45 protein-coding genes, 1 tRNA gene and 3 pseudogenes (2 of these 49 cut by a window edge) are annotated in these 57671 nt (G+C 49.9%); 26 read left to right on the top strand and 23 right to left on the bottom strand.

The genetic code is table 11. The features are described from left to right. Positions 1-331, bottom strand: partial view of an iron-sulfur cluster carrier protein ApbC gene (gene apbC / locus JK198_RS05480; RefSeq protein WP_212707274.1) — the start only. 779 nt of this gene lie to the left of the window's left edge; only the first 331 of its 1110 coding nucleotides appear in the window; the start codon lies at positions 329-331; its stop codon lies off the left edge, out of view. Positions 332-520: 189 nt separating this feature from the next. On the opposite strand from apbC, the gene metG reads away from it, so the two are divergent. The 4 genes and pseudogenes from metG to sanA all read left to right on the top strand — a co-directional run. Beyond that, the gene (gene metG / locus JK198_RS05475; protein ID WP_212707165.1) at positions 521-2587 is read left to right on the top strand and encodes a methionine--tRNA ligase; all 2067 of its coding nucleotides are present in this window, start codon (positions 521-523) and stop codon (positions 2585-2587) included. Between the two features lie 210 nt (positions 2588-2797). Further along, positions 2798-3685, top strand: coding sequence for a cytidine deaminase (gene cdd / locus JK198_RS05470; protein WP_212709955.1), 888 nt, complete (start codon positions 2798-2800; stop codon positions 3683-3685). Between the two features lie 151 nt (positions 3686-3836). Beyond that, entirely contained in the window at positions 3837-5534 is a 1698-nt protein-coding gene (locus tag JK198_RS05465; protein WP_212707167.1) for an NAD-dependent malic enzyme, read from the top strand. Between the two features lie 121 nt (positions 5535-5655). After that, a pseudogene (gene sanA, locus JK198_RS05460) lies at positions 5656-6345 on the top strand (outer membrane permeability protein SanA); the annotation flags it as partial. Positions 6346-6474: 129 nt separating this feature from the next. Here the strand turns inward: sanA and yeiB are convergent. Together yeiB and folE are read right to left on the bottom strand one after the other, a co-directional pair. Beyond that, complete coding sequence (yeiB, locus tag JK198_RS05455; protein WP_212707168.1) at positions 6475-7605, bottom strand: DUF418 domain-containing protein YeiB; 1131 nt, start codon at positions 7603-7605, stop codon at positions 6475-6477. A gap of 64 nt (positions 7606-7669) precedes the next feature. Further along, entirely contained in the window at positions 7670-8335 is a 666-nt protein-coding gene (gene folE / locus JK198_RS05450; RefSeq protein ID WP_212707169.1) for a GTP cyclohydrolase I FolE, read from the bottom strand. A 240-nt stretch (positions 8336-8575) separates the two neighbouring features. Here folE and JK198_RS05445 point away from each other — a divergent pair, with 240 nt between their 5' ends. Next, complete coding sequence (locus JK198_RS05445) at positions 8576-9481, top strand: LysR family transcriptional regulator (RefSeq protein ID WP_212707170.1); 906 nt, start codon at positions 8576-8578, stop codon at positions 9479-9481. 67 nt (positions 9482-9548) lie between these two features. After that, positions 9549-10388: an S-formylglutathione hydrolase gene (gene fghA / locus JK198_RS05440; protein WP_212710016.1), complete on the top strand. Its 840-nt coding sequence runs from the start codon at positions 9549-9551 to the stop codon at positions 10386-10388. A gap of 103 nt (positions 10389-10491) precedes the next feature. Here the strand turns inward: fghA and JK198_RS05435 are convergent, their stop codons facing one another. Further along, positions 10492-11970 carry an amino acid permease gene (locus JK198_RS05435; RefSeq protein ID WP_212707171.1) on the bottom strand — a complete coding sequence of 493 codons (1479 nt, stop codon included), beginning with the start codon at positions 11968-11970 and terminating at the stop codon, positions 10492-10494. A 171-nt stretch (positions 11971-12141) separates the two neighbouring features. Further along, positions 12142-13008, bottom strand: a complete 867-nt coding sequence (yieE, locus tag JK198_RS05430) for a DNA-binding transcriptional regulator YeiE (RefSeq protein WP_212709956.1) — start codon at positions 13006-13008, stop codon at positions 12142-12144. Between the two features lie 143 nt (positions 13009-13151). On the opposite strand from yieE, the gene JK198_RS05425 reads away from it, so the two are divergent. Both JK198_RS05425 and nfo read left to right on the top strand, forming a co-directional pair. Then, entirely contained in the window at positions 13152-14210 is a 1059-nt protein-coding gene (locus JK198_RS05425) for a YeiH family protein (protein ID WP_212709957.1), read from the top strand. Between the two features lie 58 nt (positions 14211-14268). After that, on the top strand, positions 14269-15114 hold the full coding sequence (nfo, locus tag JK198_RS05420) for a deoxyribonuclease IV (protein ID WP_212707174.1): 846 nt from the start codon (positions 14269-14271) through the stop codon (positions 15112-15114). A gap of 55 nt (positions 15115-15169) precedes the next feature. On the opposite strand, the gene fruA is transcribed toward nfo, so the two are convergent. From fruA to JK198_RS05395, 5 genes are all read right to left on the bottom strand, one after another. After that, positions 15170-16882 carry a PTS fructose transporter subunit IIBC gene (fruA, locus tag JK198_RS05415; RefSeq protein WP_212710017.1) on the bottom strand — a complete coding sequence of 571 codons (1713 nt, stop codon included), beginning with the start codon at positions 16880-16882 and terminating at the stop codon, positions 15170-15172. Between the two features lie 20 nt (positions 16883-16902). Continuing rightward, the gene (gene fruK / locus JK198_RS05410; RefSeq protein ID WP_212707175.1) at positions 16903-17841 is read right to left on the bottom strand and encodes a 1-phosphofructokinase; all 939 of its coding nucleotides are present in this window, start codon (positions 17839-17841) and stop codon (positions 16903-16905) included. Beyond that, positions 17838-18971, bottom strand: coding sequence for a fused PTS fructose transporter subunit IIA/HPr protein (gene fruB, locus JK198_RS05405; protein ID WP_212709958.1), 1134 nt, complete (start codon positions 18969-18971; stop codon positions 17838-17840). The genes fruK and fruB overlap by 4 nt, the downstream gene beginning before the upstream one ends. Positions 18972-19365: 394 nt before the next feature. Continuing rightward, entirely contained in the window at positions 19366-20205 is an 840-nt protein-coding gene (locus JK198_RS05400) for an SDR family oxidoreductase (protein WP_212707177.1), read from the bottom strand. Next, on the bottom strand, positions 20202-21404 hold the full coding sequence (locus JK198_RS05395) for an MFS transporter (protein ID WP_212709959.1): 1203 nt from the start codon (positions 21402-21404) through the stop codon (positions 20202-20204). The genes JK198_RS05400 and JK198_RS05395 overlap by 4 nt, the downstream gene beginning before the upstream one ends. A gap of 442 nt (positions 21405-21846) precedes the next feature. Here JK198_RS05395 and JK198_RS05390 point away from each other — a divergent pair, with 442 nt between their 5' ends. Beyond that, positions 21847-22788 carry a LysR family transcriptional regulator gene (locus tag JK198_RS05390; protein ID WP_212707179.1) on the top strand — a complete coding sequence of 314 codons (942 nt, stop codon included), beginning with the start codon at positions 21847-21849 and terminating at the stop codon, positions 22786-22788. Between the two features lie 67 nt (positions 22789-22855). Here the strand turns inward: JK198_RS05390 and JK198_RS16780 are convergent. Further along, positions 22856-23109 (bottom strand): annotated as a pseudogene (locus JK198_RS16780) (YkgJ family cysteine cluster protein). A gap of 172 nt (positions 23110-23281) precedes the next feature. Here JK198_RS16780 and yeiP point away from each other — a divergent pair. After that, complete coding sequence (yeiP, locus tag JK198_RS05380) at positions 23282-23854, top strand: elongation factor P-like protein YeiP (RefSeq protein WP_212707181.1); 573 nt, start codon at positions 23282-23284, stop codon at positions 23852-23854. Positions 23855-24185: 331 nt separating this feature from the next. After that, positions 24186-24881: a phosphatase PAP2 family protein gene (locus JK198_RS05375; protein ID WP_212707182.1), complete on the top strand. Its 696-nt coding sequence runs from the start codon at positions 24186-24188 to the stop codon at positions 24879-24881. Between the two features lie 63 nt (positions 24882-24944). Here the strand turns inward: JK198_RS05375 and JK198_RS05370 are convergent, their stop codons facing one another. Further along, positions 24945-26507: an APC family permease gene (locus tag JK198_RS05370; RefSeq protein WP_212707183.1), complete on the bottom strand. Its 1563-nt coding sequence runs from the start codon at positions 26505-26507 to the stop codon at positions 24945-24947. A 656-nt stretch (positions 26508-27163) separates the two neighbouring features. Between JK198_RS05370 and mepS the strand changes: the two genes are divergently transcribed. After that, positions 27164-27739: a bifunctional murein DD-endopeptidase/murein LD-carboxypeptidase gene (mepS, locus tag JK198_RS05365; RefSeq protein WP_212707184.1), complete on the top strand. Its 576-nt coding sequence runs from the start codon at positions 27164-27166 to the stop codon at positions 27737-27739. Between the two features lie 82 nt (positions 27740-27821). Here the strand turns inward: mepS and JK198_RS05360 are convergent, their stop codons facing one another. The 3 genes and pseudogenes from JK198_RS05360 to rsuA form a co-directional block, all read right to left on the bottom strand. Beyond that, entirely contained in the window at positions 27822-28151 is a 330-nt protein-coding gene (locus JK198_RS05360) for a hypothetical protein (protein ID WP_212707185.1), read from the bottom strand. Positions 28152-28377: 226 nt separating this feature from the next. Further along, a pseudogene (locus tag JK198_RS05355) lies at positions 28378-29558 on the bottom strand (Bcr/CflA family multidrug efflux MFS transporter). An 18-nt stretch (positions 29559-29576) separates the two neighbouring features. Further along, positions 29577-30296, bottom strand: coding sequence for a 16S rRNA pseudouridine(516) synthase RsuA (gene rsuA, locus JK198_RS05350; RefSeq protein WP_212707187.1), 720 nt, complete (start codon positions 30294-30296; stop codon positions 29577-29579). 143 nt (positions 30297-30439) lie between these two features. Between rsuA and JK198_RS05345 the strand changes: the two genes are divergently transcribed. Together JK198_RS05345 and rplY are read left to right on the top strand one after the other, a co-directional pair. Beyond that, positions 30440-32194: a DEAD/DEAH box helicase family protein gene (locus JK198_RS05345; RefSeq protein ID WP_212707188.1), complete on the top strand. Its 1755-nt coding sequence runs from the start codon at positions 30440-30442 to the stop codon at positions 32192-32194. Positions 32195-32335: 141 nt separating this feature from the next. Then, positions 32336-32623 carry a 50S ribosomal protein L25 gene (gene rplY / locus JK198_RS05340; protein ID WP_212707189.1) on the top strand — a complete coding sequence of 96 codons (288 nt, stop codon included), beginning with the start codon at positions 32336-32338 and terminating at the stop codon, positions 32621-32623. Between the two features lie 389 nt (positions 32624-33012). On the opposite strand, the gene yejK is transcribed toward rplY, so the two are convergent. Beyond that, entirely contained in the window at positions 33013-34023 is a 1011-nt protein-coding gene (gene yejK / locus JK198_RS05335; RefSeq protein ID WP_212709960.1) for a nucleoid-associated protein YejK, read from the bottom strand. A gap of 254 nt (positions 34024-34277) precedes the next feature. Here yejK and JK198_RS05330 point away from each other — a divergent pair, with 254 nt between their 5' ends. From JK198_RS05330 to JK198_RS05310, 5 genes are all read left to right on the top strand, one after another. Then, positions 34278-34505 (top strand): YejL family protein, encoded by a 228-nt coding sequence (locus JK198_RS05330; RefSeq protein ID WP_212707191.1) that lies wholly within the window; start codon positions 34278-34280, stop codon positions 34503-34505. An 18-nt stretch (positions 34506-34523) separates the two neighbouring features. Then, complete coding sequence (yejM, locus tag JK198_RS05325; protein WP_212709961.1) at positions 34524-36278, top strand: LPS biosynthesis-modulating metalloenzyme YejM; 1755 nt, start codon at positions 34524-34526, stop codon at positions 36276-36278. Positions 36279-36353: 75 nt separating this feature from the next. Then, positions 36354-36430 (top strand) — tRNA-Pro (locus JK198_RS05320). A gap of 315 nt (positions 36431-36745) precedes the next feature. Next, entirely contained in the window at positions 36746-37651 is a 906-nt protein-coding gene (locus JK198_RS05315) for a GGDEF domain-containing protein (protein ID WP_212707193.1), read from the top strand. A 107-nt stretch (positions 37652-37758) separates the two neighbouring features. After that, entirely contained in the window at positions 37759-38001 is a 243-nt protein-coding gene (locus tag JK198_RS05310) for a DinI family protein (RefSeq protein ID WP_212707194.1), read from the top strand. Between the two features lie 125 nt (positions 38002-38126). Here JK198_RS05310 and JK198_RS05305 read toward each other — a convergent pair whose 3' ends face one another. Both JK198_RS05305 and JK198_RS05300 read right to left on the bottom strand, forming a co-directional pair. After that, a complete protein-coding gene (locus JK198_RS05305; RefSeq protein ID WP_212707195.1) occupies positions 38127-38540 on the bottom strand; it encodes a DoxX family protein in 414 nt (137 codons plus the stop codon). Between the two features lie 439 nt (positions 38541-38979). After that, positions 38980-39897 (bottom strand): LysR family transcriptional regulator, encoded by a 918-nt coding sequence (locus JK198_RS05300; RefSeq protein ID WP_212707196.1) that lies wholly within the window; start codon positions 39895-39897, stop codon positions 38980-38982. Between the two features lie 189 nt (positions 39898-40086). Between JK198_RS05300 and JK198_RS05295 the strand changes: the two genes are divergently transcribed. Both JK198_RS05295 and JK198_RS05290 read left to right on the top strand, forming a co-directional pair. Beyond that, a complete protein-coding gene (locus JK198_RS05295; RefSeq protein ID WP_212707197.1) occupies positions 40087-40806 on the top strand; it encodes a GNAT family protein in 720 nt (239 codons plus the stop codon). A gap of 63 nt (positions 40807-40869) precedes the next feature. After that, entirely contained in the window at positions 40870-41601 is a 732-nt protein-coding gene (locus tag JK198_RS05290; RefSeq protein ID WP_212707198.1) for a 4'-phosphopantetheinyl transferase superfamily protein, read from the top strand. A gap of 7 nt (positions 41602-41608) precedes the next feature. Here JK198_RS05290 and JK198_RS05285 read toward each other — a convergent pair whose 3' ends face one another. Both JK198_RS05285 and apbE read right to left on the bottom strand, forming a co-directional pair. Continuing rightward, positions 41609-42220: an alpha-ketoglutarate-dependent dioxygenase AlkB gene (locus JK198_RS05285; protein WP_212709962.1), complete on the bottom strand. Its 612-nt coding sequence runs from the start codon at positions 42218-42220 to the stop codon at positions 41609-41611. 23 nt (positions 42221-42243) lie between these two features. Further along, positions 42244-43287 carry an FAD:protein FMN transferase ApbE gene (gene apbE / locus JK198_RS05280; protein WP_212707277.1) on the bottom strand — a complete coding sequence of 348 codons (1044 nt, stop codon included), beginning with the start codon at positions 43285-43287 and terminating at the stop codon, positions 42244-42246. 194 nt (positions 43288-43481) lie between these two features. Here apbE and JK198_RS05275 point away from each other — a divergent pair, with 194 nt between their 5' ends. Further along, the gene (locus JK198_RS05275) at positions 43482-43640 is read left to right on the top strand and encodes a hypothetical protein (RefSeq protein WP_212707200.1); all 159 of its coding nucleotides are present in this window, start codon (positions 43482-43484) and stop codon (positions 43638-43640) included. Positions 43641-43699: 59 nt separating this feature from the next. Here JK198_RS05275 and ompC read toward each other — a convergent pair whose 3' ends face one another. Further along, positions 43700-44827, bottom strand: coding sequence for a porin OmpC (gene ompC / locus JK198_RS05270; RefSeq protein WP_212707201.1), 1128 nt, complete (start codon positions 44825-44827; stop codon positions 43700-43702). Between the two features lie 975 nt (positions 44828-45802). On the opposite strand from ompC, the gene rcsD reads away from it, so the two are divergent. Next, complete coding sequence (gene rcsD, locus JK198_RS05265) at positions 45803-48445, top strand: phosphotransferase RcsD (protein WP_212707202.1); 2643 nt, start codon at positions 45803-45805, stop codon at positions 48443-48445. 14 nt (positions 48446-48459) lie between these two features. Next, entirely contained in the window at positions 48460-49107 is a 648-nt protein-coding gene (gene rcsB / locus JK198_RS05260) for a response regulator transcription factor RcsB (RefSeq protein ID WP_212707203.1), read from the top strand. A 70-nt stretch (positions 49108-49177) separates the two neighbouring features. Here the strand turns inward: rcsB and rcsC are convergent, their stop codons facing one another. Together rcsC and gyrA are read right to left on the bottom strand one after the other, a co-directional pair. Continuing rightward, positions 49178-52018 (bottom strand): two-component system sensor histidine kinase RcsC, encoded by a 2841-nt coding sequence (rcsC, locus tag JK198_RS05255; RefSeq protein ID WP_212707204.1) that lies wholly within the window; start codon positions 52016-52018, stop codon positions 49178-49180. A gap of 210 nt (positions 52019-52228) precedes the next feature. Next, positions 52229-54862: a DNA topoisomerase (ATP-hydrolyzing) subunit A gene (gene gyrA, locus JK198_RS05250; protein ID WP_212707205.1), complete on the bottom strand. Its 2634-nt coding sequence runs from the start codon at positions 54860-54862 to the stop codon at positions 52229-52231. Between the two features lie 177 nt (positions 54863-55039). Here gyrA and ubiG point away from each other — a divergent pair, with 177 nt between their 5' ends. Then, complete coding sequence (gene ubiG / locus JK198_RS05245) at positions 55040-55771, top strand: bifunctional 2-polyprenyl-6-hydroxyphenol methylase/3-demethylubiquinol 3-O-methyltransferase UbiG (protein ID WP_212707278.1); 732 nt, start codon at positions 55040-55042, stop codon at positions 55769-55771. A gap of 426 nt (positions 55772-56197) precedes the next feature. Next, on the top strand, positions 56198-57671 hold the 5' portion of the coding sequence (nrdA, locus tag JK198_RS05240; protein WP_212707206.1) for a class 1a ribonucleoside-diphosphate reductase subunit alpha. Its footprint extends 806 nt past the window's final position; the window shows 1474 of its 2280 coding nt (coding positions 1-1474); its start codon is at positions 56198-56200; its stop codon lies off the right edge, out of view.

Here is a 57671-nt window from a genome sequence, read left to right as displayed (position 1 = left end):
CAATAATATTTTTTACCCCGTGGCTGGAGGGCTGATTTTTTACCCGTTTCAGGGTGGCAATATCACAACTCAGTCGCCATTCAATGCCCTGTGCACCGCTCAGCTGCAGTAATTGCTGCTGAGCGGTGCGTTGTAACGCCTCAAATGCTGACTGCCAGGCAAAGGGCATCACTATTTCTATATGCAGTATATTATCCAGCAAAGCCACATGGCGGACAGCTTTCAGCCGAATCAGATCCTGTTGCAGTGTCGGGTGTTCAAAGCGTTGTAATACGGCGCTGACCTGCTGGCGCAATATTTCCGGTGAGTGATGCTGACGGGCATCTGACATCATCCCTTCTCCTTGTAACGATGCATTGTTAAAACAACGTAAAAAAATCAATCAGTCTCTATCCTAGCAGAATGGCCGGCGTAACGGCGACACCGGATAAGCATTATCACCCGCCACTTGTTTACGTTAACGGTGCCTTCGGTTACCATTCTATGTTCTTTTCCAAACCAACAGAAAGCTACGCAAACTATGACTCAAGTCGCAAAAAAAATAATGGTAACGTGCGCTCTGCCGTACGCTAATGGATCTATCCATCTCGGGCATATGCTGGAACATATCCAGGCAGACATCTGGGTACGTTACCAGCGAATGCGTGGCAATACCGTGTGGTTTATCTGTGCTGATGATGCCCACGGTACTCCAATCATGCTCAAAGCGCAGCAACTGGGTGTTGCTCCGGAAAAAATGATTGATGATATGAGCCGGGAACATCAGACGGATTTCGCCGGGTTTAATATCAGCTATGACAACTACCACTCAACCCACAGCGAAGAAAACCGCGAGCTGTCTGAACAAATCTATGGCCGGCTGAAAGAGAACGGTTTTATTAAAAACCGTACCATCTCCCAGTTATATGACCCGGAAAAAGGCATGTTTTTACCGGATCGCTTCGTAAAAGGCAGCTGTCCTAAATGTAAAGCTGCCGATCAGTATGGCGATAACTGCGAAGTCTGCGGGGCAACCTACAGCCCGACCGAGCTTATTGAACCGAAATCGGTGATTTCCGGTGCAACACCTGTAATGCGTGACTCAGAGCATTTCTTCTTTGATCTGCCATCATTCTCTGCCATGTTGCAAACCTGGACCCGCTCCGGTGCGCTGCAGGAACAGGTCGCTAATAAGATGCAGGAGTGGTTCGATTCCGGTTTGCAACAGTGGGATATTTCCCGCGATGCGCCTTATTTCGGTTTCGAAATCCCCGGAGCCCCTGGTAAATATTTCTATGTCTGGCTGGATGCGCCTATCGGTTACATGGGGTCGTTTAAAAATCTGTGTGATAAACGCGGTGATCTGGATTTTGACGAATACTGGAAGAAAGATTCTTCTACCGAGCTGTACCATTTTATCGGTAAAGATATTGTTTATTTCCACAGCCTGTTCTGGCCGGCCATGCTGGAAGGCAGCCAGTACCGTAAACCGGATAACCTGTTTGTACACGGTTATGTGACGGTTAACGGCGCTAAAATGTCAAAATCGCGGGGGACTTTCATTAAAGCCAGTACCTGGCTGCAACACCTGGATGCCGACAGCCTGCGTTACTACTATGCGGCTAAACTCTCTTCACGCATTGACGATATTGACCTGAACCTGGAAGATTTTGTCCAGCGGGTAAATGCTGACATCGTGAATAAAGTGGTTAATCTGGCGTCACGCAATGCCGGGTTTATTACCAAACGTTTTAATGGTCAGCTGTCAGAGACTCTGGCAGACCCTGCCCTGTATCAGACCTTTGTCGATGCCAGCGAGAAAATTGGTGAAGCATGGGCAAGCCGTGAGTTCAGCCGTGCGATCCGTGAAATTATGTCACTGGCAGATATGGCAAACCGTTATGTCGATGAGCAGGCCCCGTGGGTTATTGCGAAGCAGGAAGGCCGTGATGCTGAACTGCAGTCTGTCTGCTCAATGGGTATCCATCTGTTCCGCGTGCTGATGACCTGGCTGAAGCCGGTACTGCCGGAGCTGGCTGAACGTTGTGAAAACTTCCTAAACAGTGAGCTGACATGGGACGGTGTGGCCCGGCCTCTGACTGGCCACACTGTGGCACCATTTAAAGCACTGTATCAGCGTATTGAAATGGCAAAAGTTAACGGACTGATCGAAGCCTCTAAACACGATGCTGGCCAGACCACAGCACCGGCTGCCGCCAAACCGAAGAAAACCGCTGTGGCCGAAAAGCCGGCTAAAAAAGCAGATGTACAGGCAGAAGGTATTATTAGTATCGATGATTTTGCCAAAGTAGATATGCGGGTAGCGCTGATTGAGCAGGCTGAACTGGTCGAAGGGTCTGATAAACTACTGCGCCTGGTACTGGATGTCGGCGGTGAAAAGCGTCAGATTTTTTCAGGTATCCGTGCGGCCTATCCGGATCCGTCGGTACTGACCGGCCGTCTGACCATTATTGTAGCAAACCTTGCACCGCGTAAGATGCGTTTTGGCGTATCGGAAGGCATGGTGTTATCTGCCGGCAGTGGCGGCAGCGATTTATTTATCCTGTCCGCCGACAGCGGCGCACAGCCGGGCATGCAGGTCGGTTAATTCTGCCAGCCATGCCCTCAGTCCATAAGCCGGTGTAAACCGGCTTTTTTTTCCGCGGAATTCATCCTTCCCTCTGAATCTTGATGTCTGTCAGAAAAACTTTGCGATGAATCGCGCAAAGTTGTAATGCAAACCGCCGTGTACATTGTGCATTTGATAGAGATCACATATAAAAATCAGATACCGCAGTTTCACTGAATGAGGCTTCGTATGCACCCACGTTACACCACCGCATTTGAAACACTGACTCCCCGCTTACAGGCCGCCCTGCGTCCTGTGCTGGAGGATCCGCAGTTTACAGCGATTCTGTCCGCGCAGACAGTGAGTCAGTTAACCGCAGACACAGGTCTGGACGAGAATGCCCTGGCTCTGGCCTTACTGCCACTGGCTGCCAGTTGTGCGGTGACACCATTATCCGCGTTTAATGTCGGCGCAATCGCCCGCGGCACCAGTGGCAACTGGTACTTCGGCGCCAATATGGAATTCCGCGGCGCCACCATGCAGCAAACAGTCCATGCCGAACAGAGCGCTATCACCCATGCCTGGCTGTCCGGTGAAAAGAAACTGGCGGCGGTGACCGTCAACTACACCCCCTGCGGCCATTGTCGTCAGTTTATGAATGAACTCAACAGTGGCGGAGAGCTGGTGTTGTGTCTGCCCGGTAAACCGCCACGAACTCTGGCCGACTATCTGCCTGATGCTTTTGGCCCTGCAGATTTGCAGATCAATGATCTGCTGATGGATGACCAGACGCAGAATTTCCCGGTCAGTGGTGATGCCCTGCAACAGGCGGCTATCAGGGCAGCGGCTAAAAGCTATGCTCCCTATTCTTCTGCCTATAGCGGAGTGGCCTTAATGACCAGCAACGGTACTATTTATGCAGGTCGCTATGCAGAAAATGCCGCCTATAACCCGTCACTGCCGCCGTTACAATCCGCCCTGATACTGCTTAACTTACAGGGGGGCAATTGCCTTGATATTCAGCAAGCGGTACTGGCCGAATCTGAACAGGCCGCAGTCAGTCAGCTGGCGGCGACCCGGGCAACCCTCGCGGCTCTGGGGTGTGATCAGTTACGAGAGGTCAGTCTGTCACTGTAGCCCCCGCCGCGGCTAAATTTGCGGCGGCATTAACATTTTATTGATTTTTTCTGCTTATCATCGGCAGCTGAAGGCTATATTTTTGTCTTACCCTGATACCTTCGGCCAGCCGCTGTGGCCGCCGGAGAAAACGCTGAGGAGCATGCACGACATGGAACTCGATTACGAAAGCAAACGCCCGCTGTATATCCCTTATGCCGGCCCTATTCTGTTAGAATTTCCGTTACTTAATAAAGGCAGTGCCTTTACGCAGGAAGAACGTAACGAATTTAATCTTAACGGATTACTTCCTGAAACCGTAGAAACTATCGAAGAACAAGCAGAACGTGCCTGGCACCAGTTTCAGCAATTTAAAAACAATAACGATAAACACGTCTTTTTGCGTAATATTCAGGATACCAATGAGACACTGTTTTACCGTCTGCTGGATGACCATCTGGAAGAGGTGATGCCAATCATCTATACCCCGACCGTCGGCACGGCCTGTGAACACTTTTCTGAAATTTATCGCCGTGCCCGCGGTGTTTTTATCTCATACCCTAACCGTGAGCATATCGAAGATATGCTGCAAAATGCCACTAAGCAGAATGTCAAAGTTATTGTCGTCACTGACGGCGAGCGAATTCTCGGTTTAGGCGATTTAGGCATTGGTGGTATGGGAATACCTATTGGTAAACTCTCACTGTATACCGCCTGTGGCGGCATCAGCCCTGCCTATACGTTACCCATAGCGCTGGATGTCGGTACTAACAATCAGCAATTACTCAACGATCCTCTGTATATGGGCTGGCGTCATCCGCGGATCAGCGGCGAAGAGTACACAACATTTGTGAACGAATTTATTTCGGCCGTCAAGCGCCGCTGGCCCAATGTTCTGTTGCAGTTTGAAGACTTTGCTCAGAAAAATGCGATGCCGTTGCTGGAGCAATACCGCGACGAACTGTGCTGTTTTAACGACGATATCCAGGGCACTGCAGCCGTCGCTGTCGGCACCCTGGTGGCGGCCAGCCGCGCTGCCGGAAGCCGGATTTCTGAGCAGACCGTCGTCTTCCTCGGTGCCGGCTCTGCAGGCTGCGGAATTGCAGAACAAATTATTACCGAGATGAAAGCGGACGGACTGAGCGATAAACAGGCCCGTCAGCGGGTAATGATGGTCGATCGTTATGGCCTGCTCACGGATAAACTCACCAACCTGCTGCCATTCCAGACCCGCCTGATTCAGGATTCTGCGCATATTGCCGGCTGGCAGACAGAAAACGATGCTGTATCTCTGCTGGATGTTGTACGTAACGCAAAACCGACCGTACTGATTGGCGTCTCCGGACAACCGGGGCTGTTTACCGAAGAAATTATCCGGGAAATGCATCGCCACTGTCCGCGGCCAATCATTATGCCGTTATCTAATCCGACATCACGGGTTGAAGCGGTACCTGCCGATCTGATCGCCTGGACCGAGGGCGCAGCCCTGGTCGCCACCGGCAGTCCCTTTGCCCCGGTGACCTGGCAGGATAAAACCTATCCGATTGCACAGTGTAATAATGCTTATATCTTCCCGGGAATCGGTCTTGGTGTACTGGCTTCTAAAGCCAGCCGGATCACCGATGCCATGCTGATGAGCGCCAGTCGGGCGCTGGCCGACTGCTCACCGTTAGCGACCCGCGGTGAAGGTGCTGTTCTGCCAGAGTTAAAAGATATCCAGCAGGTCTCCCGTTATATCGCGATAGCCGTTGCAAAAGCGGCACAGGCCGAAGGTGTGGCCGCGGAAACGTCAGAAGAGGCTCTTTCACAGGCAGTAGAAGATAACTTCTGGAAACCCCTGTACCGTCACTATCGACGTACCTCAATCTGACAGCGGCTTCCCGGCAGTAACTCTCTGACATTGCCGGAGCCAATATCAGACCTTGCCTGCCCGAAGTGGCTCAAGTACCCTTGAGTCACTTTAACCGTCAATAAGTGAGTAATAAGGCCGCATGCTGAGACGTATCTTTACCATTACCTGTTGCCTGATTTTGCTGGCAGGAGTAACAGCATTAGGTCTCGATCGCTGGATCAGCTGGAAGACTGCACCTTATATCTATGAAAACGTCAGTGATTTACCCCATCGTGCAGTCGGCGTGGTGCTCGGTACGTCAAAATATTACCGTGGCGGTGAACCAAATCAGTACTATTTATACCGCATTCAGGGTGCACTGAACGCCTATAACAGCGGCAAAGTCAATTACCTGTTATTAAGCGGCGACAATGCCCTGCAAAGCTATAATGAACCCCGCACCATGCGTAAAGATCTTATCAAAGGCGGAGTCGATCCGGCCGACATTGTGCTGGACTATGCCGGATTCAGAACCCTGGATTCAATTATCCGCACAAGAAAAGTCTTTGATACCAATGACTTTATTATCATCACTCAGCGTTTCCATTGTGAAAGGGCGTTGTTTATCGCTATGCACCAGGGGATCCGCGCACAGTGTTATGCGGTCCCTTCACCGAAAAATATGCTGGGGATCCGTATCCGCGAGATTGGTGCGCGCCTGGCTGCACTGGCAGACTTGTATATATTCAAAAGTGAACCGCGTTTTCTCGGACCATTAATCCCGATACCCTCGGTGACAGAAATACCGGAAAACAGTCCCGGCTATCCGGCGGTGACCCCGTGGCAGGTCGATACAATGCCAGCGGCCCCCCGGCCGGCACCGGCAGCCACCGATAAACACTCGCCGGGTAATCCAGCCAGCGGCAGCGTCAAAGTGCTCCCGCAGCCTCCGGTACACAACAATACCAGTACTTCTGATTCAGGCGGTTTGCCGGGTCAGATACCGCCACAGGGCCTCCAGCGGTCCGCGACGGAAAAAATGCAGCCAGCAGACGGAAAACAACAGACTGACCAGCCAGATACAGGGAACGATCAGCAATAACTGCCAGCGTTGAAAATGCATAAACAACCCGCCAGTCGAAAAAATCAGAGTGCAAATCAGTGTCTGTAAAATGTAATTACTCAGGGCCATCCGGCCAACACAACACAGCAGATAACACACTCTGCTGGCTGCTATTTTTTTCCAGAAGCCGAGCACCAGGGATACATATCCAAGGCTGACCAGCGGACTGGCAATTTCTCCGGGCAACTGCAGATAAAAACCACTCCAGCGAAATGACCAGCCAGTCAGCCATTGGGCAGTCACCCCGGCGGCTTCCAGAGAAAATCCTGCCACCAGTAATAATCCGCCGCTACGGAGATATTCAGCCTGACTCCGCTTACCGATCAGCCAGCCGTTATGTACCAGTGCAGCACCGGCCAGCATCAGTCCGGACAATTCCCAGCCGTACTGGGTAAAAAACGCCAGCAGCATAGACCCGAGATGATCGAGCCGGTAATTTATGGCCACCAGCCCGGGATGCAGTTTCGTCTGTTTCTCGAAAGCGATTTCCGCCAGACCGGGTAACCAGCTACTGCCGCCCTGCCCGCCAGATAACATGCCAAACACCAGCAACATCAGGCAGCCGACCGTATAAAACAGTATCCCGGTGCGTAATAATGTCTGCCAGCTGCGAGCGTCCCGGATCAGCCGCCAGCTCAGTATACCGGCTATCCCCCATGCGACCAGGATATCTCCTTCCCAGAGCAGTACTGCGTGCAGCAAACCAAAAACAATCAGCCATCCCAGTCGGGATTGCAGCCAGCCCGTTCCTTTGGGCAGCAGGAACACCAGACCGGCCCCAAACAACAGTGCAAACAGATTAAGAAATTTCAGGCGGGCCACCATCTCCAGAGCTGCCCAGCAGACAGCATCCGCCAGGCTGACAGTGCCCTGCCAGGCCGGATTCAGGTAAGCCGCAGAAGGTAAAGCAAAGCTGATAATGTTAAGCAGTAAAATACCGAGGATCGCGGCACCACGGATAAAATCGAGCTGGGGATAACGTGGCATGGGTGTCCTGCAAAGCAAGCCAGGGCCGGCACCGTATTCACCGGCGGACCCTGTAAAAAAGAGATCAGTTATGTCTGACGGACCGTAAAAACTCCTGGCGGGTATTCTGACTCGACTTAAATAATCCCCCCAGTGAGGTGGTGGTGGTTGCACTGGTGGCATCCTGCACCCCGCGGGCTTTGACACAATAATGCACCGCATCAATACACACTGCGACATTATTGGTTCCGAGCAAAGTTTGCAGCGCGACCAGCACCTGCTGGGTCAGACGTTCCTGTACCTGCGGACGCCGTGCAAAAAACTGTACAATCCGGTTAATCTTTGAAAGACCGATCACTTTATCTTTCGGGATATAAGCGACCGTCGCTTTACCGTCGATCGTCACAAAATGGTGTTCACAGGTACTGGTCAGGGAAATATCACGTACCGTGACCATTTCATCGACCTTCATTTTGTTTTCAATAACCGTAATCTTTGGGAAATTCGCGTAGTCCAGACCGGAAAAAATTTCATCGACGTACATTTTAGCAATACGATGAGGCGTTTCGGTCAGGCTGTCATCCTGCAAATCCAGATTCAGTAACTGCATAATTTCGGTCATATGACCGGCAATAAGCGATTTACGTGTCTGGTCATCCAGCTCACGCGCAGGCTTACGTAAAGGGGTTTCCAGACCGCGTGCCACCAGTGCTTCATGTACCAGTGCCGCTTCCTGACTAAAAATGGACATTATTTCTTCTCCGGCAGGTGAATTCTCTGCCCTGAATGCGGACGGAGCATCATCATCAGCGCATATTGTGAAGCAGTCCACGAGGATTATCCAGTCTCTTACCGCAATCATCCTTTATCACTGTGTAAATATATTCACTGATTACTCCGCACAACAAGGTTGCCTGGCATCGGCTCTGGCCGTAAAATAACTCAAATCGTGAATAACCTGTTTAAAGTTAGTTTCATAAAGAGAATAATTATGGATTTGGTCCAGCTCCGGATGTTTTGTGCTGTCGCAGAAACCGGTTCCGTTGCCCGTGCCGCGGAACTACTGCACCGGGTTCCCTCAAATCTGACGACCCGGCTAAAACAACTTGAGGAAGAACTGGGGGCCGCTCTGCTGATCCGCGAAAAGCAGCGGGTGCGTTTATCACCGATGGGCCACAATTTCCTCGGCTATGCTCAGCGTATACTTGCCCTGAGCGAAGAAGCCATCAGTATGACCCGCCAGGGTGAACCCTCGGGTAACTTTGCTCTTGGCACCATGGAAAGCACTGCCGCCACCCGGTTACCGGCGTTATTGTCGGCTTACCATCAGCGCTACCCTGCCGTCTCTCTGTCACTGATCACCGGCACTTCAGGTGAAATTATCGATCATGTCCGCGAAGGTACGGTTGCGGCGGCACTGGCCGACAGACCGGAAGGTTACGATGAGTTAAACAGTTGTGTGGCTTTTGAAGAAGAGCTGGTGCTGATCACCAGTAGCGAACGCAACCGGGTCACCTGCCCGCGGGATGTACAGGGTGAAACTTTTTTCGCCTTCCGTAACAGCTGTTCTTACCGGTTAAAACTGGAAGAGTGGTTCCGCGAAGGAGATGCTCAGCCGGGCAGTATTATGGAGATACATTCTTATCATGCCATGATTGCCTGTGTGGCCGGAGGGGCCGGACTGGCCATTGCGCCTGCCTCGGTACTGGCACAAATCAGCGATCGTACACGGATTAAAACCCACCCTCTGCCCGAAAAGTATGGGAAGGTGTCAACCTGTCTGATCTGGCGACGGGATGCATTTACCCCCAATGTCGAAGCACTGAAAGAATTAATGCTGACCTTATTTACCCCGCCGCCAGCCTCCGGACGGCCAGTCAGCACCGGTAATTTGTAATAACGCATCACTGCCCGGACCGGCAGTGATGCACTCTGAGAACAAGACAGGAGCCATTATGTCCGAGATGACACTCTGCGAAGAACACCTGATGTTCGGCGGCCGCCAGCAACGCTGGCAACATCATTCTGCGGTGCTGGGATGCACCATGAGATTCAGCCTGTTTTTACCCCCGCGGGCCGCTACCGGCCCGGTACCGCTGATCTGGTGTCTTGCCGGTCTGACCTGCACCGATGAGAATTTTTCGATAAAGTCCGGGGCCCAGCGGCTGGCTGCACAAGCCGGTATCGCGCTAGTCATGCCTGATACCAGCCCGCGCGGAGAGCATGTTGCCGATGATGCTGCCTATGACCTGGGACAGGGTGCCGGTTTTTACCTGAATGCCACCCGTGCCCCCTGGAACCAGCACTACCGCATGTACGATTATCTGACCACTGAATTACCGTCATTACTGGACGGACTGTTTTCATTCAATGGTCGTCAGGCGATTATGGGGCACTCCATGGGCGGACACGGGGCCCTGGTACTGGCCCTGCGTGAGGCTGGCCGCTTTACGTCTGTTTCGGCCTTTGCTCCGATTGTCAATCCGGCGCAGGTGCCCTGGGGACAAAAAGCATTTACGGCTTACCTTGGGGAAAATGTTGCTGACTGGCAGTGCTATGATGCCTGTGCCCTGATGCAACAAGCTTCTCACCGGGTGCCGGTACTGATTGACCAGGGCAGTGCCGATACTTTTCTGCCCCTGCAATTACAACCAGAAGCCCTGGAAAAAATAGCACGTCAGCAACAGTTCGATTTCACATTACGCTGGCAGCAAGGCTACGATCATAGCTATTATTTTATTGCCAGCGTGATAGACGACCACCTGCGGTTCCATTCCCGTTATTTACAGGACGACGCAGAATAGTCTGCCGTCGCCGGACGGCGATCAGCGCAACATTAACCTCTGCTGTAAGTAAAAAAACCATGCCGCGGCATGGTTTTTTTACTTTATCGCTGTTTAGTCAGTATCAGTGCTTATCCTCACCGACAGCAGGAAATTCCATATCCTGATATCTGACAAACCGGGTGCCGCGGGACCATTTATAGCCCAGCCAGATCAACAGGAACAACGGAATACCGATATAGGTTGCCGTAACCCCATACCAGTCAATATGGTCTTCCATAAAGGCCTGATAGTTCTGTCCGAGAGTAATCAGCAGACAAAGCACAAAAGCAAACACCGGACCGAGCGGGAATAATCCGGAGCGGTAAGGCAAGGCATCCAGATCCAGTCCGCGAGCCACATAGCCACGGCGGAAACGATAGTGGCTGATGGCAATGCCCAGCCAGGCGATAAATCCGGTCATACCAGAGGTATTCAGTAACCACAGATATACTGTCTGGTTACCAAATTTTGACGACAGGAAACATAAGCCGGCAATTACCGTAGTCGCAATCAGGGCGTTACGTGGTACCCCGTTTGCCGTCAGGCGCGCAAAAATCTTTGGCGCTTTACCTTCCTGAGCCAGGGTAAACAGCATACGGGTTGAAGCATACATCCCGGAGTTACCGGCAGACAACACTGCCGTCAGGATCACCGCATTCATCACCGCTGCAGCAGACAGTAACCCGGCATTCTGAAACACCAGAGTAAACGGACTGACACTGATATCTTTAACATCATTGTGCAATAGCCGCGGGTCCGTATAAGGCAGCAGCAGGCTAATGATCAGAATCGCCAGCACGTAAAACAGCAGAATACGCCAGAAAACCTGCCGGACCGCGCGCGGAATATTTTTACCCGGATTTTCGGATTCCCCGGCAGCAATACCGATCAGTTCAGTGCCCTGGAAAGAGAACCCGACAATCATAGCCACACCAATCATGGCCGAAAAACCGCCGGCAAAAGGCGCATCGCCGATAGTCCAGTTATGCCAGCCGCCACCTGTACCTGCGCCGCGCATAATCCCGGTGACCATCAGCAGACCGACAATGATAAATACCACTACGGTGACAACTTTAATCAGTGAGAACCAGTATTCAGCTTCACCAAAGCCTTTAACGGAAATCACATTCAACAGGAAGATGATCGCCAGGAACAGGCAGCTCCAGATCCAGCCCGGTACTTCCGGCAGCCAGTAGCCCATGACCAGTTGCGCTGCCACCAGATCAACAGCGATGGTTACCGCCCAGTTGTACCAGTAGTTCCAGCCGAGGGCGAAACCAAATCCTTCTTCAACATATTTTGACCCGTAGGTTGCAAAAGAACCGGAGACCGGCATGTAAGCGGCCAGTTCCCCGAGGCTGGTCATCAAAAAATAGACCATCAGGCCAATAACGGCGTAAGAGAGCAATGCTCCCCCCGGCCCTGCCTGAGAAATGCTGGCACCTGAGGCAACAAACAAACCGGTACCAATTGAACCGCCAATGGCAATCATGGTCAGATGGCGGGCTTTTAATACGCGCTTCAGGGCAGGCTTATCTGTGGTATTTGAATTATTATTCATCAGTAAACACTATGCTGGATAAAAATGAGGCGCGATTGTACCAGCTAACTTATCACTGTATAGCATTACCACGGTTGTTATTAGTTACCTTCATGATTGTCCGGCGATTATTAGCAAACCTGCCATAAAGCAGGAATAAATACTGCCTCGCCGGTTCTTTTGGCTATCATTTTATTCATGACAATAGGACAAAAAACGCAGTAATGCGCGGGATAAATGCTTCTGCTGATGATGGATCCGGTACAGGGTCCGTGTCAGTGGCGGTAATGGCAGCGCTACCTGTCGCAGGCTGCCATTTTCCAGCTGGTCGGTAATTACCCGCCGTGACAGGCAGCTGACCCCCATACCATAACGGACCGCATGTTTGATGGCTTCGGAATTCCCCAGTTCCATCCCGACCCGGAAATAAGGTAAATGAGATAACAGAAGGTAATCGACAATCTCACGGGTACCGGATCCCCGTTCACGAAGGATCCACGGTGATAACGCCAGTCTTTCAAGGGTAACCGGCCGGGAGAAAATATCAGCACGGGGATCTGCGAAAACGACCAGCTCATCATCCATCCAGTTCTCACTGACAATCCCGGTCACATGACAAGGGCCTTCAATCAGCCCCACATCCACACGAAAATCGCTTACTGCCTGAATCACATCCTGACTGTTACCCACAGTCAGTTCCAGCGGGGAATGGGGATAGTCGCGACGGTAATTTGCCATCATTGCCGGCAGTAAATAATTCCCGATGGTACTGCTGGCAGCGATCTGTATCGCCCCTTCATCATCACAAAACAACTGTTCGGCTTCTTTTGCCTGTTCCAGTAAAGAGATGGCTTTCGGGTACAGCAACCTGCCATGTTCGTTAACCACCAGTCTTTTTCCTGCCCGGTCAAATAACTGTACCGACAGCTGGTTTTCCAGGTCTGCAAGGGCCGCACTGACAGCAGACTGAGACAAGGCCAGCTGTCGGGCAGCCTGAATGGTGGAACCATTCTTAACAATTGCACAAAATACGTCCAGTTGTCGCAGGGTAATATGCATGCTCTTTTCCTCCGGCAGGCGCGCAGACCAGGCTGCTAATTTACTTACCACTTATAATGGTTAATTATAAAATTATAATCAATTTCTCTTTTAATGAAAATCAATGCAGGATCGCGGGTGTTCAGCATACAGAGGAGAATGCCATGCACACCCGATACCAGGGATACAATCCTGCCGCAGCCATTAACTGGCTAAGTGGTATAGCCGTCACCGTGCTGATCGCTGCCGGTAGTATATTGCTGACACAGATTCAGCAAATTACAGCCACGGGACTGGGCACTCTAACCCTGGCGATTATTGCGGGAATGATTATCGGTAATCTGCTTCCGGCCCGCATCAGTGAGCACTGCACCGCCGGAATAAATTTCAGTAAACATTACCTGTTACGTGGCGGTATTATTTTGTACGGCTTTAACCTGACTTTTCAGCAAATCGGGACCATCGGTTATCAGGGCTTGTTTACCGACCTTATTATGCTGAGCAGTACCTTTTTTCTGACCTGTCTGGCGGGGATCTGCTGGCTGAAACTCGACCGGCAGACCGTCTGGCTGATTGGGGCTGGCAGCAGTATCTGCGGCGCTGCTGCGGTACTGGCCACCGGACCGGTGATCAGAGCCGGAGCAAATCACACGGCGGTGGCGATAGGGACAGTGGTGATCTTCGGCAGCAGTGCAATTATAATTTATCCGTTACTATGGAATCTTATCCATCCTCTGTACCCTGCCCTGACCGCCGCACAATTCGGTATTTATACCGGGTCCACAGTCCATGAAGTTGCCCAGGTCGTGGCGGCAGGTCATTCGATCAGTACTGAAGCAGAAAACAGTGCCGTCATTGCCAAAATGCTGCGGGTGATGATGCTGGCACCCTTTCTGTTATTGCTCAGTCAGTGGCTCACCGGCACCCTCCCGCAGCATGCCGGTCCGCAGGGCAAGATTCGTTTCCCGTGGTTTGCGCTGCTGTTTATGCTGGTGGCAGGGATTAATTCTTTCCATTTATTGCCGCAACCTGTGCTGCAACTTATCCATCATACCGATAATCTGATGCTGGCAATGGCCATGGCGGCCCTGGGGCTGACAACCCGCACCAGGCAACTCAGACAAGCGGGGCTGAAACCCATGCTGCTGGGTCTGCTGATATTTATCTGGCTGATTATTGGTGGTGCCGCGGTCAATCTGTTGCTATGGCATGTTATGAAGTAATTCCTCAGGTATTATAGTGTTAAATCTATCGCAAGCCCGATACTGAGGAGAAACGGCTATGAAGTTTATTGGTGCGCATGTCAGCGCTGCTGGCGGAGTCGAAAATGCAGTCCTGCGCGCACACGAATTAGAAGCTACCGCTTTTGCTCTGTTTACCAAAAATCAGCGTCAATGGCGGGCCGCAGCACTGACATCACAAACTATTGATGCGTTTCGCCAGGCCTGTGAAAAATATAATTTCAGTACGGCACAGATCCTGCCCCATGACAGTTACCTGATCAATCTGGGACATCCGGTCAGTGAAGCGCTGGAAAAATCACGGCTGGCTTTTATCGATGAAATGCAGCGGGCCGGATCACTGGGGCTGTCATTACTTAATTTTCATCCCGGCAGTCATCTGCAGCAAATTACTGAGTCAGCCTGTCTGAAACTGATTGCTGAGTCGGTGAACATTGCCCTTGATCAGACCGAAGGAGTGACTGCGGTGATAGAAAACACCGCCGGTCAGGGCAGTAACCTCGGCTTTCGTTTCGAACATCTCGCAGAAATCATTGACCAGGTTGAAGACAAAAGCCGGGTCGGGGTGTGTATCGATACCTGCCATGCTTTTGCCGCTGGCTATGATTTACGCAGCGTCGAAAGCTGTGAAGCGACTTTCAGGGAATTTGAACGGGTGGTCGGCTTTAAGTATCTGCGCGGCATGCACCTTAATGATGCAAAAAGCGAGTTCGGCAGTCGGGTCGACCGGCATCATAGCCTGGGCCAGGGAAATATCGGCAATACCGTTTTTAGCTGGCTGATGAAAGATCCACGTTTCGACGGTATTCCGTTAATTCTGGAAACCGTTGATCCGGAGATCTGGAAAGACGAAATCGCCTGGCTGAAAGCGCAACAAACGGCCTGAAAAAACTAAAACCCGGGGCGCTGTGCGCCACGGGTTTTTTTTCTGCTGCCAGCCGTCAGGCGGTAGCCGTGGTTGCTGCCACCGTTTCCGGTCTTTTCAGCAGCGCATAGGCGATACCTGAAAGCAGAGTACCCGTAATAATCGCCAGCAGATAACCTAATACCGGGGTGATCGCACCGGGGATCAGCAGAACAAACAAACCGCCATGAGGTGCCATCAACTGTGCGCCAACCGCCATAGAAATTGCGCCTGTTACCGCCCCCCCGACCATACAACACGGGATCACACGGATAGGATCCCTGGCGGCAAACGGAATCGCCCCTTCAGAAATAAAGCATAAGCCCAGCACCAGTGCTGCTTTACCGCCTTCCTGTTGTCCCTGATTGAATTTTTTACGGGCCAGCAACGTCGCCAGACCCATTGCCAGCGGTGGTACCATACCGGCGGCCATAATCGCAGCCATAGGCCCATAGGTTTTGGTACTTAACAGACCCACCCCAAACGCGTAGGCCACTTTATTGACCGGTCCGCCCATATCCGAACACATCATGCCACCCAATACCGCGCCTAACAGCACCGCATTCGCCGTTCCCATATTACCCAGCCAGTGGGTCAGTCCTTCCATTACCGCCGCAACAGGTTTACCGACAACGTAGATCATCAGCAATCCGGTCACCAGACTGGCCAGTAGCGGTATAATCAGAATAGGCTTCAGCGCTTCCATACTTTGCGGTAACTTCAGCCGGGTACTGATAAATTTAGCCACATAACCGGCAATAAACCCGGCAATAATCCCCCCGAGGAAGCCAGCATTCGTGCTGGTAGCCAGCATACCGCCAATCAGGCCCGGGGTTAAACCAGGACGATCGGCAATCGAGAAAGCGATATACCCGGCCAGTACCGGCACCATCAGGGCAAACGCACTGCCACCACCGATTTGCATCAGTGCGGCTGCCAGTGAGCCTTCCTGTTTAAAGGCATTGATACCAAAGGCAAAAGACAGAGCAATACATAACCCGCCGGCCACCACCATCGGTAGCATGTAAGACACCCCGGTCAGCAGGTGTCGGTAAGCACCGGCCTTTTCTTTACTGCTGTCACCACTACCCGCTGCAGCCGCCGGACTGCCGGCCGGGTTGTAGGGTTTCGCTTCACTCAGGGCTTTATCAAATTCCTGAGCAGTTTTCTTTAATGCCAGGCTGGTCGAGGTCCGGTACATTGGCTTGCCGGCGAATTTTGCCAAATCCACTTCGATATCTGCAGCCACAATGACCAGATCTGCAGCAGCAACTTCTTCGGGCGTAATCGCATTGCCAGCCCCGACTGAACCGCGGGTTTCGACCTTATACCACCAGCCACGTTTTTTCGCCTCTGCCTCAATCGCTTCTGCCGCCATAAAGGTATGCGCCACACCGGTCGGGCAGGCGGTGACCGCAACAATACGCTTAGGTCCGCCCGGCAGGTCAACCGCCGGCAGGACAGATTCGGCAATATCGGTGGCCTGCCATTCGCTGGCTTGTTCACGGGCAGTGGTCAGAAAAGCCACGCTATCATTCAGTAACGCCTGCAATTCACCTTGCCAGAGTTTTTTCCCTGACAATCCGCCGTCAGAAGGCAGAGTATTGCCTGCAACAATCACCAGTTCTGCATCTTCCGCTGAGGTGGTAAGTGTAATTCCGCTTTTTTCGGCAGCAGCTTCAGCCGCTTTGCCTGCAAAAAATGCACTGGCTTTGCCCAGTGATGCATCAGTTATCAGCAGCGCTTTCATCATTTATTCCTCTTCTGCTGTCAGTGGACGGGTTGTAAATCGACACGTGCCATCATTGCCGCCAGTTGTGCCCTGTCGGAGACGCCTACATTGCTCTGGCTGACAGCCAGTGCAGCCACTGCCGTTGCCAGCCGCAAGGTATGCTCACTGGACTCACGCATCAGCAGGCCATAAATCAGCCCGCCGACCATTGAGTCTCCGGCCCCCACAGTACTGACGACTTCACAGGCCGGGGGCTTCGCCAGCCATTCACCCGACGCATTAACCCATAATGCACCTTCGGCCCCCAGAGAGATCACCACATGGGCAATCCCTTCTTCACGTAACCGGTGGGCGCTGTCAATCACATCCTGCAGGGTTGGCAGTGGTTTTCCGGCCCAGGTTTCCAGTTCACGGCGATTAGGTTTAACCAGCCATGGTGCTGCTTTCAGCCCCGCTTCAAGTGCACTGCGGCTGCTGTCAAAAATAATGCACGGACATAAGGAACGCAGGGCTTTCATCCATTCGGTAAAGGCTTGCGGGGAAACACCTTCCGGCAGACTTCCGCTGACACAGACCATATCAAACTGACCCAGCCAGCTAAGGGAGTCCGTCGTAAAACGATCCCAGTCGCGGGGGGTGACACTGAAACCGGAGAAGTTAAAATCTGTCACATCACCGGTTTGCTCAGTCAGCTTAACGTTAATCCGGGTACGGCCCTCAACTACCTGAAAACGGTTAGCAATCCCCAGTTCACTGAATAATTGCTGAAACCCGTCCTGGTTTTCTTTGCCCAGAAAGCCACCCACAGTGACATCAATCCCCAGGTCTTTGAGTACCTTAGCAACATTGATACCTTTACCTGCAGCATGCAGGCCGGTAGTTTTCACCAGGTTAACTTCACCGAGTTCCACTGCCGGGGTCGAGCCCACCAGGTCATATGCCGGGTTTAATGTAATAGTCGCCACTCTTCTGCTCATGCTGCACCCTCCCCGAGACCACTATCGATGGCGGCTTTGATAGCGTCGATTGCCGCATGGGCATCTTCACCGCTGGCGGTGAAACGCAGCCGGTGGCCTTTTTTGACCCCGAGGGCAACGACTTTCATCAGGCTGCGTCCGTTGGCTGGTTTACCGCTGCCATCAAGATTAGTGACAGTAATATCACTGTTAAAGCCTTTGATTACACTCACCAGTGCGGTACTTGGTCTGGCATGCAAACCATGCTCATTGCGGATAACAAACTCAGCCGTAACGGCTTCACTGGCTGCCACATACTCACTGGTCAGCAATGACAGAATGCCTGCCTGATCGGCGGTAAGCAGTTGTCCGGCGTTATTACTGACTAATAATTTATGCAGATAACCTAACGCGCCCAGAGGCTGATCATCGATAGCGGAGACCGTAATCAACAGCGCAACCCGTTCATTGTCTGCCGTGGTGAAAGGCGTTGCCGGACGACTGACCGCAATCGCACTGAAAATATTGCCTGCGGCACTGTCATTCAGCCAGATACCCTGTCCCAGGTTCAGTGGTCTGGCAGAAATTACCTGACTGACAAAAGAAGCATCCACCGCGCCGGCGGCCTGTAACCGGCCGGCATTCAGTGCCTGCAGGGTCATCAGTTCAGCCGCAGCAACATCTGTCACAATCATTGAGGTATCAAAACGGAATTCTGCCGCCTGTTTTTCCCCCATCAGAATGGCGCGTAATTCTTCAGCTGACGCGGTTTTAAGTGTTTCAGCAATGCTGTCATCACTTAACACATGTGTCAGCTGACGCAGTAAAGTCAGGTGTTCATCAGATTTGGCCGCGATACCAATCACCACATAGGCGGTCTGGTCTTCACCCCAGCTAACGCCCTGCGGAAACTGAAATACCTGCACGCCGGTTTTCAATACCAAATCGCGGGTATCGGTCGTCCCGTGGGGTATGGCAATACCATTGCCGAGGAAAGTAGAAGTTTGCTGTTCGCGTGCCAGCATTCCGCTGACGTAAGCTTCGGTCACATTACCGGCAGAAGCTAATGCCGCCGCAACCTGACGAATAGCATCGGTTTTATCACTGGCGCTGGCACCCGTGTGTATCGCCTGAACATCGAGCTGGAACATAGTACTCCTCGCTATCTGCTGTTGAATCGTTTCAGCAACTTCCCGAAAAAAAATCACCCGGTCTGAACACAGGATCCCCATAAACGCTGAAACGTATCAGTTATACTGAAGTCGAAATGATTATGCCGCAAGAAATAACCGGATTTCGATTGTAAATTTTTGAGGCCACGCACAATTCATAATTGTTACTGACGATTCTACGGTATTCCGCTCAGAGAAAATTGATACAAATCATTGACGCGAATCCTTTTCAGCAAGCTTCAGCAAACAGTATCAGGGCGCAGTGGGTCAGCACCTAATCCACCCGCACAGCCCGTCGCCTGCCGTCGGGAGTCAACCCCGGCGCCCTGTAAAATCAGATGTTGTGCTGAATGAAACAGACTCGCGAGGAATATCAGCTTTTCATCCAGCCTTCAAAAGCAGCCTTCCAGTCAGGATGCCAGCGAGACAGAGCCGGACGGTTTTCGGTGATATCCTGAGTAGCCCACAGGATGCGTTTAGCATCCATTTCACTGGTAACGGCATTATCAGGACAGATAATGTAGAAGTCCCCGCGCTCAAAGCGCGGCAGAAAATAGTCGATAACCTGTGTTGCCGTCCATGCTTCATGCGGTTTTTTACCGTTATGCTCATCCATACCCGGATCATTCATATCAGTCCAGGTATAGCCCGGAACCAGAAGATGAGCCGTGAGTCTGGTACCGGTTTCCTGTAACAGCTGATGCGACAATTGTTCAGTAACAACTTTTACTGCGGCTTTTGAAGCATTATAAGCCGCAAATCCTGGCGGGGTTGTAATGCCTTCCTTTGACCCGAGGTTAACAATTGCTCCCTTTTTCGGCATTTTTAACATTTCAGGGAGAAACATATGCTGGACCGCGACCATTGACAACAGATTAACCTCCATCTGTTCTCTCCACAGATCGGGGGAATCACTGGCACCGGCAGTAATCTTGACCCCGGCATTGTTAAATAACAGACTCACCTCTAGCCGGGCACTGTAAACCTTGTCCATTAGCTGTTGCCGGTGTTCGCCACAGGTAATGTCACCCACCACCAGCTGTACTTTCGTATCAAGTTCGCTGGCCAGTTGTTCAAGCCGATACTTGTCACGATCGAAGAGAAACAGCGTCATCCCTTTTTGGGCCAGTACTCTTGCCGCCGCCGCTCCGATACCTTTTGCTGCACCGGTAATGACAGCAACATTACCTGCACTAATGATTTTGTCGTTCATGTGTGACTCCTGTCTTTTATACGTACTGATAAAAACATAATAAAAAGTGCCAATATGGAAAAACACGCCCCTACCCAGCCTGTAGAAATCCAGCTACCGCCCGAAACGATAATAAAACCGCCTGCTGCTGCGCCGAGGGCATTCGAAATATTAAATGCACTGTGAGTCAGTGATGAAGCAAGGGTCTGTGCCTCACCGGCAATATTCATCATATGTGACTGAAGTGCCGGTACGAGGGAAAAGCCACATCCGAGCATAAACAGCACAATAAGTGCCGGAGCTTTCAGGGTACCGGTCAGGGAAAACAGCCCGAGAAAAACGATATTCCAGAGAATGATCCCAAAAATTGAAGGGACCAGAGCAATATCAGCAAGCCGGCCGCCGATAATATTGCCGGCAACCATACCTGCTCCCCAAAGAGCAAGGATCCAAGGTACAGCCCCGAGAGGAAACCCTGCTGTATCCGTCAGCGCAGGAGTAATAAAGCTGTATACAGCAAACATCCCGGCAAAACTGACCGACGCGACTGCAAATGTCATCAGAATTTGTGGCTTTTTCAGTGCGCCAAGTTCTTTCAGCGGGGATGCTGACTTGTCTGCCGCAACAGATGGAATAAACAACACAACCATTAAGGCTGTCAGGACCAGACCCCAGGCTACGATCCAGAAGGACATACGCCACCCCAGCGCCTGCCCCGCCCGGGTAACCAGTGGAACGCCGGCAACGTTGGCTATGGCCAGTCCCAGCATGACATAACCGATATATCTGGCTTTATATTGCGGTGACACCATTGAAGCCGCCACCAGGGCGGAGACGCCATACCAGGCACCGTGAGGCATACCCGCTATAAAGCGGGCTGTCAGCATAGCATTATGACCTGCGGCCAGAGCGGTCAATGCATAGCCTGCAAATGCAATAACCAGCAACACCAACAGTAATGTTTTACGGTTATGACGCGCCCCCAGCACCGTAATCGCCGGGGCACCAATCACAACTCCGGCCGCATAAGCGCTGATATAGCCACCCGCTACAGGCACAGTGACGCCTGTTCCACGCGCCAGATCCGGCAGAAGACTCATCGGCGCGAATTCGCCCGTCCCTATAGATAATCCGCCCGCTCCCAAGGCAAGCATCGCAGGGAAAAGCCCCACAGGCGGGCGAATACGCTCATTCTGTCGGGAGAATGTTTGTTCAGACATTAATTATGACTCCACATCTATTCAGCTGCCTATAGCAAAAAATAAGAACCACTCCCCCCCGGGGTAATAATTTCCACCAGAGCGCTCCTTATCGTTCATAGCGCTGCGGGGAAATCGGTAACAGGAAATGGTGTATTAAACTGAAGTAAACTTTAACGTCTTCGAGGAAAATATTGATGAATCAGATCGCCAGCAACGATGAATCTGATTCAACAATGTACGTTATTTAATTTTACAGATAAGCACTCAGCCAGCCCTTAAGGCGACAGACCAGACTTTTTCTGTTTACCGGTAAATAATGTTTCTGGCAGAAAAATCGTTCTGCGAGGCAGCGTCGGGTTGCATCATTTTGTTCAATGAGTCTACACTTACCACCTTTCAGGTACGATTCTGTGTGTTGTTATTTGACAGTGTATTGAATTTTTATCAACGGTCTAATCTCATGTCCGCCAGGCATTCAACAACTCTGACCCGCAGCGATCTTGCTGAACTCAATGCGTTTCTGATTACTGAAGAAATGCGAAGTTTTACAAAAGCAGCTATCGCATTAGGGATTACCACTTCTGCACTTAGCCATACCATACGCAACCTTGAGACCAGACTGGGTGTCAGGCTGCTGAACAGAACCAGCCGTACGGTTTCACCTACCGAGGCAGGAGCAAGCCTTGCACTCCGCCTTGCAATGGGTTTCAAAGAAATAGCAGCCGCTCTTGAAGAAATTAATCGTCTGCGTGATACCCCCGTCGGGAAGCTCAGGCTTAATGTGCTAAGTGACGGGGCACGTCTTATTATCGCGCGCCACCTGACGCGTTTCATCAGCAAGTACCCCGAGGTAGAACTGGAAATCAGTGTAGATGACAGGATGGTTGATATTATCTCGGAAGGCTTTGATGCCGGGATACGTTTTGGCGGAACCGTCCCTGAAGATCTCGTCGCGGTCAGACTGGGAAAAGAACTCAGATGGGTGGCCGTAGCATCACCACGCTATCTTTATCAGCATACACCGCCCGCTGTGCCTGAAGATTTGCGCCTGCATGAATGTATTCAATTACGTACCGGACAGGGAGTCATTTATAAGTGGGAATTTCGTAAAGGTAATGACTATCGTGTAATTGATGTCAAAGGGCAGATCTGCGTGAGTGAAACAGCACTGGCCATTGAACTGGCCTTATCCGGGGCCGGTATCGCCTACTGCCTTGAAGAACGAGTCCGTAGTTATCTTTATGATGGCAGTCTCAGAGCAGTGCTCCCTGACTGGGCACCTGTAGAAGATCCTATGTACCTCTACTATCCTGGCCACCGGCAGGTTCCACAGGGCCTGAAGGAGCTAATTGAGGTGCTCAGAGAAGAGATTGACACGGATAATTCCATTTATCCTGAATGACCTGCGGCCTGCTCTCAGCCGTAATTTATCGTGAACTGACCAGACTGATATACGCAATGACCTGATATTACGGCGCAGTTACCGCTTCTAACTGCAATAAATACGTCATCGCTGCATCACGATCCGTCAGACACATATCCTGAGAAGGCTGAAGATTTCCGCAGACTTCAGGCCGCAGGGCTGAACCAAAAATATTGCATAAGTTCTCTTCAGATAACTGAATACATCTGACATTCGCGGGTTACCGAGAGGCATTCCGGGAATAGGGGAAGAGATTGACGGGGCAATACAACAGGCCCCGCATTGCGAACGACATTCCACAGGATACTCCGCTAACGAACGAAAAGGCCGGGGCCGGAGCAGTCAGGGTAACATTTATTCCGGTAGCGAACAGCTATCGGTAAACATTTTCTCTGTTGCCCTATTGCCTGCCGGCGATTGCGCGGGTAACGTTGCGCCAAAATTCTGTTTTACTCACATAGAGAGAGTTCTGATGCCAAAGGCAAATGAAATAAAACGTGGTATGGCAGTCACCTGGAACGGAAAATTACTGCTGGTGAAAGATATTGATGTACAGAGCCCGAGCGCCCGCGGCGCTGCCACCCTGTATAAAATGCGTTTTACCGATATCCGTAGCGGTATGAAAGTGGAAGAGCGTTTTAAAGGTGATGATATTGTCGATACCATCGCACTCAGCCGCCGCGCGGTGACTTTTTCTTATATTGACGGTGACGAGTATGTCTTTATGGATGATGAAGACTATACCCCCTACCATTTCAATAAAAATCAGATCGAAGAAGAACTGCTGTTTATTCCGGAAAACGGTATTCCCGGGATGCACGTACTGACAATGGACGGCCAGATTCTGGCCCTCGAATTGCCCCAGACCGTGGATATGGAAATTACCGATACCTCTCCGGGCATTAAAGGTGCTTCAGCCAGTGCCCGCACTAAACCCGCAGGTATGGTGACCGGCCTGGTTATTCAGGTCCCTGAATACCTGAGTAACGGTGATAAAATCAGGATCCATATTCCTGAGCGCCGTTATATGGGCAGAGCAGATTAAGTATCACTCCCCTGCTATCCGCGGCAAAAGTGACCTCTGGCCAGAGCATTAACCCGGCCGGCGGGTCACTTTCTGCCACAGATCATAGTGCGATCCTCTGTGCCAGTTAATGTGCTATTTTTTCACATTTCAGTGGTAAATATTTACAGTTTTCTACTCCTCATCCCCTGATTCGTTCAATGTAATAATGGATTAACCGTTATAATCGCCGCGTTTTTATTATGATGACCGCAAGTCTGCGTCTGGCTTCGCTGTCCATTCAGGGAATATTAAACATCTGTTTAATTTTTCTGCCTGAGTTTGTTGAATTAATTTTATTCTGAGTTTAAAAATGCGCCTTTCACGTCTGATAACTATTCTCCTGCTTAACGCTTCAGGTCTTGCTCTGTTTTTTTCATGGTATCTTCCGGAACATCACGGCTTCTGGTTTGCTATTGATAAATCGATATTTTTCGACTTTAACAGCCGTATGGTATCCCATCCTGCGTTTGCAAAATTCGTAGCAATTACTAATTACCGCGGGTTTGATGCAGTTTCTCTGATTGCTATGGGATTACTTTACTATTCTTACTGGCGGAAAAATTCTCCGGCCGGACGTCATCGAATGCTGGCGATCGGTATTACCCTGTTACTGAGTGCCGTTGTGCTGAATCAGCTGGGACACAGAATCCCGGTGGTGCATTCCAGCCCGACCTTGTTTTTCCAGAACGTTCACCGGGTCGGCGAACTTACCGGAATTCCGACGAAAGATGCCTCGTCAGACAGTTTCCCCGGTGACCACGGTATGATGCTGATGATTTTCGCCTGCTTTATGTGGCGTTATTTTGGTGGTCGTGCTTTTGCCAAAGCCGCAGTCATTTTCTTTATCTTTGCCCTGCCGCGGGTGATGGCCGGTGCGCACTGGTTTACCGATATTGCAGTCGGCTCCCTGTCGGTGGTGCTGGTCGGTATGAGTTGGTGGCTACTGACACCAGGCAGTGATGCGGTGGTTAACTTTCTGGACAGAAAGTTACCACGCCGTAAGTAGTAATCAGGTTGTACCGGAGTAAAAAGCGCCAGTCAGGCGCTTTTTACTGTGAGTCTGCAGTATTTAACTATTCAGTTCTTCATTATCGGTAATTTCAGGCACCGGCAGGCTGGTAATAACCCCCCAGTAGTAACAGACCAGTGCAATAATCGTTACCAGGATCATATCTGTCGGGGCAGCAATGATATTAATGCCACCGAAAGTTCCCAGATAAGACACCAGCAGCACCAGCAGATAGTACACCAGTAACCACCAGCCACATTTCAGATCCCGTCCCGAAGTGACACTCTTATTACCGAATAAGACGTAACCGACCCAGGCAATCACCAGTACCGGAATTAACAGTTCATTGACCGACCAGCCGCTCCAGTAAATCAGTAAAGTACTGGCAACAAAAGCCAGCGGGCTGAAAATCGCCGCAACCGGCAGACGGAAAGGCCTAGCCATATCCGGCAGATGACGACGGAATGCGCCAAGAGTGACCGGCCCCGGCATATATGTAAAGACGGTCGCCGAGGTCACAGCGCCAATCAGCCCGCCCCATACCTGAAATTCGGAAGGTAATGTCCAGGCAATGGAAAGCATCAGTGACAGCCATAAAGCGCCGCGCGGAACACCGGATTTAGGGTCAACTTCACCAAACACTTTAAATAAATGACCATTACGCGCCCAGGCAAATAATACCCGGCTGGCACCCGCCAGATAAATATTACCGGTACCGGCAGGAGAAATAACAGCATCCACCAGGATTAGATTAATCAGCCAGGTGATACCGAGACTGCGTGCAAGATCAGCGTAAGGAGACTGGAAAACAGCTTTAAGGCCATCCCAGCCATGGGCTGACAGAGCTTCTGAAGGCACAGCCCCCATAAAAGCATACTGTAATGCGATATAAATAATAAAGCTGACAGCAATAGCGATCATAATTGATAGCGGGACATTACGCTGCGGATTTTTCGCCTCACTGGCAAAATCCACCGCCTGACGGAATCCCAGATAGGCGAAAACAATCCCTGCCCCCGTCAGAGAGGTGAAAATACCGTGAGCACCGCCGGGCGGCGGCGGTGGCACATCCAGATTAGCACCATGGTAATACATAAATAACGTACCAATCGTCAGCAGAGGCACAATAAATTTAAAGGTAGTAATAATAGTATTTACCCGGCCGAAAACACTGACACTCCAGTAATTTAATAGGAAAAAACCCACCAGCAGCAGAATTTGTACCGCAAAACCAGAGGCTGTCGGACTGCCATCCGGGTGGCTGAGCGCGGGCCACCAGTATTGTGCATATTGTCGTACCGCTTCTACCTCAACCCCGGCAGTACTGGTATATGCCAGCAGCGAGCTGACGCCGATAACAAATCCCACCACATTACCGTGAGAGAAATTAGGGTAACGGACAAAGCCGCCAGCCCGTGGAATAGCCGCCGAAAGTTCGGCAAACACTAAGCCAATCAGCAATACAATGATTGCTCCCAGTATCCATGCCCAGCCGGTCTGTGCACCTGCATAGCCTGAACTGGTCAGTGCTGCATACAACCAGCCGGAACCTATCATTGACCCTATACCCAGCAGGCTGAGATCAACCAGTCCTAATTTTTGTTTAAATGCACCCTTTGCCATAAACACCTCTTAATGTGATATCCCGACCAGACATCTGGTTTAGGTTATGGTTTATGTATTGCTGTTGTTATTTCCTTTCCCTTCAGGCTTAGCATTTTGCATGCCATATATAACAACAACCCCACAGTGGTCAGGGTGTTACCCGTAAAACATGCCAGTACACACTATGATTCCGCGGCTTACCCCCGCAGACAAGGCAGAAAAAATGCCAAAAAAGAACCACTCAGCATGTACAATGGCAGTGCGTACTGCACCCGAATGATGCTGACTTAACGAAAAGTTACATTCAGAAATTACAGCTTATCCAGCGACAATCTGCTGAGCACTATCCGGCAAGAGTGTTCCCTTTCAGGGCAGGCGGTCAGGCGGTTTAACGGGGAAATAGTGCACAAAAATACGCCAGGACACATTTCGTAAATTATTCAAATTAATCCATGTCAAAAAATTACTTAAAAGCTCTCGCCAGTTGTCATTTTATGCGGTAATCTGAATTTCGTATCAGCGGTTAATTTTAGATAAACAGCTCATTACGGTGGTTTCTGCGTATTTATTCGTGCTCCGTAAAACAGTTTATTAATGGCTGATTATCCTCTTTCTGTTCTGTCATCTGGCTAGCGGCAATTCTGTCGTAAGGACTTTGAAGGAAACTCTGAATAATGGTCAAGTCTCAACCAACTCTGAGATATATCTGGCGGATTGTTCCTGCCATTGCATTAGCAACGTTACTCTCAGCATGCAGTACCCCGGCTAATAATACAGCCCGGATCGAGAAGCATGAAGTTAACAACCGTAGTGGTTTTTTACTTCAGGCGTCTCAGGATGAATTCGAACAGATGGTTCAGAGTGTGGATGTTAAGTCCCGCATTATGGATCAGTACGCTGACTGGAAAGGCGTACGCTACCGGATGGGCGGTGACACTAAACGCGGAATTGATTGTTCTGCCTTTGTTCAGCGGACATTCCGTGAGCAGTTTGGCCTTGATTTACCACGTTCTACTTCAGGTCAGCAGTACACGGGTTCTAAAATTTCACGAAATAAACTGCGCCCGGGGGACCTGGTTCTGTTTCGTGCCGGCTCTACCGGCCGCCATGTCGGTATTTACCTGGGCAACAATAACTTTGTCCATGCATCTACCAGCAGTGGTGTAATGATTTCGAGCCTGAATGACAGTTACTGGAAAAATCGCTACCGTGAAGCCAGACGGGTACTGAGTAACAGCGCCCACAGTTGATATTGTCAGGCCTTCCGAGTCTTTAGCCAGACAGAAACGCTGCTTTTAAGCAGCGTTTTTTTATGGTTATTTTTGTCTGTGACTACTGCGGGAAATTCTCAGCAATCGCTACCCCGTTATTCTTCAGACAGCAATTTACCGTGGCTTCATCGGTGCTGGCAACCAGCAGGCAGGCTGTACCGCGCCACTCAATAACGTTACTGTCCGTATCGACCTCTGCCAGCATTTTTTGTAGTGCTAACATCACCTGCTCAGATTGCTGCTCCTGAGAATCCAGCAGTTCAAAAATAACCACATCTTCACCACGACCGGAATGCACTACCTCGCTCACTGTGAGAGCTGAAGGCATCGCAGGTGACCAGTGATAGTAATCAGGTAACCGGTGTATAACCGATAACTGCTGCCTGTCCAAATAATCTCTCCCCGCAAACAGAAGTTCATCCGGTCCGCGTTCCGTAACCGGCAGGAAAATAACTGTGGATATTCCGCTGCCTTAACAAAGATCGCCTGTCACCGGCTGACTGATAAAAACAATCACAAACTGATGATTATTTTTATCACTTTAACTACAAATTATAAACAATAAAATAAAATCCCGCCCCACACACAGGAGGCAGGACGGTGACTCAGAGGAAGAATTAGCGCAGAGTATGACGGGATGCAAACCAGAATAATAACAGCGATAAGCTGGCACAGCTGGCAATCATCACTGCCATTGGCCAGGCTGAAGAAAAACTAAACAGTGACAGGATGGCACCGGTAACAGCCCCCACCCCAAAGCGTAATGTCCCGGCAAGAGAAGAAACAGTACCGGCGATATGCGGAAACTCATCAAGTATCACCGCCATGGCGTTGGAGGCCACCATTGATACGCAGCCGATAAACACAGCAACCCCCAGTACCAGCGGATAAAATCCAAGACCGACAGCACAAACCACTAATAGCCATATCCCGCTGATAAACTGAATAATAAGCGCAATTCTGAACAATAATAACGGACCGGCCAGCCGAACCATACGGCTATTAATCAGGGTCATCAGAAACAGAAATACGATATTCAGCGCAAAGTAATACCCGAAATGCTGCGGAGAAACATGGTACAGCGTGATGTAGACAAAAGGCCCCGCATTAAGGAACGCGAACAGCCCGGCAAACGAAAACCCGCTGGCCATCATCAGACTGAAAACTTTTTTATTACGGAACAAAATAATAAAGTTGCTGATAATAGTACGCAGATGCAGAGGCTGACGTTTATCTGCCGGTAATGACTCGCTGATCCCAAAAATTACCAGCAAAAAACCGACAGTTGCCGCAATCGCCAGTGCCCAGAAGATGGACTGCCAGTTTCCGGCCAGCAGTAACCAGCCCCCGAGGATAGGTGCCATCAGGGGAGCCAGGGTGGTAATCAGCATCATAATCGACATCATACGTGAGAAATCTGCACTGGAGTAGCTGTCCCGGATAATGGCATTGATTACCACCCCGGCCGATGCTGCCGCAAGACCATGCACCAGTCGCATCCAGATCAGGTGGTCAATCGTCCCCGCCATGGCGCACCCGGCAGCGGCAAGAATAAATATCAGTACCCCGGGTAACAGCACCGCTTACGGCCAAGGCTGTCAGATAATGGCCCGTAAAACAGTTGTCCGACGGCAAAACCCAGAATATAGGCGTTCAGCGTCATCTGAACCTGACCGGAAGGTGCCAGAAATTCGCTGGCAATCTGTGGCATCGCAGGAAGATACATGTCGATAGACAATGGCATCAGCATTGCCAGCAAACCCAGAATAACTATCAGCCTCAATTTCTCTCTCCGCACAGGGGACTATCAGCCTGATTATTTTCGCTGCAATTCTGCAGGTAAGCCTGCACTGTCAATTTCCTCACGACTTAATTCACGATACTCACCGGGTTCAAGAGTGTCATCCAGAACGATGTCACCAATTTGCTGACGATGCAGGGCAACCACATGATTCCCTGTGGCAGCAAACATACGTTTTACCTGGTGGTAACGCCCCTCACTGATGGTCAGCAAGACTTCCGTCGGTGTCAGTATTTCCAGTGAAGCGGGCTTAGTCGGTTGTTTATCCCCGCGTAATTCAATGCCTTTCTTAAACTGCTCTGTCGCCTGTGCATCCAGCGGATTTTCCAGAGTAACATGATATGTTTTCTGGCAATGATGACGAGGAGAGGTGATACGGTGTGACCATTGGCCATCATCGGTCAGTAATACCAGCCCGGTGGTATCGATATCCAGCCGCCCTGCTGCATGAAGTTTCCATGCCATTGGCTCTTCCAGAAAGTAGAGAATTGTCGGGTGATCTTCATCTTCTGTCGCGCATACATAACCCTGCGGCTTGTTAAGCATAAAATAACGGGGCCCGGATTGTTGTTGCAGGCTGTTACCTTCATATTCGACCTGATGTTCCGGTTTAATTTTGAAAGCGCTGTCCTTAACAATCTCGCCATCCACAGTGACTTTCTGTGCACGAATTTCACGTGAGGCAATGGCCCGGCTTATTTCCAGTTGTTGAGAGATGAATTTATCGAGTCGCATGAATTTCTTTTTGCCTGTAGCAGCGAAGGGAAAATACAATGACGCTTATCGTCATGTTCAGTCTTCCAGTATAACGTGAACCTGAGCTGGCTGTCAGTGACGATATATCGTCGATTGTATACTCCTTTTAAAAAGTGATGTTTATGTCTTTTACTCTGCGCCCTTATCAGCAGGAAGCGGTTGATGCAGCTATCCGCTATTTTCGCCACCATTCGCAACCTGCGGTGATCGTACTGCCTACCGGCGCGGGGAAAAGCCTGGTGATTGCCGAACTGGCCCGTAAAGCCCGCGGACGGGTACTGGTGCTGGCTCATGTTAAAGAACTGGTGGCGCAAAACCATGCAAAATATCAGGCGCTCGGCCTGACGGCCGATATTTTTTCTGCCGGCCTGCAGCAAAAAAAGAGCCGGCAGAAAGTAGTTTTCGGCAGTGTGCAATCCGTTGCCCGCAACCTTGATGCCTTTGATGCTGAATTTTCTCTGGTGATTGTCGATGAATGCCACCGGATCGCCGATGATACAGACAGTCAGTATCAGACTATCTTTAGCTTTTTGCGGCAGCGGCGTCCGGATCTGAAGCTACTGGGACTGACAGCCACCCCTTTCCGGCTGGGGAAAGGCTGGATCTATCACCTTCATTACCACGGGATGGTTCGCGGTGATGCACAGGCTATGTTCTATGAGTGTATCTACGAACTGCCCCTGCGATACATGATCAAAAATGGTTATCTGGTTGAACCACAGCGGCTGGATATGCCGGTGGTGCACTATGATTTCTCGGCTTTATATGCCGCTAATCAGGGGCTGTTCAGTCAACGAGAGATGGATAAACAGCTGCAACAGCAACGCCGGGTGACGCCGGCCATTATCCGCCAGATTATCGAACTGTCGGAAGAGCGGCTGGGGGTGATGATTTTTGCTTCAACAGTGATGCATGCCAAAGAGATCCTCGGTTTATTGCCGGAACAGAGTGCCCTGATCAGTGGAGATACCCCGGCAAAAGAGCGCGATAAAACATTACAGGCATTTAAGCAACAACAGATCAAATATCTGGTCAATGTTTCGGTACTGACCACCGGATTCGATGCCCCCCATGTCGATGTCATTGCGATACTGCGCCCGACAGAATCTGTCAGTCTGTATCAGCAAATTGTCGGGCGTGGCCTGCGCCTGTCACAAAACAAAAAAGATTGTCTGATCCTCGATTATGCCGGTAATCCTCATGACCTGTTCAGCCCTGAAATTGGCAGTCCGAAAGGCTCCGCTGATAACCAGCCAGTGCAGGTGTTCTGCCCTGCCTGCGGTTTTGCCAATACTTTCTGGGGAAAAACAACCTCCGATGGCACGATTACCGAACATTTTGGCCGGCGCTGTCAGGGGATTATTGAAGCCCCTGATCAGCCACGCCAGCAGTGTGATTTTCGCTTCCGCTTCAAATCCTGCCCCCGGTGTAATGCAGAGAATGATATTGCGGCCCGGGTATGTCATCAGTGCCAGGGTATTCTGGCTGACCCCGACGATATGCTGAAAGCGGCACTCAGGCTCAAAGATGCCATGGTCCTGCGTTGTGCGGGAATGACATTACATACAGGGCAGGACAGCCGGGGTGAATGGCTAAAGGTTATTTACTATGATGAAGATGGCAGCGAAGTCAGCGAACTGTTCCGTTTGCACACCGCCGCACAGCGACATATTTTCGAATTACTGTTTATACGCCACCACCATAAAGCCCCCGGCACTCCCCTAAGCTGGCAACATGCGGTTGATTTGCCTGCCCTGAGCGATGCTTTCCGTTATCCTGATTTTATTGTTGCCCGTAAAAAAGGTCATTTCTGGCAAATCCGTCATAAAGTATTTGATTATCAGGGGCGCTACCGTAAAGCGAATCAGTTACGCTGATGGCGGGAAACCGCTGAATTTATTTGCCCGCCACAGGGGAAGCGGCTATAATGCCGCGCACTTTTACATTCGGTAAAAGTACATTCAAGATAACCTTCTGTTGCTGGGTCGCCTGTAGCAGAATTACAAAGAGAAATTAAGATGTTCACTATCAACGCAGAAGAACGTAAAGAGCAGGGTAAGGGTGCGAGCCGCCGCCTGCGTCGTACAGCTAACAAATTTCCGGCTATCATCTATGGCGGAAACGAAGCAGCTGTCGCTATCGAACTGGACCATGATGTTGTTATCAACATGCAGACCAACCCTGAGTTCTATTCTGAAGTTCTGACCCTGGTTGTTGCCGGTAAAGAAACTAAAGTTAAAGTTCAGGCTGTTCAGCGTCACCCGTTCAAGCCAAAACTGCAACACATCGACTTCGTTCGCGCGTAATTGCCCGATCAGTCAGTAAAAAACGCCGGGTAATACCGATCTGTCAGAGCTGACATTAACGGTTAAACGATCAGGCGGTTGTATAAAAATCCGCAATCTTTTACAAGGTTGCGGATTTTTTTATGCTGCTAAGTCAGGCGACGCAGCCGTGTCTCCGTTTGCTCAGCCAGTATTCTCCGGGGTCTGAGCCCCTGCCCCACCGTTGCTGACCGCAAACGTTGTTCCGCAACTTACCATCAACCCGCCAGCCTGATTCCGGGGTCAGCGGAAAGCTGCCACAGAGGGCAGAAGACAGAGTGCGGGAAAAAGAGACCGCAACACGGCAGGTTACGGCTTCTTTCTGACGGTTAACTGACAAATATGACGCGTAATCGCGCGTTTTTAGACAGTTATTTATTGTTTTCTCCGGTACGGCGTTGCAGCTGATCACGCAAATTCGGTGGCGTTCCTTTGATGGTCAGCGTATCCGTTGCCGGATCCCAGAAAATACGCTCACCCAGTAACATCGCATCAAAGCTGAGTGTCAGGCCGCCGCCACTGCCGGAAAATTTAGTTAACTGCCGCAGGGTACTGCGATCGGCAGGGAAACTCTCTTCCAGCGAATACTCCTGCTCGCGGGTAAAGGTTTCAAAACTTTTATCGCCCATCGCTGGCAGTTCGCCAGACAGTTCCTGAACTGTAATTTCTTCCCCGGCTTGCAGCTGCTGGTTACAGTAGCTGTAAACCTGCTGACGGTATTCCTGTCGTTGCTGTTTTCCCAGGCTGGCGTCTTCACAATAATCGTCCACTGCCTGCAACAGTCTGCGGTTCTGTGCTTTGGTGTCCAGCCCGACACTGGCCCCGAGGAAATCCATAAAGAAATCAGAGACTTTACGGCCAACACGCCCCCGTAAAAAGGTCAGGTAGCGTAATGATTCAGGCCGGGTTTCCCATTCGGTCAGGTCGATCCTTGCCACAATATCCGCATGGTTAATGTCAAGATAGTGGGTGGTACTGATATCCAGTGTTTCGTTAATCCGCATACTGCTCTGGCTGTTAAGTACTGAAATCAGAAGATATTCTGTCGCCAGGTAACGGTAACGGGCAAACAACACTACACCGCCATCGGCAAAAGGATATTTCGCCAGTTCATCACGTAAACGTCCGGTGGCCGCACGGCTGAAGGCTAAAAAATCCTGAGAACCCTTACGGCATTCACGTAATGTGTCAGCAAGTTCACTGTCTTCATTAAACAGACCATAGGCTTTATTTTTAGCACTGTAGACACGATGTAGCTCTTCCAGCATATCAGCAACGGCTTCGCTGGCTGTCAGTAATGAATCGCGTAACACCAGCTCCAGTTGATCTTCACCACGTTTAATCAACTGATGGACGACAATCTGGTCAATATCCAGACTCATGGTAGACTCTCCTTCTCAATCAGGTGCGTATTCAACCATTGCCCTGCCCGTCTTTCAATGCTAATCCGCATTTAAGCTGCAGGGTGACCAGAAAACGATGGTGCAGGAAAATCGTGAAAACCGGGCCACAATACGCTACAACAGTATTTAACAAAAATGCGCGGATTATTAAGTTAAACAGACAATAAAATTGCAGAAAAAAAGTGGCGTTTGCAGTAGAATGTCCGCCTTTTACGACTTAGCAAACTGATATTATGCCTCAATCATCCCGATATAGTGACGATCGCGTGGAACAACTCCTCGCCCAACTGGCAGAAGTGCTGGAAAAAGATCAGGCCCCGACCGACCTTTCCCTGATGGTGTTAGGCAATATGGTGACGAATCTGATTAACTCCAGCGTTGCACCGGCACAACGCCGCTCGATCGCCCGTACCTTCGCGGAAGCCCTGCAGGCTTCGGTACGCGAAGATCATGCACACTAAAGATATGACCCGATCAATATGGTAAACAACCAGCAGCGCTACAGGGAAAAAGTCTCTCAGATGATTAGCTGGGGCCACTGGTTTGCCCTGTTTAATATCTTTTTTGCACTCATTCTCGGTAGCCGTTATCTGCTGGTCACCGACTGGCCGGCCTCGCTGGCGGGCAGAATTTATGCTTACTGTAGCTGGATCGGGCATTTCAGTTTTCTGGTATTTGCCGCCTATTTACTGGTGATATTTCCGCTGACGTTTGTCGTGATGTCGCAGCGGCTGCTGCGGGCACTGTCGGCAATACTGGCGACCAGCGGGCTGACGTTACTGCTAGTCGATAGTGAAGTCTTCAATCGTTTTCATCTTCATCTGAATCCCGTGGTCTGGGATCTGGTCGTCAATCCCCAGCAGAGTGAAATGACCCGCGACTGGCAGTTAATGTTTATTGCCGTACCGCTGATCTTTCTGGTGGAGATTCTTTTCGCCACCTGGAGCTGGCAGAAATTACGCAGCCTGAACCGGCGTAATTTCGGTAAACCGCTGGCGATACTGTTTATTGTCGCCTTCTTTTCCAGCCACCTGATGTATATCTGGGCGGATGCCAATTTTTACCGTCCCATCACCATGCAGCGGGCAAACCTGCCGTTATCCTATCCGATGACTGCACGCCGCTTTCTGGAAAAACATGGTTTACTTGACCCGCAGGAATATCAGCGCCGTCTGATACAGCAGGGTGACCCGGATGCCGTCTCGGTTGCTTATCCGTTAAGTGATATCAGTTTCCGGCAGAGCAGCACTCACCATAATCTGTTATTGATTACCGTCAATGCTATTAATGAAACGACGGTAGCCAGTGACTTCCCTGTACTGAATGAATTTGCCAGCCAGAATGTGCGTTTCACCAACCATTTCAGCTCCGGCACCACCGATGAAAACGGACTGTTTGGCCTGTTTTACGGTATCTCCTCCAGCTATATGAATGGTATTCTGGCAACCCGCACGCCGTCAGCGTTGCTCAGTGCACTGAACAGCCGCGGTTATCAGTTTGGTCTGTTTTCTTCTGATGGTTTCAGCCAGTCACTCTATCGCCAGGCATTACTGGCAGATTACTCATTGCCGGCGGCCAGGCCACAGACAGACCAGCAGACCGTTTCACAATGGCAGGACTGGCTACAGAAACAACAACATTCTGCCACCCCCTGGTTCTCCTGGGTGTCGCTGGATGGCATCAATAATGACGGCAATAGTGATAATGCGCGTCAGAAAAATTACCTGAATTCGGCTAAAGCCACCGACCAGCAGATTGGAGAGATACTCTCCCAGCTGAAAAAAAGCGGAGAACTGGATAATACCGTAGTTATTATTACTGCACGCCACGGTATGTCCCTGACCGACAGTAACAATAACCAGGATCGTCAGTTGCTGCAGGTCCCCCTGGTGGTCCACTGGCCATCGACACCCGCACAGTCAGTCACTAATCTGACCGACCATCAGGACGTCATGACAACCCTGATGCAAAGATTACTGCATGTAACCACCTCGCCGGAAGACTATTCTCAGGGTGAGGATCTTTTCAGTCCACAGCAGCAGCATCAGTGGGTGACCGGCAGTGATGACAGTAACCGGCTGATTATTACCACCCCGGCATCAACGCTGGTACTGGATAATCAAAGTAATTACACCACTTATGACACAGCAGGCAACGAACTGAAAAATCAGCGCCCTGAACTGGGACTGTTATTACAGGTGCTGACAGAAGAAAAGCGCTTTATCGCAAACTGATTATTAATGAGTCAGTTAGCATAACCGGATATTGCAATCTGCAAAATTATCCGTACTATGTGGTGGCAACAGTATCGGCACGTAGCGCAGCCTGGTAGCGCACTGTCATGGGGTGTCAGGGGTCGGAGGTTCAAATCCTCTCGTGCCGACCAAATCATTATTCTGTTAGTACCGGTTACTGATGGAAACCCCGCAAAAACCCGTATTCTCACTGAGTTTACGGGTTTTTTGTTGTCTGTTTCCGTAGTAATATCCATGCCGTGTCTCAGCGGCCCGCGAGCCCTCCTTCCTGTATCAAAACAGTTACCGCCATTCTTATACGCAGCTCTGCTGTCCGTGTGTAACGTTCAGCATCTGGTGCGGATAATCACAGCTGCAAGCAAAGTCATCAGCAGAGAATCAGAGGCCGAAAACCACTTATTCCATTAACCAGTAAGTTAACGTTGCCGCAGATTCGGGAGGTAACCATGAATATGAAAAATAATGACACCTTAATAGATTTCAAAGGAAAGCCGGGCCGGTTACTGTATTTCTCTTTCCTGACGTATACCCTGCTGACCCTGGCAGGGATTATCGTGCTGGCCGCAGCAACCACAGCTCTGTCAGACATCGAAAGCTATTTTTATATTGATTTTATCACGGCGGTAATGATTGCCTGGTTTTTATCCAAATCTCTGCGGACCCAGCCTTATGAGAGATACGTAGCGTTATTCAGAACCGGGTTATTTATTATATTTAACTGCCTGCTGGTTATTTTGCTCACCGGCCTCGACATATTATCTGCCCGCTGTTCACTGGTCATTGTCTCTGTTGTGTTTATTCCGGCCATTTTGCTTATTATTACCTCATTTAACGAGTTTATTTCCTTCATAAACTTTAACTATAAATCCGCCGTTAACCTGTCTTTAACCGACGAACTGACCGGACTGCCAAACCGAAGAGCGTTAAACTTTACTCTCAGGGAATTGGAGAAAAAAGCAGCGACGGTATGTATCCTTGATATTGACCATTTCAAACGTATCAATGATTCCTTTGGCCATAAAATGGGTGACAAAGTGCTGATTTCTGTCGGTCTGGCGCTCAGTGAGTTCAGAGACGAAAACGTTTCTGTCGCCAGGTCGGGGGGGGAAGAGTTTTGCCTGATCATTAAAGATAACGTTGACGCTAATCAGGTTATCAGCAGGGTAAAAAAATCGCTGTCCATTGATTATAATAACGATATCAAAATCACTATCAGCGCCGGAGTGGCATCTAAAGGACGCAACGAAAACTTCACTTCTGCACTGATTTACGCGGATGAAGCCCTTTACCGTGCCAAACGAGAGGGTCGCGACTGTATCGTATTTGCGGACAACGGAACGATTCAAAGATAATCGCCGACAACGACGCAAAAAATGCGTTATATCGCAAAAAAATGCTGCGTCCCCGCGGGTTAACTGCTAAATTACTGGTTATATAACCAGTAATGAGTGCCGCCATCATGTTTGTAGAATTAGTGTACGATAAACGCAATGTCGCCGGTCTGGAAAATGCCAGAGAGATTATCCTGGAAGAACTTACCCGCCGTGTACAACGTATTTTCCCGGAAGCTGAGGTCAGAGTAAAACCGATGCAGACCAACGGACTGAACAGCGATGCCAGTAAGAGTGACCGGGAAAAACTTAACCGGATGCTGGAAGAGATGTTTGATGAGTCGGATATGTGGCTGGTAAACGAATACTGATATTTTTACTGGCGACAGCAATACACTCCGGACCGCTCAGCCTGAAAAGTCCGCTACAATATCGTCTGTTACGGCTGCCGGTAAAAAACCGGGGATTCCCCCCGGCATTTCAGAAGGCTGCCCGCTTATTTACGGTCAATGGAGTATCTGCCCGGGCCGGTCAGCGCCAGTGCCAGGAAACCACCGGCAATACTGATGTTTTTATAGAAGTTAATCATGGCACCATACTGCGCCATTCCTGTCATATGCCAGTACTGATGCCCCATCAGGCCTGTTGCAACAGTATAAACGGCCAGCACTATCGCCAGCGGGCGGGTGTAATAACCAGCAATAATCAGAACACCAAAAACCAGTTCAACGACCACCGCAACTACCGCCGCGACAGCAGGTAAAGGCGCACCCACTGATGCCATATAACCGATAGTCGCTTCAAAACCCGCCAGCTTTTCCCAGCCAAAAATGACAAACAACAGCATCAGTAAAATACGAGTCAGTAACAGAAGAGCATCACGATATTTTTCCAAAGACAGATATTGCATATTAATTACCTCAGGGTTAATTGCTTATACCGCGGCTCTCCGCTGCGGAAAGTATATTGATAAGTATTGAAATTATTACGTTTCTTACATGAAATAAAGAGAAGGCAGGCTCAGGATCGTTCCGTGTTCTCTGGTGCACTGATGTTACATCAACCATATTGAACATCAACACAGCAGATTGATAATCACTGTCCCTCCTCAGGTGACAATAAGGGCTGGAAAAACTGCCGGGCCGGCTAACATGAACAGTACAATTCGTCAGTCAGCAAACAGGAATTAAACATATTACTTTCTAAAACAACACGTTAATAAATTCATTGATAAACTATCGGTGAAAATCAGAATAAATATTCCCCGGACAATAATCATCAGTATTTTTGAATAAGTTGAGCAGAGAATTATAAGAAGATAGATTGCCTGCCACAGGCTGCCTGTGCTTTCAGGCCGGGAGAATACCGTTCTGCTCACCGGAAGGGTGGCTGGCAGTAATATGCGGGCTGATAAATGCCAGTAATGCACGGATTACCGGGTTGTGCTGACGATGACCGGGATAGATGGCGTTCAGTGATAACCCCTGCGGGGTAAAATCGGCTAACACCGGAAGCAGTCTGCCTGCATTAATCGCGTCATTAACAATAAAGCGGGGTAATAATACCAGCCCTAACCCTGCTTCTGCAGACTCTCTGAGTACTTCCCCGTTATTACTTGATACCGGGCCGTTTATCGCAAAGAAACGGCTCTTCCCCTCAACCAGCAGGTTCCAGCCCGATGGCCCTGCGGTACCGTATCGCAGACAACGGTGACGGCTGAGATCGGCGGGAAGTAAGGGTATACCCGTCTGTTGCAGGTAGTCAGGACTGCCGCAGATAACCATCGGCAATATCCCCAGTTGACGGGCAATCATGCTGGAATCAGCCAGTGCGCCAATCCGTAATACCATATCGAAACCTTCGCCGATCAGATCGACAAACCGGTCATTAATTTCGATATGCAGACTGACTGACAAATGCTGATGCTGAAAACGGGTAAGCAAAGGGGCAATATGCCGCAACCCGTAGGTGTGTGGCAGACTGATCTTGAAATTTCCCACCAGCTGACTCTGGCGTAGCGATATCGCATCTTCAGCCTGACGGACTTCATCAAGAATACGGCTGGCATGTTGAAAAAATACCTGTCCGGCATCAGTCACTGATAAACTGCGGGTATTACGTACCAGTAGCTGCGCGGCCAGACCGGTTTCCAATGCACCGATCCGCCGGCTGACAAACTGTTTTGATAACATCAGCCGGTCTGCCGCTGCGGTGAAGCTGCCGGTATTTACAATGGCGACAAAAATACGCATATCATCAAGGGTCATGGTGTCGATCCGGAATATCGGTTTTCTGCCAGATTGTCCGGCTGCCTGCCCGGCAGTGTATCACCCTCCCCCGGGCTCTGTACTGACAGAAAAGATATTTCACACTTCAGCCCGGAAATATTGTTCCACCGGAATCAGGCTGACACTTATAGTAGGTTTTCCACGCCACTGACTGACAGGAAAAGAACAATGACTGACAGAATCAATAAGTTCGGACAACCCATCGGCCTGCCGGTGGATACCTGGCAACCCGCAAAGCTCCCTGAAGCAGTAACACTGACGGGCCACTATTGCCAGTTACAGCCGTTAGACAGCCAGCGCCATGAACAGGATCTCTGTCAGGCACTACAGTGTGAAACAGGCGGTGAATCTTTATGGACATATATGTTTTCAGGCCCCTTTACCTCGCGGCAGCACTTTCATGAATATATTCGCGCCGCTGCTAACAGCCGCGATCCATTCCATTTTGCTGTTATTGATAACGCTACCGGTAAAGCCACAGGCAGCTTGTCACTGATGAGAATCGATACGGCTAATGGCGTGGCAGAAGCCGGACATGTTATGTTTTCACCACAACTGCAACGTACTCCGCTTTCTACAGAAGCACAGTATTTACTGATGCGCTACGCATTTGACACTCTGGGTTATCGTCGTTATGAATGGAAATGCGACAGCCTGAATACACCTTCACGCAATGCAGCACTCAGGCTGGGATTCCGTTTTGAAGGTATATTCCGTCAGGCGATGGTGTATAAAGGACGCAACCGCGATACTGCATGGTTTTCCGTAACCGACGAGGAATGGCCCGGATTGCGATCAGCATTTACACAATGGCTGAGTGCAGACAATTTCGACTCTGCGGGGCAACAGCGTTATCCGCTACGTTATTTTCGCTCCGGCACGCTATAATTCTGCTGCCGGCTGAATCCGCCGGCCTGATTTTATTCCCGGAGCCGGTTAAGCCGGATAACTATGCTGATGTCTGCTGAGTTCCCTTCTGCCGTTACCGAAAATTTAGTCCTGCCTGACGGACAGTTTATCTGTCGCGCGGCTTTTTCTGCGTCATCTCCGGTTCTGGCCTGTGCTGCCTTTGATAGCGCAACCTTCAGTCCGCATCTGTACCAGCACTATAATATTCCCTGCCCGATGGCCATCAGCGGGGCTGCCCGTAAACGCCAGGCAGAATACCTGGCCAGCCGCTGGCTGGTCAGATCAATTGCCGCCAGCTACGGTATTAAAAATTTTATACTGACCAACAATCCTGATCGTTCGCCCCGCTGGCCCCCGGCCCTGACGGCATCCTTGTCACATACCAGCGGAATGGTATTTTTGCTGGCAGACCCGCAAAAGCGTCTGGCAGGAAACGATACGGAACAGTGGATGAACCGCCATACGACCAGCCAGATCAGGGATATCCTGATGGATAAAGAAGAAGGGAAGCTGCTGGCTTCAGTACAGTTACCCCCGGAGCAGGCAGTAACCCTGCTATTTTCTCTGAAAGAGAGTCTGTATAAGGCATTATGGCCGGAAGTCCGTCAGTATATCGACTTCCTGCAGGTAAGATTACTGACTATTGATGAAATGAACTCGACGGCCTGTTTACAGCTGAAACAGACTCTGTCACAGGACTATCCCCAGGGCCGCTGTTTTACTGTCAGCTATGCTATTACCCGGCAACGCGTATTCAGCTGGATCAGTCACTGATACACCATTACCCGGCACAACGAAACGTCATATTATAACGGTATTTTCCGGTCAGGGGATGTGAGCCTGGTTTCAGGGGTAAAATCCCGTGAAAACGCAGCCGGGAACGTCCCCCCCAGACCACGACATCCCCGTGTTCCAGCATAACTTTAGTCACCGGATCGCCGCGTTCAAAGCCTCCGAATTGAAATACCGCAGCCAGCCCGAGAGATACAGAGACAATCGGCTGACGCAGATCCTTTTCGTCTTTATCCTGATGTAACGATAACTTGCTGTCGACAGCATAACGGTTCATCAGACAGGAGTCTGGCCGAAAGCCGGTGAAACCGGCACTCAGGGCGGTAGTAATAGCGTATTTTCTTAAGTTATCAGGCATCAGCAACCCGCCATTAATCGGATGAGCGTCTGCGGGCCGGCCATACAGGCCACAATGGGTCATCGCCACCGACATCCGAAAACCGCCGGGGGTAATCCGGTGCTGAAAGGGACGCTGGCTGGCAATCGCCATAATCTGGTCGAACAGCCAGTGATCATCATGCCTGGCATAACGCCGCAGGATGACAGCGTCTTCTGCCAGTGCCTCCTGCCACGGGGGGGCGCCCTCAAAAAGATCCAGCATGGTTTATTATTACTCCGCAGAGGTTACTTTGCTTCAGTAAGCAAAAATGATTTAAACAACGGTGAGGCCCAGCTTTCAAATTTATCTCCGTTACGGGTAATAAGAAAAACAGCCAGATGCTGTTTCAGGGCCAGTGCTTTTGCTTTTTCCGTCCCCAGAACCATCAGTCCTGTATCCCAGCCATCAGCTTCTCCGGCAGTGGTGGCTATCACAGTTGCTGATGCCAGTTTATGCTCAATCGGGCGGCCGGTAGCAGGATCGATAATATGAGAGATACGCTGACCATCCAGCTCATAATAGTTACGGTAATCACCCGAAGTACTGATACCATGCCCCTGTAAATCCACTACTGCCTGTGCTTCATTTTCCAGATCCGTTGGCTTCTGAATGGCTACTCGCCAGGGTTTACCTTCTGCCGTATGCCCCCGCGAGAGCAACGCCCCCCCGACAGAAACAAGGTAGTTAGTAATTCCCTGAGATTCCATTAAACGGGCAAGATGATCGGTGGCATATCCTTCGCCCATGGTTGACAAATCAACATATAAATCAGGAAGATCTTTTTGTAACGCCTGGCCATCCGCCGTCTGAATGACTTTGAGATGTCTGAGTCCCGTCCGGGCTTTGGCCTGATCAATCTGTTGTTGTGCAGGAGTATGTGCCGGCATTTTTTCCGGACCAAATCCCCATAAATTGACCAGCGGCCCGACCGTAATATCCATTGCTCCGCCGGTTTTGGCACCGATACGCAATGCCATGGTAACAATATCGGCCATCGCTTCGCTGACCGGCCAGGGCCGGGTGCCGGTGTATTGGTTAAAACGCGACAGTGCCGAGTCAGTTTTCCAGGTTGAAAGTTCCTGATCATCATTATCCAGCTGTTGCTGAATAACCTGCTGTAACTGACTGCGGCGTGAGGCAGGTACATCAGCGACAGTCACACGCCAGACCGTACCCATGGTTTTACCTTCCATCACCAGATTCTGACCGGAGGAAGACGTTGCATTATCACAACCACTCAGGGCGAGTACCATACTCAGTAGTACGGTGCCGCAGCAAAGAACTCTCATCAAATTTATTTCCGGAATTATAAGCCAGGTTCAGCCGGAAGTTCACCAGCCACCACAGGGCAAAGACGCACCAAAATGAGGCGCTATACTAACAAAATGACTGCCGGGCCCCGTGAATATCCGTGCTATCTGCTGGCATAAATTTTGCTGTCAATAGAGTGAATAACCGGTGAAGTAATAATGAGGTACTGCAGATGAAGAAATTTTCGGCGATCGGTCAGCAGCTAAAGCAGTTATGGGCACAATGGTTATTGTCCGCGGTTTTTACCCAGGCAGGCTCGGCTCTGGAAGGAACCCATCGCCACTTATCCCGCCCATTAAACCGTGGCGGGAAAAGTGACAACAGGTACTGAGGATTCAGGCTACCCCGACAGGAAACAGGCAGCACATAACATTCGCTGCCTGTTTTTTATCAGAACTGATATACCAGACCAAGTGCAACAATATTATCAGTATTAATATTGGCCGCTTCAGTGAACTGGTTGTTTTTCAGCAGGTTGATCTGATAGTCAACATAGGTAGACATATTTTTGTTGAAGTAATATGTGGCGCCGACATCCACATAACGTTTCAGGTTCTGTGCACCGTATTTTTCCACACTGGTACCCCGTGAAGAAATAAATGCCAGAGACGGACGTAAACCGAAGTCAAACTGGTACTGGGCAACTAATTCCAGATTATCGGCTTTATCCGCATAACCGTAAGCGGTTGAATCGCTGCTGTTACCAAACCGGGTCGCATTATAAGAACGGGTATACATAGCCGCCAGATAAACATCGCCGTTGTCGAATTTCACACCGCCTGTATAGGCTTGTGCTTTATTACCTTTACCCAGAATGTGATTTTTATCAGCGCTGATATAGTTATTCTGTTCCGTGGTCCGATTGGAAGAGAACATCGCCGCACCCAGAGATAAGTCCGGACTAAGATCATAGCTGGCACTCATACCCCAGCCATCACCGTTCTGACCTAAGACATCACGGCCATTGGCGGTTTCACTGGAACTGCCATTTTTTCCCTGGTACTGCACTGCAATCTTCAGGCCGTTAATCAGTCCCCAGAAGTCTGAATTACGGTAAGTCAGCAATCCGCTGGAACGCTGGAACATAAAGTTATCCGAACCGTAGGTATCGCCGCCAAATTCCGGCAGTACATCCGTCCAGCTGGCAATATCATACACAACACCGTAATTACGGCCATAATCCAGTGAACCGTCATTATCAAATTTCAGCCCGGCAAAACCATAACGGGTATAGTTGTCAGCACTGCCCTGGGACTCAGCATTATTCACGGCGACCTGATATTCCCATGCGCCATATCCTGTCAGTTGATCTGAAATTTGCGTTTCGCCTTTAAAACCAAAACGCATATATGACTGATCACCGTCTGAGCCATTATCCTTTGAGAAGTAGTGTAAGCCGTCAACTTTGCCAGACAAGTCTAACTTGTTACCGTCTTTATTATAAATTTCGGCTGCACTGGCTGATCCTGCAGCCATGAGCAGTGCCGGTACCAATAGTGAAAGAACGCGAAGTTTCATGTTATTACCCTCGAGTGGGACCCGTAACGTCAGAGACTGACTCAGGAAAATTATATAAAAGTAAAGCAAGTGTTTTCTTAAGTCATGTTAATTCAGGATAAGAAATAATCTATCCGCAAAATGATACTAAACAGACGAAAATGCTTCAATTTATTTCTAAATAATTTCAGAATGTAAACCTTGCGGAACTTTTTCAAACCAGGCACCACTATTAATGAGCACTAAAGGTTAAATCAACAAAAAAATTATTCCGGTAAAGAATTAGGCACTAATTGTCAAAGAGTTAAATGTTCTTGTAAATGCTTTGATGTTAAAAATAACCGCACTGAATGATAAATAAAAACGGGGTGACGGGAATATAATGTCAATTGCTATCATCATTTATTTTATTATTACCTTCATTCACCCCGAATGATTATTGTCTTAACATTCCCTGCCGGACTTCGCGTCCGGTTTTTTTTGCCCAAAAAACAGTCTGATAATTACTCCCCCCCTGCCCTGACTGACATCTTATTTTGTGCCGGTCAAATAATTAATATCTTTTAATAATTATCCTGCGCGATAAATATCACTTAACGAAATTAAATAATGATTAATATTACTCATGATTAACGATGGTTTTTCAGCCTCACGGCTTCTGCCGACAGAATTTATCAGCGTCCTGATAACCGGCAGCTGACTTCAGGATGTTCAGTACTGATAGTTATAAGATGTTATCCGTGCTGGCGCTTGTCAGGAGCCGATTGCCGGTGCCCGTATCAGCGGTAAGTTATTTCGGGACGCAGCTTTACTTCCTCACCTATTGAGGATATTTTTAGCGCACAATAGCGTCTGCCATTACGGACCTGGATAAGTCAGTGGCCTGGTATCAGCCCGGCAAAACAGGTTACCCTGTGCGGTACTTCGCTGATATCCATCGTCACAGTCCATCTTTTGTGGGAGCGATTCCACATTACCTCAGGTTCAGAAACTTTTATGTCCGGAAAAAATAATTCGCCGCTGTCAGGTCATTTACTTAAATTTCTTATTTTTTTCAACGTGATAGTTATTGCTATTATCATCAGCGTTATCTATGACAGCCTGGGTACCCAACTGCATCACCAGCAGACTCTGGTAGAGAATTTTGCACGCTCAACACAACTGCGCATTGATAACTACCGGTTTGCCACCTGGCAAATATACGGTAATCAGACCTCCGCTGATGATGCTACCGACGATGATAGTGCCACCCTGCAGGAAACCCGCTTGCGGGCTGATGTCTACGCCCCGGCGCAAGATCGCCATAAAACAGAAGCACTGATTTTTGGCTCTCATGACAGTAATACTCTCGCCAGCGCCCGCAGCGCGACCGATTTCCTGGACAGTTTCTGGGCATTAAAGAAAAATACCTGGTCAATGTATTACCTGAATGGCCAGGATAACAGCCTGACGATGATATCCACTCTGCCACTGAAAGATATGCTGAGCCGCTATAACGGTGAAAGCATTACCGGACTGGTTTCCGCACGCCGGGCAGAAATGCTGCAACAGGCAAATACCCTGGATGAGCGCGAAAGTTTTTCCGGCCTGCGGCATTTACCTAACAGTAATGACTACTACTTCACATTAAGAACCACCTTTAACCAGCCGGGCCACCTGGCCACGGTACTGGCATTTGACCTGCCGGTGGATGACTTACTGAACGGTGATTTGCGTCCGGAATGGTTAACTTTTCATAATACAGAGAACCTTAACGGTAATAATGATACCCGTAACTCAGACAGCCTGAATCTGGCGACCACCTCCGTTGATCTGGTCGCCCCGTTAAATGCTTCACCGATGACTATTACCTATCATCTGCCGGTGATGGTATTACTGCATCAGGCTCTGCAGGGATCTTTTTTAACTTTATCCCTGTCGCTGCTATTACTGATGCTCTCGGTAGCCGGCAGTTTCTGGCTGCGCCGTGTACCTGCTCCGGCAGAAGAATCACCTGATCCGGAAACAGATTTACTGCGTCAGATGAATAAAGAAATGGTAGACAGTCTGCCGATAGGTTTCCTTATTTATGATTTCAATACCCGCCAGGAAGTGGTGAGTAATGAAAAGGCCGCTCAGCTGATCCCTCATCTCAACCTGCAGAAAATTATTACGCTGTCAGACGGTGATCGTGGCGTGTTGCAGGTAACTGTTAACAATGAAGTCTACGAAGTCAGACACCAGCAAAGTCAGTGTTCCCCTCAATACTGCTTCTTTATGATCCGTAACCAGGACAGGGAGATCCTGGTGAATAAAAAACTACAGCACGCCCAGAAAATTCTCGATCAAAACCACCAGATGCGGCATCAGTTACTGGAAAATATCGGTAACGCTTTTCGCCAGCCTCTGCACCGGTTACTGCAGCGTCTGACTTCCCTGCATGGCCAGCTGGATGAACCCGGCTGGCAGCAACTGATCGATTCAGGCGAACATCTGGTGCGGATGACCGGCAATATTATTTTGCTGACCCGGCTGGAAAACCGGCAGTGGTCAGCAGACCTGCAGCCTTTCTGTCTCCAGCAACTTATTGATGACATAGTGAGCACTTTACTGCCATCAATTAACCAGCGTGGTCTGGAAATCATTGTCAGTAATTTACGGCCTGCGGACGAAATTCGTCTCGGTGACCGTAACCTGTTACGTGAAATTCTGCTGACACTACTCTGGTACTCCTTCGGAACGACCCATTGGGGTAAAATATCTGTCAGGATCAGCGCAAGCCCGGAACATACTGATCGACTATTGATAAATATTGTAGATACTGGTCAGGGTCTGAATAAGACAGAATTAGCCAATGCCGATTTTCCGTTCAGCGGAGAAGTCAGTACGGTCAATGATGAAAAATCAAACAGTATGGATTTGTTTTTTTGTCGCCAGTTTTGCCAGACCCTGAACGGAAAGCTGGATATTATCTCTAAACCCGGTATCGGCAGCCATTTTAGTCTGTTGATGCCTCTGCCGGTTCAGCAACAGGGAATCGATCAGGAAGAAAAAATACTGGATGGAATAACAGTATTGGTGGATGTGGTGGTTGATGATATCTATAAAATTGTCAGTCGTCAGTTAGAGTTCTGGGGAGCAAAATGCCTGATAGCTGACGACCGGGTGCCGGGCCAGGACTATGATTTTCTGCTGACTGATGTGCCCGCCAGACTGAGCGGATGGGCACTGCTGATCACCGGCTCAGAGCAGGGTTATACTGCGATTAATGCGCAACAGTACCGGGTGAATTATAATCTGAACCAGGCATTTCTGGATGCGCTGTTATTACTGATTGAGAAACAACTGACTAAGGACGAGACGGAGGAAGCTCCTGAGAGCAACACGGGCGATATGCTAAAAGAACCCGAGTACTTTCAGATATTTAAGGACACAGTGCCCGATGATGTCGAAAAATTATATCTTGAAATTTCTGATAACGATTATGCTGCGCTTGCCCTGACTGCTCATCGTCTGAAAGGCGTTTTCGCGATGCTTGGCCTGCAGGATGGCAAAGTATACTGTGAACAGTTGGAGCGTTTGATTGAAGAGCGCGATGATTTAAACATTAAAAATACCACCAGTGATATCGAACACTACGTGAACTCACTGCTGCAGTAAGGTAGCTAAAAAAAATGGATAACTTAAACGTAATTATTGCCGATGATCATCCGATTGTTTTATTCGGGATCCGTAAATCTCTGGAACAGATAGACTGGATTAACGTCGTCGGTGAGTTCGAAGATTCAACCACACTCATCAATAACTTATCTAAGCTCGAAGCCAATGTCCTGATCACCGACCTGTCGATGCCGGGTGATAAATACGGCGATGGGATCACTCTGATTAAGTATATAAAACGTCATTATCCGGATTTGGCGATCATCGTGCTGACGATGAACAACAACCCGGCGATTCTCAGTTCGGTACTGGACCTGGATATCGAAGGCATTGTACTGAAACAAGGTGCTCCCACCGATTTACCTAAAGCTCTGGCCGCCCTGCAGAAAGGTAAGAAGTACACTCCGGAATCTGTTGCCCGGTTACTGGAAAAAATCAGTGCCGGTGGCTACGGAGACAAACGTCTGTCACCGAAAGAGAGTGAAGTACTGCGCTTGTTTGCTGAAGGTTTTTTAGTAACAGAAATCGCCCGCAAACTGAACCGTAGTATTAAAACCATCAGTAGCCAGAAAAAATCTGCCATGATGAAGCTGGGTGTGGATAACGATATTGCCCTGCTTAACTATCTGTCTTCTGTCAGCGCAACACCACCAAAAGACTGATTATCTGAGCAGCCTCGTGCCCTGAGGCAGAGGCTGCTGTTCTCTGTACTGAAATGAAAAATCCAGCCAGTTACGCCTGCGATGGTCGGGACTTTCTGACCTGCTCTGTATAACTGCGCAAGCTTACTTTCAGCTCCTGTAATGTGACTGGTTTTGATAAACAGTCATCCATTCCCGCCGCCAGACAACGCTGTTTCTCATCAGCCAGCGCATTGGCTGTGACGCCGATCACCGGCCGCTGATAGCCCGACTCACGCAAGGTCTGTGTCAGCGTATAGCCATCCATATTCGGCATATTGACATCACTGAGCACAATGTCCGCATCAATGCGTTTCATCACGTTCAGAGCATCCACCCCATCCTGAGCCGTTTTTACCTGGTATCCCAGGGTGTGCAACTGGCCGGACAACAGCATCCGGTTAATCGGATGATCGTCCACCACCAGGATAAGAATATCTTCATTGGCACTATTATCACCATTATCCGGGGTCTGCTCTGTCAGTAATTTCACTTCACTGACCGGCCGGTAAATGCGGCGCAACAGTTCCGGCAACTCATGGGGCATCGAAGTGGTGATCAGCCATACTCCTGGCCTGATTTCACTCGGGAAATCCGTGTGCTCACTGCTGAAACAGATACGTGCTTTACAGGCAATATCGGCAGTATCGTCACAGTCGGTCAGCCAGATATCCTCCGGGGTTAACTGCTGTTCTGTGGTCAGCAGCGTCACCGATAATGCCAGTAACTGGCGTCGCAGATAATCGGCAAAACAACGGTTTTTCAGGGAGAGATATATCCGCCTGCCTTTGAGATCACTGGCTGCCGGTGTCCATAGTCCCTGATATACCGGCAGACGCACCGTAAACTGGCTGCCCATACCCGGTTCTGATTCCACATCAATATCGCCATCCATCATATTGATCAGTTTTTCACAAATAGCCAGTCCCAGTCCGGTTCCCTGGAAATTACGTTGTACTCCGGTGCCCACCTGAAAGAACGGGTCAAACAAACGCAGTACATCGCGGGCGGGTATCCCTACCCCCGTATCACGTACCCTGAATGCCAGGTACCCCTGTTGCTGATAGACATGAAGTACGATAACCCCGGTATGGGTAAACTTAATCGCATTACTGAGCAGATTAGAGACAACCTGCTGCAGGCGCATGGCATCGCCAAACAGGGCGGTCGGAATATCATGTTCGATCAGGCAATACAGGGTCAGGCGTTTTTTTACCACCAGGGACAGGTAGTTAGAGATAATATGTCCCATCATCTCATGGGGGGAGAATGTCCCTGGTTCAATTTTTAACTGTTCAGATTCAATCTTGGAAAAATCAAGAATATCGTTAATGATCTTCAATAAAAGATCTGATGAGTTCGTCATCGCACTGACCAGTGCGTCTGAATTTTTCGGCAGTTCGCGGGTTTTCAGTAAATCCAGATTACCGATAATACCGTACAGAGGCGTACGCAGTTCATGGCTGACGGTAGCAAGGAACATAGATTTTGACTGGCTGGCCTGTTCCGCTGAGTCGGCCATTTCCTGCAGAGACTGCTCCATTTTTATCCTGGCACTGACATCCACCAGTACGCAGATAGCGACATCTTCATTACGGTAACGGCTATGGACAAAACTGATTTGCAGGTTAGTGTTAGAGCCGGTCAGCACATCCACAAAATTCACCTGCTGTCCGCCTATAATTTCTGTCAGCCGCAGTTTATCTTCGGCCGTCAGCAGCGTCAGATAGTCATGTGCCAGTTCGTTACTCAGAATATTACTGCCATCACTGGTCCGCAGGATACAGATGCCGACCGGTGCAGAGGCTACAATCTTCCGGTTAAACTGCTCATGTTCCTCCAGACGCAGTGCATTATCTTCTGCTGGCAGTAACATCCGCCGTTCAAAGATGATCGTCAGTGCAATAAGAATTAATGCGCTGAAAATGTTCAGCAGAATGGCATTGATGATCATCAGTTTCATCTGATTAAACAGCAAACCGGTCGGCAGAGAATAGATAATACTGAAAGGGCTCGGTGACAGTGACTGCTTCAGTATTAACTGGCTATAGCCATTAATATAGCCAAACCACTCCCGGCTGTCGGGCAGCGATTCGAAACTATGGCTGCTGATACTGCTGTCCGTGGATAACACCAGCTGATCATCATCATTAACAATCGACGTAGCCACCGGGGTACTGCCCGGGGTAACCAGCTCATCCAGCCGTAAGTTTTGTTCAAAGCTCAGCAAAGCGACCTGCTGATTGCCCGTATACACCGGCATCATCATATAAAATGCCCCGACGCCCGGCTGATTCCCCGCCGTGATCCAGTAGACAGGGTTACGTTGTTCTGCCGCAGAGCTGTTATTAAATCTCAGCACATTTTCCTGCAGGGAATTCATGCCGGAGTCACTGCTGACTTCGCTGGTTGTAAAGGAAAACGTCGCCAGACAATTACTGCCATTATGCAGCAGAAAAATCCGGCTCATTTCATAAGATGAGACATACTGGCTTTCCCAGTAATGCAAAAAACCGCCCAGCGTGGATAACGTAGTCCGCCAGCCTGTATCGACGCTGCTGCAATCATCGTCACTGAACAACGGTGAAAACTGAGGCGAGTAATTTTTGCTGCTGCTCAGGGTAAAAGAGTTATCATCGGGGCTATTATTTAACTGCCCTTCGGTAATGTATTTCAGTTCCCGCATCGCTTCATTGGAATGGGCGATATACCAGCCGGCCAGACTGTAGTTGCCGGAAAGCTGTTCCCTGATATCCGATTCCTTTTCATGTAACACATTCAGCAGGTAAAACGCGCTCAGTAACCCACCCAGCAGCCAGAGCAAGAGTGCCAGTATGCGAAACAGATAACGAGAAACCCGTAGCGTGGTACGAAAAGAGACAAGATATTTCACTGGAAACTCACTGCAGTAAGTCGGAACGAACAAAACGATGAATGGGGTAACCGGCTCATCAGTACAAAGTGACAGCAACCGCTGACGGGCTTAAGACTATCACATACATTTTAATTTTACAGAGATGCCACCCCGAAAGCACCGGCAGACAGACATAAAAAAGAGGCACCACAGGGATGCCTCTTTTGCTATCTGCTGAACGCAGGGAAATTATTCGTCGTCAGACTCTGTATCATCATCTGTTTCAGGTTCCTGAAGCAGATCATCATCGCCTTCGGCCACCGAACCATCAATTGCATCCAGCTCTTCTTCAGCAACCGGTTCAGCAACACGCTGCAAACCGACAACATTTTCATCGTCAGCCGTACGGATCAGGATTACGCCCTGGGTGTTACGACCCACAACACTGACTTCGGAGACACGGGTTCTCACCAGGGTGCCGGCATCGGTGATCATCATAATCTGGTCACTGTCATCAACCTGTACCGCACCGATCACCGGACCATTACGCTCCGTCACTTTGATGGAGATCACCCCCTGGGTGGCACGGGATTTGGTCGGGTACTGCTGGTTAGCGGTACGTTTACCATAACCATTACGGGTAACCGTCAGAATAGCCCCGTCTTCACGAGGAATAATCAGTGAAACCACCCGATCATTTTCTGCCAGTTTGATTCCGCGGACCCCGGAAGCAGTACGCCCCATCGCCCGCACGGCCTGTTCGGAGAAACGGACCACTTTACCGGCAGCAGAGAACAGCATTGCTTCATCATTACCGTCGGTCAAAGCCACACCGATAAGCTCATCGTCATCACGCAGATTAACCGCAATGATCCCGGCACTGCGCGGGCGGCTGAATTCGGTCAGTGCCGTTTTCTTCACTGTCCCGCTGGCGGTTGCCATAAAGATATTCAGGCCTTCAGCATACTCACGTACCGGCAGGATCGCGGTAATACGCTCGTTGGCTTCCAGTGGCAGCAGGTTAACAATCGGACGTCCGCGGGCGCCACGGCTGGCTTCCGGTAACTGATACACTTTCATCCAGTACAGACGGCCACGGCTGGAGAAGCACAGGATGGTATCATGGGTATTCGCCACCAGCAGGCGATCGATAAAGTCTTCTTCTTTGATCCTGGCAGCGGATTTACCTTTACCACCACGGCGTTGTGCTTCGTAGTCTGTCAGGGGCTGATATTTTACATATCCCTGGTGCGACAGAGTAACGACCACATCTTCCTGGCTGATCAAATCTTCGATGTTAATATCAGCCGAATTGGCAGTGATTTCCGTGCGGCGTGCGTCACCAAACTGCTCACGGACCGCAACCAGTTCTTCACGGATCACATCCATCAGACGATTAGCATCTTCCAGGATAAAGATCAGCCCGGCAATTTCACTCAGTAACTGCTTGTACTCATCCAGCAGTTTTTCATGTTCCATACCGGTCAGTTTTTGCAGACGCAGGTCGAGGATCGCCTGAGCCTGTTGTTCTGTCAGGTAATACTCACCGTCACGGATACCATACTCCGGTTCCAGCCATTCCGGACGCGCTGCATCATCGCCGGCTTTTTCCAGCATAACGGCAACGTTACCCAGCGCCCAGCCCTGAGCAACCAGTGCAGCCTTCGCTTCTGCCGGAGAAGGTGCGCGGCGGATCATCTCGATCACCGGATCAATGTTCGCCAGAGCAATCGCCAGCCCTTCAAGAATATGAGCACGGTCACGCGCTTTACGCAGTTCATAAATGGTACGACGGGTAACCACTTCACGGCGGTGACGGACAAACGCTTCCAGAATATCTTTCAGTGGCATAATTTTTGGCTGGCCCTGATGCAGTGCCACCATATTAATACCGAAAGACGTCTGTAACTGGGTCAGAGAATAGAGGTTATTAAGCACCACTTCACCGACCGCATCACGTTTCACTTCAATGACAATACGCATACCGTCTTTATCAGACTCGTCACGCAACGCACTGATGCCCTCAATACGCTTCTCTTTGACCAGCTCCGCGATTTTTTCGATCAGCCGGGCTTTGTTCACCTGATAAGGTATTTCGTGGACGATAATTGTTTCACGTCCGGTTTTAGGGTCTGTTTCCACTTCACCACGGCCGCGAATATAAATTTTCCCGCGTCCGGTACGGTATGCTTCTTCGATGCCACGACGACCATTAATGATCGCTGCCGTCGGGAAGTCCGGTCCGGGGATGTGCTCCATCAGACCTTCAACGGTAATATCGCCATCGTCGATTAATGCCAGACAACCGTTAATCACTTCATTCAGGTTGTGCGGAGGTATATTGGTCGCCATGCCGACGGCAATACCTGACGAACCATTGACCAGCAGGTTAGGGATCTTTGTCGGCATGACTTCAGGAATTTGTTCTGTGCCATCATAGTTAGGCACAAAATCAACCGTTTCTTTGTCCAGGTCTGCCAGCAATTCATGGGCGATTTTTGCCATACGGATTTCCGTATAACGCATCGCCGCGGCGGAGTCACCGTCAATAGAACCAAAGTTACCCTGCCCGTCTACCAGCATATAACGTAATGAAAACGGCTGTGCCATACGGACAATCGTTTCATAGACTGCGGAGTCACCGTGCGGGTGATATTTACCGATCACATCCCCGACAACACGGGCAGATTTTTTGTAGGCTTTGTTCCAGTCATTACCTAACTCGCTCATGGCAAACAATACACGACGGTGTACTGGTTTCAGGCCATCACGCACATCAGGTAACGCACGGCCAACGATGACCGACATGGCATAATCGAGATAAGAATTTTTTAATTCTTCCTCGATATTAACCGGTGTGATTTCTCTTGCTAAGTCGCTCATGGAGCCGATATCCCTCTAGATATTGCCGACTATTCAGGCGGCGAATCATATCACAGTACCACCCTGCGGTGCACGTCAGCATCAGATTAGTTATGCAGATCCACAGACTAAGGGTGCCGCTGGCCGATTAAGTGTTTATACTCGGTAAAATTTTTTCAGGAGTCGTAATCCATGAATATGCCTGCACAGGAAAATCAGTCAAACCAGAACGTTGACCATCAGGAGATTGCCAAATTTGAAGCAGTCGCCTCCCGCTGGTGGGATTTGGAAGGCGAATTCAAACCTCTGCACCGTATTAACCCGTTGCGTCTCGGTTATATCAGCCAGAACAGCCACGGGTTATTTGGCAAAAAAGTCCTGGATGTCGGTTGTGGCGGCGGGATCCTTGCCGAGAGTATGGCCCGCGAAGGGGCTGAGGTGACCGGTCTGGATATGGGAGCAGAACCTTTACAAGTTGCCCGGCTGCATGCCCTGGAAAGTGGCGTCAGCGTCGATTATGTGCAGCGTACGGTCGAAGAACATGCCAGCGAATTTGCAGGACAATACGATGTTGTTACCTGTATGGAAATGCTGGAACATGTGCCAGACCCGCGTTCGGTGGTCCATGCCTGCGCCAGACTGGTGAAACCCGGCGGGCAGGTATTTTTCTCGACCATCAACCGCAACCCTAAAGCCTGGCTGATGGCGGTATTCGGTGCAGAGTATCTGTTACGTATGGTACCGCGCGGCACCCACGATATTAAAAAGTTTATCCGTCCTGCGGAGCTGCTGAACTGGGTAGATGAAACTCCGTTACGCGAAGAAGGCATGATCGGCCTGCACTATAATCCGCTGACCAGCCATTTCCGCCTCGGTCATGGTGTCGACGTCAACTATATGGTACATACCAGCTGCCCGGAAAAATCCTAACTCCGGCATTTTATGCTTAAAAAGTTTCCGGCAGAAGAACAAAACCAACCTGCCGGAAAATAAAGCAGTCTCTGTCTCCTGAACCATTTCGTTTGTCAGTGTAAATGCCTTCCCCGGTTCTCCCTGAATGAAAAATCGGCTACCGATCATAAAAAGAATTTTTTTCTTCCAAATGTTGACATCAGATGGTGCCTTTAATCATGCGGGCTACGAAAAAAAACAAAAATTACAAGTCAAATTACGCCCTATTTTTGCACTTGTTAACTCCGCGGAAGTCACTAAAATACAGCCTATCTTGTTATATATTTTATCGACACCCCCTACATGTAGTGGTTATCCACAGTTTTATTCACAATGAGAATACTGTGCATAACTACACGAAATATATAACTCACTGATACTAATGCATAGATAGGTAAACGCGACATGAACCAAAGTCTGCTCGTTACGAAACGCGATGGAAGCCAGGAACGAATCAATCTCGATAAAATACACCGGGTACTCGACTGGGCAGCGGAAGGTCTTCACAATGTCTCGGTCTCACAGGTAGAGCTGCGCTCGCACATTCAGTTTTATGACGGCATCAGAACCTCCGATATTCATGAAACCATTATCAAAGCAGCCGCGGACCTGATTTCCCGCGAAGCGCCTGATTACCAATACCTGGCAGCCCGACTGGCTATTTTCCACCTGCGTAAAAAAGCGTACGGACAGTTTGAACCACCGGCACTGTTTGACCATGTCACGTCAATGGTTGAACGCGGTAAGTACGATCCACACCTGCTGGAAGACTACACCGCAGAAGAGTTTGCTCAGATGGACAGCTTTATCGACCACTGGCGCGACATGACCTTCTCTTATGCTGCGGTCAAACAGCTGGAAGGTAAATACCTGGTTCAGAACCGTGTCAGCGGTGATATTTACGAGAGTGCACAGTTCCTGTACATCCTGGTTGCGGCTTGCCTGTTCTCTGCCTATCCGCGTGACACCCGTCTCGACTACATCAGACGTTTTTATGACGCGGTATCGACCTTTAAGATCTCGTTACCTACGCCGATCATGGCCGGTGTGCGTACCCCGACCCGCCAGTTCAGCTCCTGTGTATTAATTGAATGCGGCGACAGTCTTGATTCCATTAATGCTACTTCCAGTGCGATTGTGAAATATGTCTCACAGCGCGCCGGTATTGGTATTAACGCTGGCCGTATCCGTGCGCTGGGCAGCCCGATCCGTGGCGGCGAAGCCTTCCATACGGGATGTATTCCTTTTTACAAGCATTTCCAGACTGCGGTTAAGTCCTGTTCTCAGGGTGGCGTTCGCGGCGGCGCAGCGACCCTGTTTTATCCATTATGGCACCTGGAAGTCGAAAGCCTGCTGGTGTTAAAAAATAACCGCGGTGTCGAAGGTAACCGCGTCCGTCATATGGATTATGGCGTACAGCTCAACAAGCTGATGTACCAGCGTTTACTGAAAGGGGAAGATATCACCCTGTTCAGCCCGTCTGATGTGCCGGGTCTGTACGATGCCTTCTTTGCCGACCAGAATGAATTCGAACGTCTGTACGTAAAATACGAGCAGGACAGCACCATCCGTAAACAGCGGATTAAAGCGGTAGAACTGTTCTCCCTGATGATGCAGGAACGTGCGTCTACCGGACGTATTTATATTCAGAACGTTGATCACTGTAATACCCATAGCCCGTTTGATCCGGCCATTGCTCCGGTCCGTCAGTCGAACCTGTGCCTGGAAATTGCGCTGCCAACCCGGCCGCTGAATGACGTAAATGACGAAAATGGCGAGATTGCCCTTTGTACGCTGTCTGCCTTCAACCTGGGTGCCATTAACAGCCTGGATGAACTCGAAGAACTGGCAATCCTGGCAGTACGTGCGCTGGATGCCC

Origin of the sequence: Tatumella sp. JGM91 (genome assembly GCF_018257575.1) — a bacterium.
Lineage (GTDB): Bacteria > Pseudomonadota > Gammaproteobacteria > Enterobacterales > Enterobacteriaceae > Tatumella > Tatumella punctata.
The sequence above is the reverse complement of the archived record's forward strand: the minus strand, read 5'-3'. Positions and strand labels throughout refer to the sequence as shown.

What these genes read in the sequence shown, in the direction of transcription:
- metG (WP_212707165.1), top strand. Translation starts at nt 521, where the DNA reads ATGACTCAAGTCGCAAAAAAAATAATGGTAACGTGCGCTCTGCCGTAC.
- cdd (WP_212709955.1), top strand. Translation starts at nt 2,798, where the DNA reads ATGCACCCACGTTACACCACCGCATTTGAAACACTGACTCCCCGCTTA.
- JK198_RS05465 (WP_212707167.1), top strand. Translation starts at nt 3,837, where the DNA reads ATGGAACTCGATTACGAAAGCAAACGCCCGCTGTATATCCCTTATGCC.
- yeiB (WP_212707168.1), bottom strand. Translation starts at nt 7,605, where the DNA reads ATGCCACGTTATCCCCAGCTCGATTTTATCCGTGGTGCCGCGATCCTC.
- folE (WP_212707169.1), bottom strand. Translation starts at nt 8,335, where the DNA reads ATGTCCATTTTTAGTCAGGAAGCGGCACTGGTACATGAAGCACTGGTG.
- JK198_RS05445 (WP_212707170.1), top strand. Translation starts at nt 8,576, where the DNA reads ATGGATTTGGTCCAGCTCCGGATGTTTTGTGCTGTCGCAGAAACCGGT.
- fghA (WP_212710016.1), top strand. Translation starts at nt 9,549, where the DNA reads ATGACACTCTGCGAAGAACACCTGATGTTCGGCGGCCGCCAGCAACGC.
- JK198_RS05435 (WP_212707171.1), bottom strand. Translation starts at nt 11,970, where the DNA reads ATGAATAATAATTCAAATACCACAGATAAGCCTGCCCTGAAGCGCGTA.
- yieE (WP_212709956.1), bottom strand. Translation starts at nt 13,008, where the DNA reads ATGCATATTACCCTGCGACAACTGGACGTATTTTGTGCAATTGTTAAG.
- JK198_RS05425 (WP_212709957.1), top strand. Translation starts at nt 13,152, where the DNA reads ATGCACACCCGATACCAGGGATACAATCCTGCCGCAGCCATTAACTGG.
- nfo (WP_212707174.1), top strand. Translation starts at nt 14,269, where the DNA reads ATGAAGTTTATTGGTGCGCATGTCAGCGCTGCTGGCGGAGTCGAAAAT.
- fruA (WP_212710017.1), bottom strand. Translation starts at nt 16,882, where the DNA reads ATGAAAGCGCTGCTGATAACTGATGCATCACTGGGCAAAGCCAGTGCA.
- fruK (WP_212707175.1), bottom strand. Translation starts at nt 17,841, where the DNA reads ATGAGCAGAAGAGTGGCGACTATTACATTAAACCCGGCATATGACCTG.
- fruB (WP_212709958.1), bottom strand. Translation starts at nt 18,971, where the DNA reads ATGTTCCAGCTCGATGTTCAGGCGATACACACGGGTGCCAGCGCCAGT.
- JK198_RS05400 (WP_212707177.1), bottom strand. Translation starts at nt 20,205, where the DNA reads ATGAACGACAAAATCATTAGTGCAGGTAATGTTGCTGTCATTACCGGT.
- JK198_RS05395 (WP_212709959.1), bottom strand. Translation starts at nt 21,404, where the DNA reads ATGTCTGAACAAACATTCTCCCGACAGAATGAGCGTATTCGCCCGCCT.
- JK198_RS05390 (WP_212707179.1), top strand. Translation starts at nt 21,847, where the DNA reads ATGTCCGCCAGGCATTCAACAACTCTGACCCGCAGCGATCTTGCTGAA.
- yeiP (WP_212707181.1), top strand. Translation starts at nt 23,282, where the DNA reads ATGCCAAAGGCAAATGAAATAAAACGTGGTATGGCAGTCACCTGGAAC.
- JK198_RS05375 (WP_212707182.1), top strand. Translation starts at nt 24,186, where the DNA reads ATGCGCCTTTCACGTCTGATAACTATTCTCCTGCTTAACGCTTCAGGT.
- JK198_RS05370 (WP_212707183.1), bottom strand. Translation starts at nt 26,507, where the DNA reads ATGGCAAAGGGTGCATTTAAACAAAAATTAGGACTGGTTGATCTCAGC.
- mepS (WP_212707184.1), top strand. Translation starts at nt 27,164, where the DNA reads ATGGTCAAGTCTCAACCAACTCTGAGATATATCTGGCGGATTGTTCCT.
- rsuA (WP_212707187.1), bottom strand. Translation starts at nt 30,296, where the DNA reads ATGCGACTCGATAAATTCATCTCTCAACAACTGGAAATAAGCCGGGCC.
- JK198_RS05345 (WP_212707188.1), top strand. Translation starts at nt 30,440, where the DNA reads ATGTCTTTTACTCTGCGCCCTTATCAGCAGGAAGCGGTTGATGCAGCT.
- rplY (WP_212707189.1), top strand. Translation starts at nt 32,336, where the DNA reads ATGTTCACTATCAACGCAGAAGAACGTAAAGAGCAGGGTAAGGGTGCG.
- yejK (WP_212709960.1), bottom strand. Translation starts at nt 34,023, where the DNA reads ATGAGTCTGGATATTGACCAGATTGTCGTCCATCAGTTGATTAAACGT.
- JK198_RS05330 (WP_212707191.1), top strand. Translation starts at nt 34,278, where the DNA reads ATGCCTCAATCATCCCGATATAGTGACGATCGCGTGGAACAACTCCTC.
- yejM (WP_212709961.1), top strand. Translation starts at nt 34,524, where the DNA reads ATGGTAAACAACCAGCAGCGCTACAGGGAAAAAGTCTCTCAGATGATT.
- JK198_RS05315 (WP_212707193.1), top strand. Translation starts at nt 36,746, where the DNA reads ATGAATATGAAAAATAATGACACCTTAATAGATTTCAAAGGAAAGCCG.
- JK198_RS05310 (WP_212707194.1), top strand. Translation starts at nt 37,759, where the DNA reads ATGTTTGTAGAATTAGTGTACGATAAACGCAATGTCGCCGGTCTGGAA.
- JK198_RS05305 (WP_212707195.1), bottom strand. Translation starts at nt 38,540, where the DNA reads ATGCAATATCTGTCTTTGGAAAAATATCGTGATGCTCTTCTGTTACTG.
- JK198_RS05300 (WP_212707196.1), bottom strand. Translation starts at nt 39,897, where the DNA reads ATGACCCTTGATGATATGCGTATTTTTGTCGCCATTGTAAATACCGGC.
- JK198_RS05295 (WP_212707197.1), top strand. Translation starts at nt 40,087, where the DNA reads ATGACTGACAGAATCAATAAGTTCGGACAACCCATCGGCCTGCCGGTG.
- JK198_RS05290 (WP_212707198.1), top strand. Translation starts at nt 40,870, where the DNA reads ATGCTGATGTCTGCTGAGTTCCCTTCTGCCGTTACCGAAAATTTAGTC.
- JK198_RS05285 (WP_212709962.1), bottom strand. Translation starts at nt 42,220, where the DNA reads ATGCTGGATCTTTTTGAGGGCGCCCCCCCGTGGCAGGAGGCACTGGCA.
- apbE (WP_212707277.1), bottom strand. Translation starts at nt 43,287, where the DNA reads ATGAGAGTTCTTTGCTGCGGCACCGTACTACTGAGTATGGTACTCGCC.
- JK198_RS05275 (WP_212707200.1), top strand. Translation starts at nt 43,482, where the DNA reads ATGAAGAAATTTTCGGCGATCGGTCAGCAGCTAAAGCAGTTATGGGCA.
- ompC (WP_212707201.1), bottom strand. Translation starts at nt 44,827, where the DNA reads ATGAAACTTCGCGTTCTTTCACTATTGGTACCGGCACTGCTCATGGCT.
- rcsD (WP_212707202.1), top strand. Translation starts at nt 45,803, where the DNA reads ATGTCCGGAAAAAATAATTCGCCGCTGTCAGGTCATTTACTTAAATTT.
- rcsB (WP_212707203.1), top strand. Translation starts at nt 48,460, where the DNA reads ATGGATAACTTAAACGTAATTATTGCCGATGATCATCCGATTGTTTTA.
- gyrA (WP_212707205.1), bottom strand. Translation starts at nt 54,862, where the DNA reads ATGAGCGACTTAGCAAGAGAAATCACACCGGTTAATATCGAGGAAGAA.
- ubiG (WP_212707278.1), top strand. Translation starts at nt 55,040, where the DNA reads ATGCCTGCACAGGAAAATCAGTCAAACCAGAACGTTGACCATCAGGAG.